This is a genomic window from Achromobacter sp. PD1, assembly GCF_048541815.1.
Lineage (GTDB): Bacteria > Pseudomonadota > Gammaproteobacteria > Burkholderiales > Burkholderiaceae_B > Achromobacter > Achromobacter bronchisepticus_A.
In genome coordinates, this window is sequence record NZ_CP183349.1 from 3073848 (window position 1) to 3128579 (window position 54732).

63 protein-coding genes (2 of these 63 running past the window's edge) are annotated in these 54732 nt (G+C 63.4%); 42 read left to right on the forward strand and 21 right to left on the reverse strand.

Annotation, left to right across the window (positions count from 1 at the left end):
• From ACM1PE_RS14450 to ACM1PE_RS14500, 11 genes are all read right to left on the reverse strand, one after another.
• Positions 1-236, reverse strand: partial view of an ATP-dependent nuclease gene (locus tag ACM1PE_RS14450; protein ID WP_192799398.1) — the 5' end (the start) only. The gene continues 1723 nt to the left of window position 1, outside the view; 236 of the gene's 1959 nt are visible here — the first part of the coding sequence; its start codon is at positions 234-236; the stop codon falls past the left edge of the window.
• A gap of 22 nt (positions 237-258) precedes the next feature.
• Positions 259-1275 (reverse strand): nucleotidyl transferase AbiEii/AbiGii toxin family protein, encoded by a 1017-nt coding sequence (locus tag ACM1PE_RS14455; protein WP_151690318.1) that lies wholly within the window; start codon positions 1273-1275, stop codon positions 259-261.
• Positions 1268-1861 carry a DUF6088 family protein gene (locus ACM1PE_RS14460; RefSeq protein ID WP_151690319.1) on the reverse strand — a complete coding sequence of 198 codons (594 nt, stop codon included), beginning with the start codon at positions 1859-1861 and terminating at the stop codon, positions 1268-1270. The genes ACM1PE_RS14455 and ACM1PE_RS14460 overlap by 8 nt, the downstream gene beginning before the upstream one ends.
• Positions 1862-1992: 131 nt before the next feature.
• Positions 1993-2724, reverse strand: a complete 732-nt coding sequence (locus ACM1PE_RS14465) for an AbiV family abortive infection protein (protein WP_235918391.1) — start codon at positions 2722-2724, stop codon at positions 1993-1995.
• 101 nt (positions 2725-2825) lie between these two features.
• On the reverse strand, positions 2826-3710 hold the full coding sequence (locus tag ACM1PE_RS14470; RefSeq protein ID WP_151690320.1) for a DUF4231 domain-containing protein: 885 nt from the start codon (positions 3708-3710) through the stop codon (positions 2826-2828).
• Between the two features lie 35 nt (positions 3711-3745).
• Complete coding sequence (locus tag ACM1PE_RS14475) at positions 3746-4273, reverse strand: TIR domain-containing protein (protein WP_419343669.1); 528 nt, start codon at positions 4271-4273, stop codon at positions 3746-3748.
• Positions 4215-4805: a 7-cyano-7-deazaguanine synthase gene (locus ACM1PE_RS14480; protein WP_151664166.1), complete on the reverse strand. Its 591-nt coding sequence runs from the start codon at positions 4803-4805 to the stop codon at positions 4215-4217. Before ACM1PE_RS14480 ends, ACM1PE_RS14475 begins: the two co-directional genes overlap by 59 nt.
• Positions 4802-5509, reverse strand: a complete 708-nt coding sequence (locus tag ACM1PE_RS14485) for a DNA lyase (RefSeq protein ID WP_151690321.1) — start codon at positions 5507-5509, stop codon at positions 4802-4804. The genes ACM1PE_RS14480 and ACM1PE_RS14485 overlap by 4 nt, the downstream gene beginning before the upstream one ends.
• Entirely contained in the window at positions 5506-6909 is a 1404-nt protein-coding gene (locus ACM1PE_RS14490; protein ID WP_151690322.1) for a toll/interleukin-1 receptor domain-containing protein, read from the reverse strand. Before ACM1PE_RS14490 ends, ACM1PE_RS14485 begins: the two co-directional genes overlap by 4 nt.
• 64 nt (positions 6910-6973) lie before the next feature.
• The gene (locus tag ACM1PE_RS14495; protein ID WP_192799399.1) at positions 6974-8131 is read right to left on the reverse strand and encodes a carbohydrate kinase family protein; all 1158 of its coding nucleotides are present in this window, start codon (positions 8129-8131) and stop codon (positions 6974-6976) included.
• 25 nt (positions 8132-8156) lie between these two features.
• Positions 8157-9089 (reverse strand): hypothetical protein, encoded by a 933-nt coding sequence (locus tag ACM1PE_RS14500; RefSeq protein ID WP_235918392.1) that lies wholly within the window; start codon positions 9087-9089, stop codon positions 8157-8159.
• Between the two features lie 352 nt (positions 9090-9441).
• Here ACM1PE_RS14500 and ACM1PE_RS14505 point away from each other — a divergent pair, with 352 nt between their 5' ends.
• Positions 9442-10446, forward strand: coding sequence for a tetratricopeptide repeat protein (locus ACM1PE_RS14505; protein WP_151690324.1), 1005 nt, complete (start codon positions 9442-9444; stop codon positions 10444-10446).
• A 145-nt stretch (positions 10447-10591) separates the two neighbouring features.
• On the opposite strand, the gene ACM1PE_RS14510 is transcribed toward ACM1PE_RS14505, so the two are convergent.
• The 3 genes from ACM1PE_RS14510 to ACM1PE_RS14520 are packed head-to-tail and all read right to left on the reverse strand — an operon-like array spanning position 10592 to position 12973.
• On the reverse strand, positions 10592-11824 hold the full coding sequence (locus ACM1PE_RS14510) for a type II toxin-antitoxin system HipA family toxin (protein ID WP_151690325.1): 1233 nt from the start codon (positions 11822-11824) through the stop codon (positions 10592-10594).
• The gene (locus tag ACM1PE_RS14515) at positions 11824-12201 is read right to left on the reverse strand and encodes a helix-turn-helix domain-containing protein (protein WP_151690326.1); all 378 of its coding nucleotides are present in this window, start codon (positions 12199-12201) and stop codon (positions 11824-11826) included. Before ACM1PE_RS14515 ends, ACM1PE_RS14510 begins: the two co-directional genes overlap by 1 nt.
• 40 nt (positions 12202-12241) lie before the next feature.
• A complete protein-coding gene (locus tag ACM1PE_RS14520; protein ID WP_323873645.1) occupies positions 12242-12973 on the reverse strand; it encodes a type IV toxin-antitoxin system AbiEi family antitoxin domain-containing protein in 732 nt (243 codons plus the stop codon).
• 351 nt (positions 12974-13324) lie between these two features.
• Between ACM1PE_RS14520 and ACM1PE_RS14525 the strand changes: the two genes are divergently transcribed.
• The 4 genes from ACM1PE_RS14525 (at position 13325) to ACM1PE_RS14540 (ending at position 17562) form a co-directional block, all read left to right on the forward strand.
• On the forward strand, positions 13325-14518 hold the full coding sequence (locus ACM1PE_RS14525; protein WP_151690327.1) for a DUF932 domain-containing protein: 1194 nt from the start codon (positions 13325-13327) through the stop codon (positions 14516-14518).
• 175 nt (positions 14519-14693) lie between these two features.
• On the forward strand, positions 14694-16832 hold the full coding sequence (locus ACM1PE_RS14530; protein WP_151690328.1) for a ParB/RepB/Spo0J family partition protein: 2139 nt from the start codon (positions 14694-14696) through the stop codon (positions 16830-16832).
• A 98-nt stretch (positions 16833-16930) separates the two neighbouring features.
• Positions 16931-17332, forward strand: coding sequence for a hypothetical protein (locus ACM1PE_RS14535; RefSeq protein WP_151690329.1), 402 nt, complete (start codon positions 16931-16933; stop codon positions 17330-17332).
• Positions 17329-17562, forward strand: a complete 234-nt coding sequence (locus ACM1PE_RS14540; RefSeq protein ID WP_151690330.1) for a DUF6117 family protein — start codon at positions 17329-17331, stop codon at positions 17560-17562. Before ACM1PE_RS14535 ends, ACM1PE_RS14540 begins: the two co-directional genes overlap by 4 nt.
• 2 nt (positions 17563-17564) lie before the next feature.
• Here the strand turns inward: ACM1PE_RS14540 and ACM1PE_RS14545 are convergent, their stop codons facing one another.
• Positions 17565-17927, reverse strand: a complete 363-nt coding sequence (locus ACM1PE_RS14545; RefSeq protein ID WP_235918393.1) for a hypothetical protein — start codon at positions 17925-17927, stop codon at positions 17565-17567.
• Between the two features lie 237 nt (positions 17928-18164).
• Between ACM1PE_RS14545 and ACM1PE_RS14550 the strand changes: the two genes are divergently transcribed.
• The 4 genes from ACM1PE_RS14550 to ACM1PE_RS14565 all read left to right on the forward strand — a co-directional run bounded on the left by ACM1PE_RS14550 (position 18165) and on the right by ACM1PE_RS14565 (position 25399).
• A complete protein-coding gene (locus tag ACM1PE_RS14550) occupies positions 18165-18602 on the forward strand; it encodes an antirestriction protein (protein WP_151690331.1) in 438 nt (145 codons plus the stop codon).
• Positions 18603-18755: 153 nt separating this feature from the next.
• Entirely contained in the window at positions 18756-23102 is a 4347-nt protein-coding gene (locus ACM1PE_RS14555) for a strawberry notch family protein (protein WP_151690332.1), read from the forward strand.
• Positions 23102-24148, forward strand: a complete 1047-nt coding sequence (locus ACM1PE_RS14560) for a DUF7146 domain-containing protein (RefSeq protein WP_151690333.1) — start codon at positions 23102-23104, stop codon at positions 24146-24148. The genes ACM1PE_RS14555 and ACM1PE_RS14560 overlap by 1 nt, the downstream gene beginning before the upstream one ends.
• Positions 24149-24463: 315 nt before the next feature.
• Positions 24464-25399 (forward strand): DUF2493 domain-containing protein, encoded by a 936-nt coding sequence (locus ACM1PE_RS14565; RefSeq protein WP_151690334.1) that lies wholly within the window; start codon positions 24464-24466, stop codon positions 25397-25399.
• Between the two features lie 10 nt (positions 25400-25409).
• Here ACM1PE_RS14565 and ACM1PE_RS14570 read toward each other — a convergent pair whose 3' ends face one another.
• Positions 25410-25961: a flavin reductase family protein gene (locus tag ACM1PE_RS14570; protein WP_410527981.1), complete on the reverse strand. Its 552-nt coding sequence runs from the start codon at positions 25959-25961 to the stop codon at positions 25410-25412.
• Positions 25954-26238 (reverse strand): hypothetical protein, encoded by a 285-nt coding sequence (locus ACM1PE_RS14575; RefSeq protein ID WP_151690336.1) that lies wholly within the window; start codon positions 26236-26238, stop codon positions 25954-25956. Before ACM1PE_RS14575 ends, ACM1PE_RS14570 begins: the two co-directional genes overlap by 8 nt.
• 68 nt (positions 26239-26306) lie before the next feature.
• On the opposite strand from ACM1PE_RS14575, the gene ACM1PE_RS14580 reads away from it, so the two are divergent.
• From ACM1PE_RS14580 to ACM1PE_RS14720, 29 genes are all read left to right on the forward strand, one after another.
• Positions 26307-26474: a hypothetical protein gene (locus ACM1PE_RS14580; RefSeq protein ID WP_192799400.1), complete on the forward strand. Its 168-nt coding sequence runs from the start codon at positions 26307-26309 to the stop codon at positions 26472-26474.
• Between the two features lie 141 nt (positions 26475-26615).
• On the forward strand, positions 26616-27056 hold the full coding sequence (locus tag ACM1PE_RS14585) for a hypothetical protein (protein WP_323873643.1): 441 nt from the start codon (positions 26616-26618) through the stop codon (positions 27054-27056).
• Between the two features lie 618 nt (positions 27057-27674).
• Positions 27675-28004, forward strand: coding sequence for a DUF736 domain-containing protein (locus tag ACM1PE_RS14590; protein ID WP_151690338.1), 330 nt, complete (start codon positions 27675-27677; stop codon positions 28002-28004).
• 187 nt (positions 28005-28191) lie between these two features.
• Positions 28192-28434, forward strand: a complete 243-nt coding sequence (locus ACM1PE_RS14595; protein ID WP_151690339.1) for a helix-turn-helix domain-containing protein — start codon at positions 28192-28194, stop codon at positions 28432-28434.
• Positions 28435-28560: 126 nt separating this feature from the next.
• Entirely contained in the window at positions 28561-28824 is a 264-nt protein-coding gene (locus ACM1PE_RS14600; RefSeq protein ID WP_210251400.1) for a DNA -binding domain-containing protein, read from the forward strand.
• Positions 28825-28946: 122 nt separating this feature from the next.
• Positions 28947-29258, forward strand: coding sequence for a transcriptional regulator domain-containing protein (locus tag ACM1PE_RS14605; RefSeq protein ID WP_366849330.1), 312 nt, complete (start codon positions 28947-28949; stop codon positions 29256-29258).
• On the forward strand, positions 29143-29709 hold the full coding sequence (locus ACM1PE_RS14610; RefSeq protein ID WP_235918394.1) for a DUF2285 domain-containing protein: 567 nt from the start codon (positions 29143-29145) through the stop codon (positions 29707-29709). Before ACM1PE_RS14605 ends, ACM1PE_RS14610 begins: the two co-directional genes overlap by 116 nt.
• Positions 29710-29847: 138 nt before the next feature.
• Positions 29848-30129, forward strand: a complete 282-nt coding sequence (locus tag ACM1PE_RS14615; RefSeq protein WP_151690341.1) for a helix-turn-helix transcriptional regulator — start codon at positions 29848-29850, stop codon at positions 30127-30129.
• Complete coding sequence (locus ACM1PE_RS14620; protein ID WP_410527997.1) at positions 30126-31028, forward strand: replication initiator protein A; 903 nt, start codon at positions 30126-30128, stop codon at positions 31026-31028. Before ACM1PE_RS14615 ends, ACM1PE_RS14620 begins: the two co-directional genes overlap by 4 nt.
• Before the next feature lie 208 nt (positions 31029-31236).
• Positions 31237-31875, forward strand: a complete 639-nt coding sequence (gene parA / locus ACM1PE_RS14625) for a ParA family partition ATPase (protein ID WP_092160966.1) — start codon at positions 31237-31239, stop codon at positions 31873-31875.
• Positions 31872-32126: a hypothetical protein gene (locus ACM1PE_RS14630; protein ID WP_151690343.1), complete on the forward strand. Its 255-nt coding sequence runs from the start codon at positions 31872-31874 to the stop codon at positions 32124-32126. Before parA ends, ACM1PE_RS14630 begins: the two co-directional genes overlap by 4 nt.
• Complete coding sequence (locus ACM1PE_RS14635) at positions 32123-32641, forward strand: DUF2840 domain-containing protein (RefSeq protein ID WP_151690344.1); 519 nt, start codon at positions 32123-32125, stop codon at positions 32639-32641. Before ACM1PE_RS14630 ends, ACM1PE_RS14635 begins: the two co-directional genes overlap by 4 nt.
• On the forward strand, positions 32638-33183 hold the full coding sequence (locus tag ACM1PE_RS14640) for a S26 family signal peptidase (protein ID WP_103243958.1): 546 nt from the start codon (positions 32638-32640) through the stop codon (positions 33181-33183). The genes ACM1PE_RS14635 and ACM1PE_RS14640 overlap by 4 nt, the downstream gene beginning before the upstream one ends.
• A gap of 46 nt (positions 33184-33229) precedes the next feature.
• Positions 33230-33577, forward strand: a complete 348-nt coding sequence (locus tag ACM1PE_RS14645) for a DUF736 domain-containing protein (protein ID WP_103243959.1) — start codon at positions 33230-33232, stop codon at positions 33575-33577.
• A 3-nt stretch (positions 33578-33580) separates the two neighbouring features.
• The gene (locus ACM1PE_RS14650) at positions 33581-34342 is read left to right on the forward strand and encodes a lytic transglycosylase domain-containing protein (RefSeq protein WP_151690345.1); all 762 of its coding nucleotides are present in this window, start codon (positions 33581-33583) and stop codon (positions 34340-34342) included.
• Positions 34343-34586: 244 nt separating this feature from the next.
• Entirely contained in the window at positions 34587-36326 is a 1740-nt protein-coding gene (locus ACM1PE_RS14655; RefSeq protein ID WP_103827475.1) for a relaxase/mobilization nuclease domain-containing protein, read from the forward strand.
• 25 nt (positions 36327-36351) lie between these two features.
• On the forward strand, positions 36352-38340 hold the full coding sequence (locus ACM1PE_RS14660) for a conjugal transfer protein TraG (RefSeq protein WP_103243961.1): 1989 nt from the start codon (positions 36352-36354) through the stop codon (positions 38338-38340).
• An 8-nt stretch (positions 38341-38348) separates the two neighbouring features.
• Positions 38349-38783 (forward strand): hypothetical protein, encoded by a 435-nt coding sequence (locus ACM1PE_RS14665; protein WP_044416634.1) that lies wholly within the window; start codon positions 38349-38351, stop codon positions 38781-38783.
• 217 nt (positions 38784-39000) lie between these two features.
• On the forward strand, positions 39001-39936 hold the full coding sequence (gene trbB / locus ACM1PE_RS14670; RefSeq protein ID WP_197971187.1) for a P-type conjugative transfer ATPase TrbB: 936 nt from the start codon (positions 39001-39003) through the stop codon (positions 39934-39936).
• On the forward strand, positions 39933-40265 hold the full coding sequence (locus ACM1PE_RS14675) for a TrbC/VirB2 family protein (protein WP_103243963.1): 333 nt from the start codon (positions 39933-39935) through the stop codon (positions 40263-40265). Before trbB ends, ACM1PE_RS14675 begins: the two co-directional genes overlap by 4 nt.
• Entirely contained in the window at positions 40265-40546 is a 282-nt protein-coding gene (locus ACM1PE_RS14680; RefSeq protein ID WP_103243964.1) for a VirB3 family type IV secretion system protein, read from the forward strand. Before ACM1PE_RS14675 ends, ACM1PE_RS14680 begins: the two co-directional genes overlap by 1 nt.
• 12 nt (positions 40547-40558) lie before the next feature.
• On the forward strand, positions 40559-43015 hold the full coding sequence (gene trbE / locus ACM1PE_RS14685; RefSeq protein ID WP_103243965.1) for a conjugal transfer protein TrbE: 2457 nt from the start codon (positions 40559-40561) through the stop codon (positions 43013-43015).
• Positions 43012-43782, forward strand: a complete 771-nt coding sequence (gene trbJ / locus ACM1PE_RS14690; RefSeq protein WP_419343679.1) for a P-type conjugative transfer protein TrbJ — start codon at positions 43012-43014, stop codon at positions 43780-43782. Before trbE ends, trbJ begins: the two co-directional genes overlap by 4 nt.
• A 10-nt stretch (positions 43783-43792) precedes the next feature.
• Complete coding sequence (gene trbK-alt / locus ACM1PE_RS14695; RefSeq protein WP_103243966.1) at positions 43793-44182, forward strand: putative entry exclusion protein TrbK-alt; 390 nt, start codon at positions 43793-43795, stop codon at positions 44180-44182.
• A 4-nt stretch (positions 44183-44186) separates the two neighbouring features.
• The gene (gene trbL / locus ACM1PE_RS14700) at positions 44187-45551 is read left to right on the forward strand and encodes a P-type conjugative transfer protein TrbL (RefSeq protein WP_103243967.1); all 1365 of its coding nucleotides are present in this window, start codon (positions 44187-44189) and stop codon (positions 45549-45551) included.
• On the forward strand, positions 45551-46234 hold the full coding sequence (gene trbF, locus ACM1PE_RS14705; protein ID WP_103243968.1) for a conjugal transfer protein TrbF: 684 nt from the start codon (positions 45551-45553) through the stop codon (positions 46232-46234). The genes trbL and trbF overlap by 1 nt, the downstream gene beginning before the upstream one ends.
• The gene (gene trbG / locus ACM1PE_RS14710; protein ID WP_011191356.1) at positions 46231-47280 is read left to right on the forward strand and encodes a P-type conjugative transfer protein TrbG; all 1050 of its coding nucleotides are present in this window, start codon (positions 46231-46233) and stop codon (positions 47278-47280) included. Before trbF ends, trbG begins: the two co-directional genes overlap by 4 nt.
• A complete protein-coding gene (locus ACM1PE_RS14715; protein ID WP_103243969.1) occupies positions 47277-48497 on the forward strand; it encodes a TrbI/VirB10 family protein in 1221 nt (406 codons plus the stop codon). Before trbG ends, ACM1PE_RS14715 begins: the two co-directional genes overlap by 4 nt.
• A 2-nt stretch (positions 48498-48499) precedes the next feature.
• Positions 48500-48736, forward strand: coding sequence for a DUF2274 domain-containing protein (locus ACM1PE_RS14720; RefSeq protein WP_026227538.1), 237 nt, complete (start codon positions 48500-48502; stop codon positions 48734-48736).
• Here ACM1PE_RS14720 and ACM1PE_RS14725 read toward each other — a convergent pair.
• Positions 48733-49629: a LysR family transcriptional regulator gene (locus tag ACM1PE_RS14725; RefSeq protein ID WP_103243970.1), complete on the reverse strand. Its 897-nt coding sequence runs from the start codon at positions 49627-49629 to the stop codon at positions 48733-48735. The two genes, ACM1PE_RS14720 and ACM1PE_RS14725, sit on opposite strands and share 4 nt — an antisense overlap.
• A 367-nt stretch (positions 49630-49996) precedes the next feature.
• Between ACM1PE_RS14725 and ACM1PE_RS14730 the strand changes: the two genes are divergently transcribed.
• Positions 49997-50419 (forward strand): MarR family winged helix-turn-helix transcriptional regulator, encoded by a 423-nt coding sequence (locus tag ACM1PE_RS14730; RefSeq protein ID WP_223296479.1) that lies wholly within the window; start codon positions 49997-49999, stop codon positions 50417-50419.
• Between the two features lie 26 nt (positions 50420-50445).
• Positions 50446-51405, forward strand: coding sequence for a YeeE/YedE thiosulfate transporter family protein (locus ACM1PE_RS14735; RefSeq protein WP_103243971.1), 960 nt, complete (start codon positions 50446-50448; stop codon positions 51403-51405).
• A gap of 38 nt (positions 51406-51443) precedes the next feature.
• On the opposite strand, the gene ACM1PE_RS14740 is transcribed toward ACM1PE_RS14735, so the two are convergent.
• Together ACM1PE_RS14740 and ACM1PE_RS14745 are read right to left on the reverse strand one after the other, a co-directional pair.
• Complete coding sequence (locus ACM1PE_RS14740; RefSeq protein ID WP_232092758.1) at positions 51444-51875, reverse strand: DUF6314 family protein; 432 nt, start codon at positions 51873-51875, stop codon at positions 51444-51446.
• Between the two features lie 24 nt (positions 51876-51899).
• Positions 51900-52388, reverse strand: a complete 489-nt coding sequence (locus ACM1PE_RS14745) for a YkgB family protein (protein ID WP_018429614.1) — start codon at positions 52386-52388, stop codon at positions 51900-51902.
• A 290-nt stretch (positions 52389-52678) separates the two neighbouring features.
• On the opposite strand from ACM1PE_RS14745, the gene ACM1PE_RS14750 reads away from it, so the two are divergent.
• Together ACM1PE_RS14750 and ACM1PE_RS14755 are read left to right on the forward strand one after the other, a co-directional pair.
• Entirely contained in the window at positions 52679-52822 is a 144-nt protein-coding gene (locus ACM1PE_RS14750; protein WP_156316066.1) for a hypothetical protein, read from the forward strand.
• Between the two features lie 316 nt (positions 52823-53138).
• Complete coding sequence (locus tag ACM1PE_RS14755; protein WP_004099028.1) at positions 53139-53633, forward strand: MarR family winged helix-turn-helix transcriptional regulator; 495 nt, start codon at positions 53139-53141, stop codon at positions 53631-53633.
• 396 nt (positions 53634-54029) lie between these two features.
• Here the strand turns inward: ACM1PE_RS14755 and ACM1PE_RS14760 are convergent, their stop codons facing one another.
• On the reverse strand, positions 54030-54732 hold the 3' portion of the coding sequence (locus ACM1PE_RS14760) for a zinc-binding alcohol dehydrogenase family protein (RefSeq protein ID WP_004357654.1). 323 nt of this gene lie beyond the right edge of the window; 703 of the gene's 1026 nt are visible here — the last part of the coding sequence; its start codon lies beyond the right edge, outside the window; its stop codon occupies positions 54030-54032.

Consider the following 54732-nt stretch of genomic DNA (forward strand, 5'->3'; position numbering starts at 1 on the left):
ACGATGAAGTCGCATCCGCGCGTGCCGTCTGCACCAACATGGAAGTCGTGTTCGTCCGGACGGATATAGTCGTCGCCGCGTGTCCAAAGGACGTAGCGGGCAGCATCGATAATCGCGCTCTTGCCGGCGTCGTTTGGCCCGACGAGAATGTTGAGGCCGGACGAGAGCTTTAGCAGCAACGGGGCGGTCGGGTCGAAGCACCGGAAGCCACTCGCATAGATTTCGGAAATGTACATCGCCGCCCCAGCTCGCTTTTTGTTATCCTGCCGCGCTATTGGCTCGCGCGGTGATGTCTGCGCAGCGCTCCATGAGCGTCTCGAAAGGCTCGGCTTCATCGAGAAGGAGCCCATCGTCGATCATCCGCGCGTAATCTTCTGCGAGAGCCTTCGCGCCGTCGCCGGCCGGCACGAGTTGCAAACCGCCGTTCACGGCTGAGGCGTAATCGATCGGAGATCGGTCGGCGGCCTTCTCGGCGAAAAACATCGCCTTGTGACGTGCCACGGCGTTGGCCAGTTCGCGATCAGCGAAGGCCGCCGCCGCGAAGCCGGCTTCATCGAGACGCACCACGTCATGCCAGTGACGCGCGAAACGATCACCGCGCAGCCGCTCCTGAAGGCAAAAGACGTGGATCGCGGTCGCCTTCTCCCAGAACGTCCGCTCGGCATGCATGACCCTCGGTCGAGCCGTTGGAAAGACCACTCCATCCACCAGCCCGGCCGCGTCGCAGGTGACATCGCGCGGGGTCGCAGGTTCACCCGTCGAGCGGGCGCCGAATTCGAGCATGACGCTAGGGGCAACGTAGCCGGACCCTGCCGTCGTCGCCTCATAGTCGATGAAGAGCTTATCGCCATCGACCCGGATCGCCGCAGACAGGTGGCCCCTCGCCAGGGCTTCGGCGATGACCGGCTGAACGGCTCCGGTCACCCATTGCGGCAGGCGCTCGCGCACTGCGCTGGTCCAGCGCTTTTCCTCGCTTCGCGTCCTGGGTAGCGCCTCGCCATTGTCTCCAACGAGGTCGGGGGCGAGCGCACGGATGTCGTAAGTCAGATCGACATCCTCGGAGAAGCGTCGGATGACCTGATAGGCCTTTGAGAGCGACGTGCCGCCCTTGAAGACGAGATGTTCTCCAAGCGGCGAGCCGTAGAGCGTCGCCAGCGCCCACACCACCCATGCGTCCTTCTCCAGAAGGTGTGCTGGTCGGCCTGAACGGTCGGCCGCGACGCTCAAGGCCTCCCGGCGATCCTCGGCCGGAAGGAGCAGGAAGGCGTCAGCCATGCGCGACCTTTCCCACGCTTTGCGCGAGCCAGGTCGGAAGCTGCGGTGCCGCCGCCACCAGCTCGCTGAAGGCGGCGGGCGGCAGCTTCCGTTTCAGGGTCTTGAGGGCCGCCTCGGCCTTCTCCGGCCCCAACCAGGCGAGTGCTCGCACGGCCTGACCCGCTGGCCGATGCGGCATGGCGAGCTGCCAGCGAGGTGCGTGGCGAAGCTCGACGGTCTGCTTGCCAAGGCTCATTTTCCGGGTGCGCCCCGACGTCAGATAGACGGACCGGACCGGCACCTGCGTGGTCAGCCCGAGGCTATTGGCGGCAGCAGCACCGCTCGAGACGATAACCTCGCCGCGCTGGGCGGCGAGCGCCTCGACGGCCTGTTCCACCGACGGCGCCCTGGTCCCAAACCGGCTCGTAACCGGCAGGAGGTAGACTCCGCGTCCGGCCCGGATCAGTTGCCCCCGCTCGGCCAGGCGCGACAGGGCCTGATCCACCGCGGCGCGATTGCCAAGGTGAAGCAAGCTCTTAGCTGCAACGGGCGTGCCCTCCGACAGCCGCGTCGCATGCTCAAGAATCTGTTCAGTCAAGCGCTGCATCGCAAATCTCCTGTCAGAAATATACGCGGTTTTCTGACAGTTTTCAAGATTGGCTAGATGCCTGCCCTCCCGACCTGCCCATCTGTCGAGAGCGGCCCCCGTTCGAAGAGGAGGGTCGTTCGATGCGAAGCCTAACCTTTCAGCTTCTGCTTGCCCTCTTCGAGAAAGCCCGACAGCAATGTCTCCATTGCGCCCATCAAATCGTCCGGCTTCTCTTCGCGGAGTTTTTCGGCCTGTTCGACGAAAGGCGTGAGCAGGCCCTTCATTGCATCCGGCGACGTCTCCAGCCGCTCGAGCATCTTCAGCCCGCTTTGTGCATAGCCGAGAAACTCGGCGTTGCGCTCGGTGATCTCGGCCAGCATCTCTTTGGTGATGCGCTCGCTTGGCGCGGTGAACTCACCATCAACCCAGTCCACGTAAAGGGAGGCATTCTTGGCGCGGTTCGACGTCTCGTGAAACTCGTCCTGGGTCTGCCTGAACGCCTCCATGGCAGCCTCCCAGTCGCCACGGGCCTTCGCATCGGTTTCGGCCTCCGAACCCTTCAGCATGTATGCATTCGATTTATTCTTGGCCGCGTGACGCCCGAAGGCGGCGAGCACCTTCTTCTGATCGACTTCGAACCCAAGAACCAGGCTGACCGCCCAGGCGCCGAGGTTGTTGACCTTCGAACACTCCTCGAGAGAGATCTGGTGAAGGCAAAGGGCACGCGCCACCGCGCCAGCTTTCGCCAGAAGCTCCGCCTCGAAAAAAAGGCGCTCCGCATTATCGAATGTCTTCTCGGCGCCGCGGACGAGAACCGCCAACGGCGCCTGGTCGCCTTTCGCGGCTTTCTCTCCCCTGTCTTCCCTTTTTACATCGTTCATTGTTGTCCAGCATTTTGTAGACTGAAATACTTCAGCGATCGTAGGCGCCGTACACATTCCGCGACCGACTTGCTCGCTGATTGGTTGGTGTATTAATCAGATCAGGGCACATTCTCGATCTGGCGGGCAACCCACTGGGTATGTTCACGAGAGAACGCTCGTTCGGCTTCATTCACGAACGCAGAAAATTTCACCTCAGAGTCGATCGTCGCGACGCGGGTCTCAAGGATGCCAATTTCGTGGGCGGTGAGGCTGTACGCCGAAGCAAGCTCATTGAACTTCTTCAGTTGTATCCATCCTATGGCGGAAGAGGCGATGACAAGTAAAGGTTCTGTCGGCCAAATCATCCACGATGGATCATGGCGAATTCGAAGAAGCGCTAAGCCAATAGCGGCGCCTTGAACAACGACGCAGATTCCGATCCAAAGACGAAATCGTCTCCTGTTCCACTTAACTTTTGCGACATACCATTCACGTTGATCTGTGATCCGGTCTGTGATGTATTTTTGAATACGGTCCTCCAGCGGCAGAGCGCGTACTCGGTTCATATCGTTGGTGATCTGACCGCCTGTTACGGGCCGACGACTGATAGAATCGCGTATGTGGCTATTGGCGTCTAGAATGGCCTTGAGGAAACCCGAAAACTTTTCGGCTACCTCCGACAGTTTTGGTGCGTCCTCGAACGGCTCCGCACGCATCATGTAGCGCCAAGTGGATGTCTTGATAGACTCTGCTAGCGCACGGCAACCATACCACTCTTTTTCGGGCTTTTGAACCGCCATGTAAAGTAGTAGCACCGTCGATGCTGCCAAAACCAGCGCGTAAACAATGTATAGATCCGGAGAGTTGCCGAACCATATGGATATCGTCGCCGCAATCGTGAGGAGGACATATTGCAAACGGATAAGCCATAGATACGTACGCTGAGCATCTGCGGCGGAGCCATCCGCGGACCGATACAATGCGGGAAAGTTTTCAGGCTCCATATCGACGGATCTCCGGAAATGTGGTCGCGATCAGGCTACTTCAGTTCTGCAGCTAGTTTATTCCATTGGACTACCTTCACGCCGTGCTTCGCCACCCAAGATGGATTTTGCCGTGGAGCGCCACCTTTGGGATGAACAGCTACCACCTTTTTTCCAAGAGCGAGGCTGGTCTCTACCTCCCAGGTCACCCACCGGCTTTGCGCGGTATTGTCGGAAATGTAGACGACACAAACCGATGAACGCGATATCCGCTCGCTAATCTTTTGTTTGATGTATTCCGCGCGCTCGCTGTCATAGGGCTCGCGAACGGAGTGATCGTTGAACTCGATATCACTGTTCTCGTTCTTTGCATGCGCGCGCAGAAGATTAACCTCGTTCATATCTTCTGTTGCGAAACTGATAAAGACATTTCGTTTTCCCCCCTGAAGTGCCGCTTTGGCCTTCTCCTCCAGGGACCGAATGTCGCCCAACCTGCTCCAGCTCCCGCTGCTCCCACCACCCATATCAGACCCCTTCGAGCTTGAATTCGTTACATGCGATGCACGCTCCACAAGGTGTTTCATCGCCCAGATGGCACGAATAGGTGCCTTCGATACCTTTCAACGTCGCGAGCTCGATAACCTCCTGCTTGTGGAAGGAGGACAGCGGCGCAAGCACCCTTATCTCCCGGCCCATGCTGCGTGCGATCATTGCCTCCGCCTCCCGCAAGAAGGCCGATGTCTGATCAGGAAAAAGACTTGTTTCCTCATGGAGCAGCCCGATCGATATGGCATCAGCGTCGCGCTGAAAGGCATAGGCTGCTGCTACAAGCAGAAAGAGGAGATTTCGACCAGGGGTGAAGGCATCCTCCAGCACGCGCTGGTTTGGGTCCGTCAACCCGGATTTGATAAGGCGGCCATAGCCGGACAAGTCGGCCACTTTCAAATCTGGCAGCTGCAATTTGGCCATCGCTGACCTGCAGGCGGCGAGCTCTCGATCACGGGATCGTTGCCCATAGTCGACAAAAAGTGGGAACTGCTGGATCCCTTCCTCTTTAGCGAGGTAGGCGACAAGCGTGGAATCGAGTCCACCGGAAACGAGAGGGACAATGCTCATGCTAACGCGCGCTCCGTATCTCGAGAACCCGCAACCCGCATGACTATCCAGATCGCCCAATCCAGAAGACCCACTGCAAAGCCAAGCCTGTTTGCATGTGAAATCAGCTTATCTTCTTGCGTGCGATAGTGTGAAAGCGTCGAGATGGCCCGCTCGGCACCTGTGTAGAGCCCGATTGCGGCCATATAGTTCAATACGTGACGATCCAGGACCGCGAGATCGTAGCTGATTCCTGCGTTGCGCAGGAACATACTCGCCTGCTTTGGCCCGATTCCTGCTACGTTGGACACAAGCCATGAGCGAGCGGATGGCGCATTTGCGAAAGCATGCATGAGTGAGCACAAGTCCCCACTCTCATGGGAGACCGACGCGCGCGCAGAGGCCAATTGCATCGATTTCGATCCGGGAAAGCGGTAATTTCGAAAGCTGCCGTTCACTAGTACCGGCTGACGGAGGACCCCGAGGATTTCATCGACGAGTTCGGCGCGGGGTGCCGATGCGTTGAGGAGAAGCTGCCTTTTATCCAAAGCATCGGCGGTCGCCACGGCAAGCCCATACGGTACCTGACTGCTGAGCAGGCAGCATGAGAGCTCCCACCAAAGATTCCGCTCGTCAAGCGCACTCTGGGAGCGCTTGGCCCGTTCCTCAATATCGGGGCATATTGCGGCAACGGCATGTTCCAGCCTGGCAGCATCATGTTTCATTTGAACAAGTCCGGCATCTGATCCCTAAGTTGCTTTGAATTGGATTGACCCAAAAGGCCGACTGCGAATGCTTCTAATCGATTTGTTGAAGCGGCAGCCTGCAAATCGTGGGTGAGTTCTTGATAGTAGTCGAGATTATGAAATGCGACTTTACCAGCGTAGTCGATATTGTCGTCGGAAAGCGCAGAAACAGTTATTGGCGAAGCCGCCATCTGCGCTTGGTACGCAAAAAAATCGAAATGTTGGTAGTGATTTAATCTGTGTTGCTGCCGGTCGACGGCAACCCGGCACCATTCTAATCCATCGAAGCTGTCGGCCCCTGCTGCTGTCAGGACCGCAATACTCCATGGATTTCCGGTGCCCAGGAGATGAATCGGTTGATAAAAGGATAGCCGATCAAGCTCGTTTCGGACGCGTCTCATGGTCCGCGCGCGCTGAATCAACCCCCGGCCCAACTCCCGCTCTGCCAGTGCGATCATCGGCGGCTGGAGCTGGTCGGCTACATCCCGTACCACTGCGGGAAGAATTGTAAGGTCGTACCCTTTCGAGGGAGTGGCTGGGGCATGAACGATTGGAAGCACGGGGGCTTTGGTGAACTTCCTGTCTCTTTCGACGGCAGCGATGACTTGCCCGACCGCGCGCTTTCGGTCCCTCGACGGGGTCATCTCATCAAAGCAATATACCCAATCGTGTGGGATCCCCTGCAACGCCAATTCGAAATCCTCGGGCTTCCATCCGTCGTCGTCGCGTCGCGTCGCTTCATAATTCCCAGAGTCGACGAGGACGAACCCGCCCTGGGCGCGAATACGCTTCAGTTCCTGCTGGATACCTCGCGGGCGACGGGGTGGAAACAGGTCGTAAGCGGAGACGAGGATCGTCGATGTCCCAAAGAGACGCAGTGCCTTCAGAGCTTCAAGAGGAACGAGTTGTGTCTCGTGTGACGACACGGAAAGGAATAAACTCGGGAGGGGGACCCTATCCCCTGCGATCGCTGATGGACGGGTCGGTGCTGTCCTCGGCGGGACAACAGTCGAAATCTTCCGCATCAGGTGCTGGATGCCAGGATGATCACCTTCTCCGGTCCAGCCCAGAAGATCAACCGCACTGTACCCATTAAAGCCGTACGGTGCATTTGTCGGAATGATCCTAGCGGGAATAATCGGAATATTATATTGTTCTGCTAAGCGAAGCTCGTCCTTTACATTGCTCTTGTCCTTCGCCGTCGGGGACCAGAGCGGAACAATACATTTTGTATTCTGGATTTCACGCTCGATCACGGTCGAGAAGTCGCCAACGATTTTATCGTCCCACCAAACATCCCATCGCGTTGAAAGAGTTTGAACTAACCTCTCAGCCTGCCGGACATCTTCTCGTGAATATACTATGTAGACGTCCGACATACGCAATTACTCCCCCCAGAGTAGTAAATCAGAAGTCTCACAGTTCACGCGTCGCTGCAACCATTTAGCTTCGGCAAAATGCACGAGGCCAGGCAGATCGGTACAAAGACGAGGCGAAGTCGGAAATAATAGTGACCCCCAAACTTGATAGCTCAGCGACATCAGGTCGGCGCTCTTCGTCTAATACAATAATACCTCTATAAGGCTTCGTTTCACAGAGCCGCCGAATTTCCGTTGTGCTCAATCCATCGGCTACTACAAGTGAAGGTAAATTTTTGGAGAGTGGTTCTGGGATCTCATCGAGCTGAGGTGAGAGCGCATCGATACCAAGCTCTTTCAGACGGAAGCGCGCCTCCTCAAGCGTATACCGCCTTCCGATTGTCGATGTTGAGCCATGCAGGATAATCCGGCTTGGTGCCTGCCCTGTTACGGGCTCGCGGCTTTTGAGGGATTCAGTTGGCACCGGAAGGGTCATTGTCTCACAGTAAGCGGAGACCGATCGGGACGCGAGGTCCGCTGCTTCAGGTGCGGAAGTGCCCGCTTCGCCCCAATGATGCGCAAACACAGCGCTGAAGACATCTCCAGTTCCGATTTTGAACACCTGAGATGAGTAATACGCGGGAACGGTGATAGGCTCGACATTGCGCTCGTAGACAGTGACACCACGCACTCCTCTTTTTACGACTATCACGGTCACCTGGTTGTCATTCGACATGGCGTTCCCAGCGGCAGTCGCCAAGTCGGGACAACCCGTATAACGGCAGAGCTCCAGCTCATTCATGACCAGGGCAAGTCGCTTCGCTGTTGAGCCGTTTGCTCCAAATGGCTCAGGATGAACAGCTGTTTGAGGATCGTAAATTGCTTTGGCGGCATGCACTAAAGCAGATCCTTCGAGGAAGCCAAATCTCAGGACCACCTCTCCCGAAACGTGTATCGGAGGCTCCTGGGGGATTGTCCCCGGTCGGGGCTCGATGTGCGGCTGAGAAAGTGGGTGGAAGTATGCAAATGCGATCGCAATGTCGGAATGGGTACGGGACAGCTGCACGCCGAGGGCCGATAGCTCGTCCGCACCCGCGTTGTTCCCGTCTCGTGCATAGGTGTGGAGAGTGCTTCCTGGCGACATAGCGCTGACGGCTGCCGCCGCGCGGCCACCCGAGCCAAACTGGGCGTTCCATGTCGGCGTTTCACACAATTCTCGATACAGTCCACCTGCGATGTGCATATATTTAGTGATCCACGTGGGCCAGCTAGTGTCCGATGATTGTCTGAATCCGGGCAAGTAGCGCCGCCGACAACTCGGCCCGGCCTTGGTCATTGTTGAGGTAGCGCACATATCGGAGATGGCGCAGATCGAACGGGATATCGTGATCGCTTTGCGCAATGAGGATGACCTCTCGACCTAAGGTGTGAGCAATACCAGCTTCGTAAAATACATTCGGATTGCGCCCTGAGCAGTCACAGATCACGATGCGCGAACGATCAATCAGAGAGACGACGTCCTGAATAATTGACGCATTCTCCCAGATGTCGTCCGCTCGTCGGCAACGAAGCCCGACGCCCTGAGCAGCGTTGCGGATAGCATCAAACACAGGATTGAAGGCCGCATCAAAGGGCATCATGGCGGACGCAAGATGAGGGTCCAAATTCTCATGCTCGGCCAATGGGAAGACCGTAGGCCGCTGTCGCCGAGGGCGTACTCGGCGAAGCAGAAAGCGATATAAGTCGACCTCTTTCACAGCCCAGTGGTTGCGAGAGAATTCGAACTCTCTGGGCATGTCGAGTTCAGCTCGGCTATCATAGATTTGCGAGTTTCTAAGAGGAGGAACGTCGGCGTCAAAACCTATCTCAAGCGAAACGTCGCCCCCAACAATGCGTGCCCGGTTTATTTGCCCTATGTACGCGACCTCATCGCCGGTCCCCTCTTCACAGAAGAGGCAAGGCAGAGCCGTAAGCTTGTCCAAGAGCGGCGCATTGTTCGCTCGGAATTGTTCGATGATATGTGCTTCCGTATATTCGAACATCCGGCCAACAGGGACAGTGACTCTCCCTGATGGCCAATCGGCATTAAACATCAGTAGGTTAAAAATCGACGTCCCCTCCGCGTTGAATTGCAGGCCCCAGCTACGATACTGATTCGCGCCGTAGTTTCGTGTTCCTGCCGCCCTTGTTGTACGGTTCAAATATTGGAATTCATCTGGCCAGTGCGTTCCAGCATGTACTATTGACCCAGATTGAAGGGTCCTGAGTTGTCTTTTCATCATATCATAATGATACCCTGGACAGGTGCGACGGCTGAAAGTATCCCACTACAGTGTCAGAGGCTCGCGCAAAATTCTAACGGAGATTGCGGCATGGGGCAGGACGCTGGATGGTGCGATTGTGGGGGTGAGACTGAGACTGGTGCCTCGGAAAATCCAGAGCAACCTGCCCATCCGTCTGCTTCGCCCGCAACCGCCAGCGGCGAGCGTGATAATGACCACGCAGGGTTGATCAAAGCAGACGTATGTCCGCAGGCAGGGCAGGAGATAGGGCATGCTCACGCTTGAAATCTTCGATGACGGCGGTGTTTTCCGTTATGGCGACGGTTATGAGCAGATCGTCGAGGAACTGGATGACGCGCTTGAGCAGCGCGACGGCGGCACGCTTGCGCCTGCAAAGTACGTCAGGACGCTGAAGGCGCTGGTCGATCGTCATCCCCACTTCATCGATGGCCATGCCCATCTTGGCTATGCGCTCATGGAAGAAGGCAAGCCCAAGCTTGCACTGCAAGCCTGCCTTCAAGGTCTGGAGGTGGGAGAGCGTGCGATCCCCGCCGGTTACGCCGGTTCGATCGAATGGGGCTTCCTGGAAAACCGCCCCTTTCTGCGCGCGGCACATGGCGTTGTCCTGTCGCAGCTCCGGCTTGGCCAGTGTAACGACGCTATACGACTGATGGAGAAGATGCTCGCCTGGAATCCGAACGACAATCAGGGAATCCGCTATCTGATTGGTTCGGAATATCTGCGTGCTGGCGAAACCGCCAAGGCCGAGCGCATCTTTACGGATGAAGCCGCGCACTACCCGCCTTATCACTATGAGCATGCCCTGTTGCACCTGAAGGCCGGCAATCACGTCTCTGCCGCGACCAAGCTGCGCCATGGCTTTGTTGCGAACGGCTATATCGCCGAGATGTTGTCAGGGAACTCCGAGCCGGCGGCGCTTGCGATCTGGCACGGCTCGAACCTTGCAGAACCCGAGATTGCCCGCGACTATCTGAATCAGTGCGGCGACCTATGGCAGCGAACACCGGATGCTATCGCCTTTGTACGCTGGCTGCATACGCATCCGAAAGTCCTCGCCGAAAGGGCCGCAGTCCTCGAATGCCAGGAGGCGCTGTTGTGGGAGCATGACTTTGAAAAGCGCCAAGCGCTGGGCTTGAAAGAGGAGGCAGCACGCGCGCGGATAGATGACGTTCTTTCGGCAGAGATCGTTCGGAAGAAACCCGACCGTCACGGGCGCCTGATCGAACCATGGCGATATCATCGCACGCGTTTTTGAAGCCTTGAGTACGGTGCCCCCGGGTTCATGGTTCTTTGGTTCGTCCCATGACCATTGAAGCAGCGCAGCAGAGTTCATGAGGCGGATCGACCCTCGAAGCCGCTCATATTTGATAAATTATCGGGATTTATCCGTCAGATATGACTTAAATAGCGTGCGCCGTTTCCGTCTCAGCGCCGACGAAAGCAGGCTCGTAGTCACGCGCCAGCGCGCCAGAAACGCCAACCTGTCTGAAGGCTTCCCGCCATCCGTCCGAAACACGCTGCGCCGTTGTACGGATCATCTCCCGTGCCTCCGCCTCCGGAATCTCGAAAAACTCGCAGGCTTCCAGGGCAAGATTGATCGACCGATCATGTGCCCCTCCTTCAAGGATCGCCGTCTCGAGATGCGGATTGCGATCCGGTGCTGGGTTCACGTCGAACACCGGCGACAAGCGCCACTGACCCGCCCCCACATAGAGGAAGCCGTGGTTCTTCAGGTGATCGTCTTTGTTGGACACGAGGATCGTGAAGATCAGACGCCGATAGAGTTCGCGAAAGTCGGCCATGGGGTCGGGTGAGTAAGCCCGCATAAAATCGACGATCTCGGTATAGGACCCCAGTTCCGCTCCTGTCTTGCCGAGCGCAGTGCGCGCGGAGATGTAGGGAATCCGTGCGGCCCCACGCCGGTCGAACCGCTGGATCAGCGCGACCGGGAACGGCGTGTCCGCCAGTTCCAACCGCGTCTCGGGCGTGCGGATACCGCAGGCTGCCGCCAGGCGGAGGGTTGCGACCTCGACGCGCTCGATCGGTTGTTGATCGTGGACCGAGGTGAACTTCGCCAGCCACAGCGCATCGCCGTCCCTGACATTGGCTTTGGGGCGAGCTCCGCCAGAGCCGCCCGCGCCGGCCAGCGCCTGCATTTCCTCGGGCGAGATTTCCTTGCCTTGCTCATAGGCCCGCGCGATCGCCGTGATGGTTTCGAGATCGACCAGACGCGGAACGGCGTCCGCTGCCTTGCCGCGAATGACCTCGCCCTTGTCATCCAGAAAGCGCAACGCGCCTTGCCGGCACGCATCGTCGGAAAGCGTCAGATACTCAAATTCGTTGAGACCATTGCCATAGGCGCGTTCGAGCAGCCTGCGTCCCCAGCTGTCCGGAGCCGCATCGGCGAAAACCCCCGCCAAAGCGTCGCGCATGTTGCTGGGCTGCCCCGAGGTGTGAAATGGGCCGGCCTCAAGAGGGAAATCGGGCTGTATGGCGAAGGCGCGCGGGTTCTCGATCCATTCGGCGCCATAGGCGAAGGTCGAGAATTGCCGTGGCCCGGTATGGGTGAAACGCAACTGGCCCACCGATGTCCGGCCTTCGCCAAGCGCGACATGGGCGACGAAATCGGCCATCAGAAGGACGCCCCGTCAGGGTCCACAACGTCCTGTCGATCCTGCTCTTCTTCCGTCTGAGCCTTCTGCTTTTTCAGCCTTGCCGCGAAGGAGCGGCCCCGCCGCGGTCCATGCTCCGCTGTCAGCGCCAGCCCCAGATCGTCCTTGCGGATATCGATCAGGTCAGCGAGCCGCTCCAGAAGGCCCAGCACAACGAGAACGTCGGCAAGCGTTCCGATGGCAACGCCCGGATCACCCCGTTCAAGGCGGGCGATGGAACTTGGCGAGGTTCCCGCACGCACGGCGAGATCCGCCACGGCAATACCACGCCGTAGCCGCGCGTTGCGGATATCCTGGCCCAGCCGTTCCAGTGCTGGCTTCGCCTTGGGAGAACCCATCTCAATCATCCATATATGATGCAAAACATCTATAAACCGATCATATATGACTAATTAGCTCCAAGGTCAAGAATTCTAGTCCGCGCCCGCCCGGTCCACCATCACCTCGTTTTGGCAATCTGCGACAGGCGGGGCGCGAACTGAGGAGCCGATATTCTCGATCTCCTTGGCCATTGGCGGTCAGTGCCTCGAGATAGGGCCGCATGACCGTGGCGACCGTTCCTCGCTCGGCCTGGCTGGCAATCTCGCTTGGCGTCGTCTTGCGCTGGCGGAGCGCTTCCTGCAGGCCTTCGATCGCCACCGACAGGCCAATCTTGTTCCGATATCGGAAGCAATCGGCGATCGTCTTTGCGACGCCGAAAACCTTCACGGGCACCCTCTCGACAGGGTGGGTTTCAACCCCCTCCGTCAGGAGACGATCTGTGAAACGTACCAGCCGAATGGGCGTGCCTTCGGATCTCGGGGGCCAGTCCTTCTGGCCCACGGCGAGCCAAACCTGCCTCGGCAGTTGATCGGTCAGCCCGTGGAACGCCAGGGCGGAAACGAGGCAAACGACGCCCTTGGGAACCCGTTTGGCGGCCTCTGCCAGACTGTGGTGAACGTCGAGAGGTGCATCAGAAAGTTGATAAAGTCCTCGCGCGAGCCGAAGCACCTCGCCGTCGCGTTCCATGCGGCTCATGGTGGCGGCTGTTACGCCTGCCTCGCGCAGCTCTGCCAGGCGCGAAATGCCGCGCGCGGTCAGCACGGTATGGGCAATCTGGCGTTGGGACATGGATGACGGCACGATACGGAAACTCGGAACATAGGACTTACTGTCCGAGGATTTGTATCATTTTCGCATGGTGAGGAAAGGTGCGAGGTAAGAGGCTGCCGTTTTACGAAACGCGTTCGCCTCAAACGGACCCCTGAGCCAACAGCGACGACGGCTCACCGAGTCACCTTGTACATCCGCACCGGGAGGGGAAAGCCTTCCCCTGCGTCCGAGCCTTTGGTCTCGACCGACCCCTTCTGCGGGGCGGCTGCCCCGCAACGCCCCGCTGAGAGTGAGAGAGTGGACTTGTTTCCCGTGACGGGTTGAAGGTCGGAGAAGAGGTCTCTGACGCCCGTCATGGAGATTGGTCCCATGAATATGCAGGTCCTCGATGCGCGCCGTGACACCAGCGGCGGTTACAAGGTCGATGTCGGCCGGGGCGAGCGGGTCGGCCGCGTCTCGTCCGAATGGTTCTCGCGCCCGGCCGACGAGCGCTACCTGTCGCTGTCCGAGTTGGCGCGATCGGTCCGCGACCGCACCGAACGCAGCCGGACGCGGGTGGTGGAGAGCGCGCTCATCCATGTCGAGGCGAACCGCAACGACCCGGAGCGGCTGGCCCTGATCCTGCCGGGCACGGATGCGCCAGTCGCGCCGACGCACTGGTCCTTCGGCCAACTCGCCAGCCTGGTCGGAGCGCCCGCCGCCTATTTGCGGCAGCTCCCCGCCGCACTTGCTGGCATCAACCTGCAATACGGCCTGACCTCCAATCGGGCCGAGCAGATCAAGACGCTCGAAACCGACAATGGCCGGGTCGAACTGCGCGCCGTCACTGGTCCGGACTATGGCCGCATCTTCGACCACGAGCTGGTCGAGGCCGTGCAGCGCATCGCCGGCAACGGCACGGGCGACACCCGCTGGAAGGTGCCTGGCGTGCTCGACTGGTCGACCGGGATCTACAATCCGCGCGTGGACATTACCAAGGATACGACCACGCTCTATGCCTCCGACCGGGACGTCTTCCTGTTCCTGGTCGACGACCTGAATCCGATCGAGGCCGGCCGACTGCCAGACGGATCGCCCGACCTTTATTTCCGCGGCTTCTATTGCTGGAATTCCGAAGTCGGCGCCAAGACGCTCGGCATGGCGAGCTTCTATCTGCGCGCGGTTTGCCAGAATCGCAATTTGTGGGGCGTGGAGGATTTCGAGGAAATCACCATCCGCCACTCCAAATATGCGGCCAATCGCTTCGCGCACGAGGCGGCCCCAGCGCTGCTGAACTTCGCGAACTCCTCACCCCTGCCATTCGTCAACGGCATCAAGGCGGCGCGCGAGCGGATCGTCGCCAGAACCGACGAAGACCGCACCGACTTCCTGCGTCGGCGCGGCTTCTCCAAGGCCGAAACCGGCAAGATCATCGACAGGGTGCTGGCCGAGGAAGGCCGTCCGCCCGAGTCCATCTTCGACTTCGTGCAGGGCATCACTGCCGTTGCGCGCGACAAACCGCATCAGGACGCCCGCCTCGACATGGAGGGCAAGGCCAAGAAGCTGCTCGATCGCGCCGCCTGATTTCCGCAATGCGGGGGATGCGGTGTTCCGTATCTCCGGCTTTGCGCTTCCATGCCTTTCTGGTTTGCCGGTCCGTGGCGCTGCCCCCTTTAGAGGAAGAGGGCGGCGCTTCGCTTCGTGACGGGTTGGAGGTTGAGAGAGAGTCTCTCGGCCGCCCGTCGCGGAGTAAATCCCTATGGCTACTGCCGTTCAGAAGATCGTCCTGTCGTCCTCGCGCGACATCCCCTTCAACAAGCTGGTGCTCAGCCAGTCCAACGTCCGGCGGGTGAAGGCCGGCGTCTCGATCGAGGACCTCGCGGCCTCGATCGCTCGTCGCGGCCTGATCCAGAGCCTCAGCGTCTTCCCCGTCGTTGACGCCGAAGGCAACGAGACCGGCATGTTCGAGGTGCCCGCCGGCGGCCGCCGCTTCCGCGCGCTCGAACTGCTGGTGAAGCAGAAGCGTCTCGCCAAAGTCGCGCCCGTCCCCTGCGTGGTCCGCGATCGCGACGGCGCCATCCTCCCCGAGGAGGTGTCGCTCGCCGAGAACATCGAGCGCGCTGCGCTCCATCCGCTCGATCAGTTTCGCGCCTTCCACGACATGCTGATCAAGGGCATGACCGAGGAGGAGATCGCCGCGGCGTTCTTCGTGCCCGTCAACGTGGTCAAGCAGCGGCTGCGCCTCGCGACCGTCTCACCGGTCCTCCACGACGTCTATGCCGACGACGGCATGACGCTGGAGCAGCTCATGGCCTTCACGGTCTCCCAAGACCACGAGCGTCAGACCCAGGTCTGGGACGCGATCAAGGACGCCTGGTCGAAGGAGCCCTATCAGATCCGGCGCATGCTGACCGAGACCACGGTGCGCGCGTCCGACAAGCGTGCCATCTTCCTCGGCATCGAAGCCTATGAGGCGGCTGGCGGCATCGTCATGCGCGACCTGTTCCAGTCCGACGATGGCGGCTGGCTGCAGGACGTCGCGCTTCTCGATCGCCTCGTCGCCGAGAAGCTGAAGGCCGAGGCCGAGGCGATCGCCGCCGAAGGTTGGAAGTGGATCGAGGTGGCGGTCAGCTTCCCCTACGATGCCGTGCGCGGCCTTCACGAGGTCTCCGGTACGCCGATCAATCTATCGGCGGAGGAACAGGCGACCATCGAGGCGCTCACCGCCGAGCAGGCCAGGCTCGAAGCGGAATATCAGGACGCCGATGAACTGCCCGATGAGATCGACGAGCGTATGGGCGAGATCGAGACGGCTCTGGCAGCCTTCGACGACCGGCCCGAGCACTTCGACCCGGCCGACATCGCCATCGCCGGAGTCTTCGTCAGCATCGACGCCAACGGATCGCTTTCGGTCGATCGCGGCTTCGTCCGGCCCGAGGATGTGCCTCAGGGCCGGACCGATGGTGAGGAAGGATCGGAGACGAAGATCGAATCCGATGGCACCGCGAGCCCGTCGGTGCAGCGCGCCGTCATCACCATCGGCGGCCGGCCTGTCGAACCTGAAGAGGACGATGAGGACGACAGCATCAAGCCGTTGCCCGAACGGCTCGTCGTCGAGCTGACCGCCTACCGCACCCTCGCGCTGCGCAACGCGGTGGCGGAGAACCCGCACATCGCCATGACGGCGCTTCTCCATAAACTCGTCTCGGACAGCTTTATGACCCGCATGTACGCGGGCGCCATGGAAGCGGGGGTGAAGCACATCTTCTTCCCCGTTCAGGACGAGGCGCTGAAGGACAGCCCTTCCGCGCGGGCCGTCCAGGACCGTCATGACGCCTGGGCCAGCGACATCCCGAAGGACGACGACGCCCTTTGGAATTGGCTCGCTGGTCTCGACGATGCCAGCCGCATGGCGCTACTGGCGCATTGCGTCAGCTATGGCGTCAACGCGCTCTATGAGCGGCCGAACCCGCACAGCGCTGGCGGCGTGTCGCAGCATACGCTCGACATGAGGCTCGCGCAGGCCGACCGGCTGACGCGGGCGACCGGGCTCGACTTGGTCGAAGCTGGGTGGCGGCCGACCTTCGGCAACTACCTCAGCCGTGTCACCAAGCCGCGCATCCTCGAAGCCGTCCGCGAAGGCGCCGGCGAACGGGCGGCCCAACTCATCGACCATCTGAAGAAGGGCGACATGGCCAAGGAAGCCGAGCGTCTCCTCGCCGATAGCGGCTGGCTGCCTGAGCCGCTTCGGATTGCCGGCGTCGACGGCGATCCCGCAGCGGATGCGGACGGCGGCGGCGTGGAAGCCGAGCTGCCCGACTTCCTCAGCGCCGACGACGAGTCCGAACCGCCGGCCGATGGCGAGGACGACGAACGTCACCTCATCGCCGCCGAATGAGCGGGCTCGCGGGACGGCTTCGGCCGCTCCGCACCTTCCAATCCCATCCACTCAGAGCCCGGCCCAGCGCCGGGCTCTTTTCGTTTCAGGAGCCAGACATGCCCGATTTTCTCACCCGCTTCTCCTGCCTGCTCGACGTCGGCTCGGTGGCCAATGTCGCGCGGGCCTTCGACATCTACACCGCGCTGATGGCCGAGAACGGTCGCGAGGACCCGCCCGCCGAGCCGTTCCTGCTCTCGCTGACGCCCGAGCATGGCGCGACGCGCCTTTGGCTTCGCGACCCCGGGACCGCCGATCCGCAGTTGCTGATCACCTTCGTCACCCGCTGCGCCGAAACCTTCGCGCTCACGGGCACATGGGGGTTTCAGTGGGCTGGAGTCGCCTCGGAACCTGTCGTCGACGGTTTCTCCGGTGGCGCCCATCTGCTCGATCTCTCCACCGGCCGCACCATCCAATGGATCAGCACCGGCCGCTGGCTCGCCGAGGGGGGTGCGCGATGATTCCCGATCACGCGCGCGTCAATTTCCAGACCTTGCTGCGCGCCGCGGAAAGCGGCGATCTGGCGCTGATCGAATGCACGGACGCCGCAACCGGCGAGCCGCGCTATGTCGTCTGCGCCGTGGGTCGGGATGGCGCCGACTATATGTTTACGCCGTTCGGTCATCTGGCGGACGGTAATCCCTATGACGCTTACCTTCCGCCCAATACTGGCGGCGAGATGGTCGCCTGATCCTACCAGACGGCCACTTCCCACTGACCGTTGACGCGGGCAAAGCCGACCGGCCGGTTCTGGGGCGTGGCGTTCGCCCTGGTCGTGTCCATCGTGAGCTGCGTCATGCACGTCACGCCAGGCCCGACACCACCCGGCGAACAATCACCCAGCTTCAGCGTCGCATTGGCCAGCGACGTACCCGTGAAGAGGCGATGGCGGCGGACTGCTGCGATGGCCTCCTCTTCTGTTGGCTGCGCGACGCCCGCAACTGCGACCGCCGATGCGCCGCCGCCGGGCGCGATCACCGGGCGGAGCGCGAACCCCGCCCCAAAGCCCACAACGAGGCAGCCTGCGGCCACCATGCCGATCACACTTCCCTTCATCACCGTCTCCCTTCGGGGCCTCGCTCGGTCGGACGGACATGCGTCCCCGATCGCCCGGGTCGCCGTCCGCCATGTGTTGGAGGAAGGAATGTAGCGCCGCGCATCCCACCTCGGAAGGCCGCGCGATCAGACGGTCATGCCGCGCGCCAGAGCGAGAGGACGGCCGGGACGGGTTCGAGCCGGTCCGGTCGAGAGAGCGCCGCCGGTTCGTTCCGATCCGCTTTCCGGAGAACCCCCATGCCCGACACCAACACCAGCACTGACGATTCCTCGGCGCGCGCCGTGGCCCTCGTACCGGAGACACGCCGGATAGGCTTCCTGCCAATGCTTTTTGGCCGCCAGCATGTCCTCGTGGCGGAGATGACCGTCTATCACCTGATGGAGCGCCTGAGCCCGCTCGACTATCGTGGCGGTCTCTGGGACTTCTATGAGCGCGACGGGAGGCCGCTATACCTCGCGCCGACCTCGAAGCCGCGCTTTCAGATCGTCTGCAACACCAACGGCTATGAGGGCAAGGTATCGGCCGACGCCGCCGGCATCATCGCGACGCTTTTCGCCTTCTCCCATCTCTCCTTCAAGTATCCGGTCGACGCGATGTCGGAAGGATATGGCCGCCTTTACGACCACGCCGCGGACCATCCGGAATCCGCGGAGATCTTCCAGGCGATCGACTGAAATCGGCTGCTTCCCTCAGCGCCCGGCCTCACGGTCGGGCGCTTTTTTATGTCGGCGGATCAGAGGAAGAGGACGGCCGGGACGGGTCGAGTCCGGGCGGTCGAGAGAGAGCGCCGCCGGGCTTGTCCCTTCCGCTCTCCCGAGGTTGCTCCCATGAACATTTTGTCTCCCGTGGCCCTTCCGGCCGCGCCCGTCACCCGTGCGCCCCCGATCCTCGCCGTGGCGCTACAGCTTCTCGATCATCTCGAACGCGGCCAGCGCATCGATGCAGCGATCCTCCGTGCAGCCATGGAAGCGGCTTTCAGCGCATCCGACACCAGCGGCGCCTGGGACTGGAAGGCGGCCTATGAGGCATGCGAGGTCGCGACAGTCCTCTTCCTGCGCAAATACGGAAAGGCGCTTTTCCGTAAGGCCACATCTCCGGCTGCACGTTTCTCCGTTCTTACAAAGATCGCCGGGCTCCTGCCGACGCATACGCGGCGCTCGGAAGAATCGCAGGCGCTCCAGCAGTTCTCGACGCCGGCACCGCTCGGCCTCGCCGCTATCGCGGCCGCCTCCATTGCTGCTGGCGACATCGTGCTGGAGCCGTCGGCTGGCACCGGCCTGCTCGCCATCCTGGCCGAGATATCAGGCGGAACGCTCCTCCTCAACGAGCTGGCCGAAACCCGCGCCGATCTGCTCGCTGCGCTGTTTCCGGCCGTGGCCGTCACGCGCTTCGACGCCGCCCAGATCGATGATCATCTCGCGCCGGGCGCCATCCCCTCCGTCGTGCTGATGAACCCGCCGTTCTCGGCCATGGCAAACGTCACCGGCCGCGTGGCCGATGCAGCCTATCGCCACGTTGCCTCAGCACTGGCCCGGCTCGCCGATGGCGGGCGGCTGGTGGCGATCACCGGCGCCAACTTCAGTCCCGACCACCCGGCCTGGGCAGCGGCCTTCGTCCGGCTTCAGGAGCGCGGGCGCGTCGTCTTCAGCGCCGCTATCGACGGCTCGGTCTATGCCAAGCACGGCACGACCATCGACACGCGGCTGACGGTCATCGACAAGCGGCCGGCCGACGATCGGGCGGCGTTCCCCGCTTCGCCCGGCACCGCGCCCGACGTCGGCACGCTGCTCGGCTGGATCGAGACGCAGGTTCCGCAGCGCCTGCCTGCGACCCTCCCGCCAACAGCGACCTTGGCACCCGCCACGATGCCCCGCACCGTTCGCGGATACCTTGCGCGCACCACCGCTGCACGTCGCGCGACGCCTTCGTCCATCGAGCCCGAAGGCGTCGAACTCGCCTATGAGACCTTGGACTGGACGCCCGCCGAAGACGGCCGGATCACCGACGCGATCTATGAAGAATACGGATTGCAGGCGATCCGTATTCCCGGTGCGCTGGCCCATCCCACCAAACTGGTCCAATCTGTGGCGATGGCCTCGGTCGCGCCGCCCAGGCCGAGCTACCGGCCCCGGCTGCCCACCAACATCGTCCCAGATGGTCTTCTCTCCGACGCCCAACTCGAAACCGTCATCTACGCCGGCGAGGCGCATGCCGACTTCCTTGCCGGGTCGTGGACGCTCGATGAAACCTTCGACGTCGTCTCGGCCGCCCCCGACGATGCGCCGAACGCCGTGCGCTTCCGCCGCGGCTTCATGCTTGGCGACGGCACCGGCGCGGGCAAGGGTCGTCAGTCGGCCGGCATCATCCTCGACAACTGGATGCAGGGCCGTCGCAAGGCGGTGTGGATCTCGAAATCCGACAAGCTGCTGGAGGACGCGCAACGCGACTGGTCGGCCCTCGGCATGGAGCGCCTGCTGGTCACGCCGCTGTCGCGCTTCCCGCAGGGCAAGGACATCACGCTCTCGGAAGCCGTCCTATTCACCACCTATGCCACGCTACGGTCCGACGACCGGGGCGAGAAGCTTTCCCGCGTCAAGCAGATCGTCGAATGGTTGGGCTCCGATTTCGATGGAGTGATCATTTTCGACGAGAGCCACGCCATGCAGAATGCCGCAGGCGGCAAGGGCGAACGCGGCGACGTCGCCGCCTCGCAGCAGGGCCGTGCGGGCCTCCGGCTCCAGCACGCCCTGCCGAATGCGCGCGTCGTCTATGTCTCGGCGACCGGCGCGACCACCGTCCACAATCTCGCCTACGCCCAGCGCCTCGGCCTCTGGGGCGGCGAGGACTTCCCGTTTTCGACCCGCGCCGAATTCGTCGAGGCGATCGAGGACGGCGGCGTCGCGGCGATGGAGGTGCTGGCCCGCGACCTGCGCTCGCTCGGCCTCTACACGGCCCGCTCACTCTCCTACGACGGCGTCGAATACGAACTGGTCGAGCACCACCTCACTCCCGAGCAGACCGGCATCTACGACGCCTATGCCGGCGCCTTCGCCATCATCCATAACAATCTCGACGCCGCCATGCAGGCCGCCAACATCACCGGCGACAGCGGCACGTTGAACCGCCAGGCCAAGTCCGCGGCTCGCTCAGCCTTCGAATCCGCCAAGCAGCGCTTTTTCGGCCATCTGCTGACCTCGATGAAGACACCGACCCTGATCCGCTCGATCGAGCAGGACCTGGTCGACGGCCATGCCGCCGTGATCCAGATCGTGTCGACCGGCGAAGCCCTGATGGAGCGCCGTCTCGCGGAGATCCCGACAGAGGAATGGAACGACGTCCGGGTGGACATCACCCCGCGCGAGTACGTTCTGGATTACCTCGCCCATTCCTTCCCGGTGCAGCTCTATGAACCCTTCACTGACAGCGAGGGCAACTTGTCGTCGCGGCCGGTGTTTCGCGACGGCCAGCCCGTCGAGAGCCGCGACGCCGTTGCCCGTCGTGACCGCCTGATCGAGAGGCTCGCTTCGCTGCCGCCGGTCCCCGGCGCGCTCGATCAGATCGTCCAGCGCTTCGGCACCGATATCGTGGCGGAGGTGACGGGACGTTCTCGCCGCATCGTCCGCAAGTCGGGTGCCGACTCCATGACCAACCCCGGCGGCATCAACCGCCTCGCCGTGGAGAACCGCGCCGCCTCGGCCAATCTGGCCGAGACGCAAGCCTTCATGGACGACCAGAAGCGCATCCTGATCTTCTCCGATGCCGGGGGCACCGGACGCAGCTATCACGCCGACCTGTCGTCGCGGAACCAGCGGCTGCGCGTCCACTATCTGCTTGAGCCGGGCTGGAAGGCCGATGCCGCCATTCAGGGCCTGGGCCGCACCAACCGGACCAACCAGGCGCAGCCACCGCTGTTCCGGCCGATCTCGACCGACGTGAAGGCGGAGAAGCGCTTTCTTTCGACCATCGCCCGCCGCCTCGACACGCTGGGCGCGATCACGCGCGGCCAGCGCCAAACGGGCGGCCAAGGCCTTTTCCGTCCCGAGGACAATCTGGAGAGCCACTACGCCCGCGACGCCCTGCGGCAACTCTACCTGCTGTTGGTGCGCGGCAAGGTAGAGGGGTGCTCGCTTCAGATGTTCGAGGACGCCACGGGCCTCTCGCTGATGGATTCCACCGGCATCAAGGACGAACTGCCGCCGATCACCACCTTCCTGAACAGGTTGCTGGCGCTGACCATCGAGCTTCAGGGCGTCCTGTTCACGGCGTTCGAGCAACTGCTGAACGCCAAGATCGAAGGCGCTATCGCTTCCGGCAGCTACGACGTCGGGCTGGAGACGCTGCAGGCCGAGAGCTTCATCGTCACTGATCGCCGGACCATCCACGTTCATTCCGGCACCGGCGCCGAGGCCCGGCTCCTGACCATCACCCAGCGCCACCGCAACCGGCCGGTGACGCTGGCCGAGGCACTCGATCATCTTGGCGACGCGGGCGCGAGGCTACTGATCAACGAGCGCTCGGGCCGCGCCGCCGTGCAGATACCAACCACCAGCATCATGCTGGACGATGGCGAGATCGAACGGCGCGTGCGGCTGATCCGGCCGATGGAGGCGCACAACATTCCCATCAAGATGATGGACGAGACCCATTGGGTGCAGGCGGAGCGGATCGCCTTCACCGCGGCATGGGATGCCGAGGCTGCCGAGGTGCCGGAGTATGCCGATAGCACCATCCATGTTGTCAGCGGGCTATTGCTGCCGATCTGGAAGCGGCTGCCGAACGAATCGACGCGGGTTTATCGACTCCAGACCGATGACGGCGAGCGCATCGTCGGCCGCCGCGTCTCCCCCGCATGGGTGGCGGGCGCGCTCGCGACCGGCACGTCAACCCTGACGCCCGACGACGCGTTCATAGCGCTGATGGACGGCAAAACCATCCTCGATCTCACCGAGGGCCTTCAGCTTCGTCGCGTCCGGGTCATGGGCGCCAACCGCATCGAGCTGTCAGGCTTCACCGACGCCATGCGAGATCGCCTGCGCACCTATGGCCTGTTCCACGAAATCATCTCGTGGAAGCTACGGATGTTCGTCCCGACCGATACGACCGGGGCTGCGATCCTGGCCAAGGTCTTGGAGCGCTATCCCGTCGAGCGCATCGGCGAGCGGGAGGCGGCGTGATGGCTAGGCAGGACGCCTCCGAACTGGCATTCCGTCTCGGTCGGCAGGCCGAGGCGGTGTGCCGCCACTACCTCTCTGCCGGTCATCGGGAGGGCCGCTATTGGCTGGTCGGCGATGTGCGCAACACGCCCGGCCGCTCGATGTTCGTGCGGCTAAAGGGCGGCGAAATCGGCAGGGGCGCGGCTGGCAAATGGACCGACGCCGCCACCGGCGAGCATGGCGATCTACTTGACGTCATCCGTGAGAGCTGCGGCCTTGTGGACTTCAAGGACATCGCCGATGAGGCGCGTACCTTCCTGTCGATGCCCCATCCTGAACAGGACCGTCCGCATGGTGGCGAGCGCAAATCACCGGCGCCATCCGGATCACCGGAAGCGGCACGCCGGCTCTTTGCCATGGCGCAGCCGATCTCGGGCACGCTCGCAAAGACGTATCTCCGTACACGCGGCATTACGGATTTGCACGGAACCGGAAGCCTGCGCTTCCATCCCCGCTGCTACTACCGGCCTGACGAGCACTCCCCGACCGAGACCTGGCCGGCGATGATCGCATCGGTCACCGATCTCGCCGGGCATCAGACCGGCGCGCATCGCACCTGGCTCGCACCTGACGGCTCGGACAAGGCCCCGATCGACACGCCGAGACGGGCGATGGGCGACCTCCTCGGGCATGCCGTTCGCTTCGGTGTGGCGGGTGAAGTGATGGCGGCGGGCGAAGGCATCGAAACGATGCTGTCGCTCAGGATGGCGCTGCCCACCATGCCGATGACGGCGGCCCTCTCGGCGGCACATCTCTCGGCAATCCTGTTCCCCGACACGCTGCGACGGCTTTACATCGCCCGCGACAATGATCCGGCCGGCGACAGTGCGATGACGACGTTGATCGAACGGGCGAACGCGGCCGGGATCGAGGCGGTCGTGGTGTCTCCGCGCCTGGGCGATTTCAACGAGGATCTCCGCCTGGCGGGGCTGGACAGCCTCCGGGCAGCGACCCGGGTGCAGATCGCGCCACAGGACGTCGCACGCTTCATGTCGCTGGCGGCATAGGCCGCAAGGAGAATGCAGGCGGCGGCAGCGCCGTCGCAGGCATCGCTCGGATAATCTTGAGGTCGGAGAGAACCGCGCCCCGGCCTTCGAGAGGGCGATCGGCCAGCAAACGGCCCGGACCCGCAACGCCTGCGGCGGACTATTTTCCGGCGCGGCCAGAGGCCGCTTTCCATCGCGAAACAAAATAGCCCGCCTTCGTCATCCTCCGCTGTGCTCCGGCCCTCCGCTTCGCTGCGGGTGCAAGTCCGAACCGCCCGCCGGCTTTCGTCGCCATGAAGGCCGCGAGGGTCGCGGTCGAACCGACGGAGCATCCCGATGAGCGAGCACGACGACTTTGAGCCGCATCACGCCTCTTCACCCACCGACCATGTCCTGAGCGAACTCCAGCTTTACGGCTACCGTCCCTTCACGGATGAGCCCGATCCACGACCGCTTCCGGAGGGGGACCATATCGCTGGCGCCATCGCCGATATCTTCGACGCCCTGATCGTCACTCTGGAGGACACCCGCCTCGAGCCCGACCTCGACGATCTCCTCTGGTCGACGGTCAACGTCTTCCACCGCGCCAACGAACGGATCGAGCGCGAGTTGGACGACAACGAGCAGGCGCAGCGTCGCGGTCAGCGCGAACAGGATGGCAGCGAAGTAAAGGCCGTCGAGCTGGAACGCCTGACGGCGGAGGGCCAAACCATGATTGAACGCCGCAACACCTTCGAGTTAATGCGCGACCAGGCCGCCGAACACTATGAGCGCCACACCGGGTCGAACTGGCGTCCCCGCAGCGGGTCGATGGTCAACCACCGCAATCTCACCTCGGCGATGATCGACAGCCGGGACTTCCTTGCCGCCAAGAAGCGCACCGACAATCAGGTGCTGCTACCCGCCGGCCCGAAAATCGCCTTCACCGGCGGGCTCGACTTCAACGATCACCACCTGATCTGGACCAAGCTCGATCAGGTTCACGCCAAACATCCCGACATGGTGCTGCTGCACGGCAAGTCGCCGAAGGGCGCCGAAAAGATCGCGGCCAAATGGGCCGACACCCGCAAAGTGCCGCAGGTCGGCTTCGCGCCCGACTGGACGAAACACGCCAAGGCCGCACCGTTCAAGCGCAACGATCAGATGCTCGACGTCCTGCCGATCGGGGTCATCGTCTTCCCCGGCACCGGCATCCAGGACAACCTGGCCGACAAGGCGAAGAAGCTCGGCATCCCACTGTTCGATTTCCGCCCGAAGGGAGGTGGCGCGTAAGCGCCGCCTCTCACAGCATTTCGGGTCGAAACAGCGATCTGCGGCTGATGACCTTGCCGGACACCACGAACACGCCGTCGCCGGTATAGTGCAACGTCTCGGGATGTTTTGGCGACGTGGCGACATGCGCCTTCACCACCTCGAAGATGAAGAAGTTGTACTTGTCGACCAGTGCATCGTCATGAAGGCGGCATTCGAAGCTGGCATGGCATTCGCCGATGAGCGGCGCATTGATCTCGCTCGCGTCTTCCGCCGTGAGGTCGAACTTGGCGAACTTGTCGATTTCGGCTCCCGACGTATTGCCGATCCCGACCACGGTATCGGTCAGCGCCGTCGTCGGCAGATTGATCACACACTCCCGGCTCTCGCGGATCATGCGGTGACTGTGATTGCCGCCGGAGATCATCAGGCCGACCAGAGACGGCGAGAATTCCAGGATCGTGTGCCAGCCGAGCGTCATGATGTTCGTCGCGCCCTGCCACTTCGACGACACCAGCACGATCGGGCCGGGTTCCAGATAGCGCCGCACCTGGCTGACGGGGAAGTCGATGTTCTTAGGCAACTTCGGCACGGGCGTCCTCTTCGGCTGTTGGGCTTTGCACGACCATACCCGCCCATGTCGGCAGCATCACGACCGGCAGCATGGCGACGATGCTTCGGCGCGAAAGCATTGAACGGGCGATCCCATCGTGGCCCCGGTCATGGCGGAAAACCATCTCTCGCTTCCATTGCGCTGATCCTTGGTCCAGCCGCTGGCCTGACGCCATCAACCCGTAAAGGGTCGGACTACGCAAAGCGTGCCGCCGCTCCGGCTTTGCCTGCGCGGTGATTGCGGCCATCGGTCGGACACATCGGGCGCCTGTCGCGCGGGAGATGGTCTCCCGCCTCCAAGACAGGAGCCGGTCACATGTCCCTCAATCAAGCTCACGCATACGCCTTCAGCCTCGCCACCACCCTCATGGTCTCCATCGTCATCTTCCAGGCCGGCGACGGCACCATGGGCGTCATGCCCGCCGGCGAATATGACGGCGATTTCGCCGCCATCATTCACGAGGTCGATCCCTTCGCCCGCTGACCACGGGCAAGGCGTCACGGCGGCAAGCGGAAGTCCTACGGGATTTCCGCTCCCGTCCTGCCTTCTCTTCGGCTACACTATCAATGCGCCGTGGTGGTGGAGGCGCAACCGTCAGACCTTTATCTCACGGAGAACACCACCATGATCTTCATCGGCATCATCTCCAGCATCGCGGCGATCGGCGTTCTCTGCTGGCTGCTGTTCACACTGGCCGTCGTCGCGCTGCCGTTCTTCGCCGGCGTCAGCGCCGGGACATGGGCCTATCAGACCGGCGCCGGCTGGCTCGGCGCGATCATCGTCGGCCTTGTCGCTGCCGCACTCACACTCGGCCTCGGGCAGTTCCTGCTCGCCTTTATCCGTCCGCTCTGGATACGCCTCGCGATCGCTGTCGCGTTCGTCGCGCCTGCGGCGCTCGCCGGCTACCACGCGACGCATGGCATCGTGAAACACACCGTGCCCTCCGACACCTGGCAGATCATCTTCTCCGTCATCGGCGCGATTGCCGTTGGCGTAACGTCGCTGATCCGGGTGACAGGAATGGCCGCACCCGGGCCAACCGTGCAGAACGTCGCGCGCGCTTGAACATCCTTACCGGGGGCGGACGGACGACCGGTTAATGTATGACCTTTCGCGCTCCCCGTCGTCAGTGTCGTTGTCAATGGCGTTGATCGGATCGACGGCTGACCCAGCCGGCGCGCCATTCCCCGGTGATGGTGCTGGGGGCAATGCCGTGACGGCGTGCCCGATGACGGTAGAAGTGTCGGGAGAAGGCGATCTCGCGGGCAACGGGCAGGAGTCGGCGGGACGTACCGTCTGGCGGAGCTGGTCTGAACCGCGGTGTCAGGCTTCGTCCCGGTCCATCGGTGCGGGATGGTCGCCACGTTCTCCTGTGATGCGTCTCTGTCAGGTCGACCGCTCCAAAACGGCCTCTTCAATGGGCTGATCTGGCCGAAGGTCGGCTGCGCCTCGATCGCCTATGCCGCAACAGCGGCGTCGAAACTTTCTTCCCCTGCCGGCTGCGCCGTCATTCCTCGCGCGCCAAGAAAGCCCCTCCTTTGCTGTCAGGCCCCATCCCCACCCCAGCGCGCAAGCGCGCTGGGGACCCCGAGGTCGGGGTGCGCCGTCAATCGCCTCCGGCCTGTCGATCGCCATCGAGGCCGCAATGGTGCGGGCTCGGAACAGAGTTCAAGGAGAACTACCATGGCGACCATCGGCACCTTCAAGAAGACCGGCAACAACGAGTTCAACGGCGAAATCGTCACTCTCAGCGTCCAGACGAAGAACGTCCGCATCGTCCCCGAGGCCCGCGCCACCGGCGAGAACGCCCCCAGCCACCGCGTCTTCGTCGGCCGCGCCGAGATCGGCGCCGCCTGGTCCAAAACCTCCAACGAGGGCCGCGCCTACCTGGGCCTGAAGCTCGACGATCCCAGCTTCAACGCCCCGATCTACGCCAACCTCTTCGACGACGAGGAAGGCGAAGGCTTCAGCCTCATCTGGTCCCGCCCTAACGGCCGCCGCAACGGCGAGTAAGGGTAGCGCGACGCCCCGCCCGGACAAACCGGGCGGGGCCAAACGCCTGCGCGAACCGAATCAGTTCGCGGCAATGCGATTAAAACGAGGCGCCAAAAAGCCAGAACCGCTGGCCCCAGTCCGCAAGAACGACTATTATAGCCGTAGTTCTAGCGTGCGAGTAGGTCCAAGTGGGAGGTGATCATGCATGATCACCGCCCGACAATCGCGGGCCGCACGCGCGTTGCTGGGTTGGACACAGGAGACGCTCGCTGACAAGGCCCGGGTATCACTGACCGCGTTGAAGCGCCTCGAATCCGACAGCGGACTTGGGGTGTATGAATCGACTCGCGATCAGGTCCGGCGCGCCTTTGAGGCCAGCGGCGTCGTCCTGCTCAACTCCGGCCAAAGCGTGGGAGTGATGCTGGTTGGTGACAAGGACAACCCTTGACGACTTTTTCGGGCGAACCCGCCCGACCATCCTGATTTTGCGTCAAACCGCGGCGGTGTGGCACGGGATATCATTACGGTTAACAAACCGCTCCAAATTGGATACGAATGACTCGTGGGGCTCATCGTGACCAACGCAGAATATCTGGACGAACCGCCGCTCGGGGCGGCGCTCACCGCCTACGATCAGGCGCATCTCAAACTGTACCTCAGGCTGCTCGACGCCGAGGCGGAAGGTGCGGCTTGGGAAGAAGTGGTCGAACTTCTGTTCGGACTTGACCCCGCAGCCGAGCCCCGTCGAGCAGCCCAGATTCATGCCACTCATCTCGCCCGCGCCAAATGGATGACCGAAAACGGATACCGCCATCTCCTCCGTGCGGGTTACCATTGAGCGGCGACGTGATGCAGGACCTGCATCACGTTCGTCTGCCTTCGAACTTCCCAAGCTAAACTCAACTTGGAATCGTCTCTCATGCACAACTCGCGTTCAACGCGGGCATGGGAGAACAGAGGATGCCCCAGGAGAGCGATTGGCGGTCTAGCGACGCCTACGATTATATTGATCAACTCCATACTTCAGATCTCGCTTGGGAGTTCCTCCGGCGAAACCGCCAATATCGCGAGTCTTACTATGAGCTTGCTCGCGGCGGGCAGGTAAGCGGCGAGCAAGCCCGCCGCTTCGCAGAGCAATGGGGGTTATCCTTTCGCTTTGGACCCGGCGCTTACTGCCCTCCGCCAACCGGTCTTTTGGACCCCGATCACCGACCCCGGCGCCGTTCTGCTCGAACCGCAGCCTGCGCTTTTGGGCGCCCCGGCTGCCGCTGACGACGTTCTGCGGTCCCACGCAATCTTTGAAGCTGACGGCCGTCACGCACGGCTCGCCGTTCGCGATGAAAACATCAACGTGACCTTTCTGCCGCCAACTGACGGCAGGGGACTCGTTGCCGTGGTCATCCTGGACGAAGATACCCCCGACCGGCTCTACGCTATCAGCCGCCTGTGGGCTGCGATCCGCGGCCGCCCTCTCCCTGCCGACAACCGCATGACCGAGCAGCGGCGTCAGCGCGCCCCGCAAATGCTGCGGGTCGTCGACGCACGTCTTGCCGGGGCGACGTATCGGTCGATCGCAGAATCCATGTTCCCTACGCATAAGATCGATGCCGCCTCCTGGGCCGGGGACGCTCTGCGGGAAACCACCATCCGGCTGGCACGCGACGGCCTAAAACTCGTCGAAGGCGGTTACCGTTCGCTTCTCCGTCGACCCCGCCGATCATAGCCCGTCGTCGACCGCCCGAGGCGTGTCGAAATTAGATACCTATCTTCGACATCGTCCGACCCACCGCCTTCACGCCACCGTGCTCTCGAACCGCCGCCTGACGGCAGCGGCCCCCGATGAGACCACGGAGGCTCGACAATGGCCGAAACTACCGCCGGCATCCCGCCACGCTACCTGCGCACGCAAGAAGCCGCCCGCTTCCTTGGACTGTCGGAGCGCACGCTTGAGAAGCATCGCACCTACGGGACCGGCCCGGCTTATCGGAAGCTCGGCGGCCGAGTCGTCTACGCCATCGAGGATCTCCAGACCTGGGCCGACCGCGGCCTCGTCAACTCGACCTCCGACCCGCGCGGCTCAGTGCTTCCCGCCAAGAGGCAGGAGTCATTGGACCGCCGCCTCGCCGGCCGCCAGCCGCGCTGAGACGACCGGCCATGTCGTCCCGCCCGCACCACCGCGACGAGCGCGCGCAGCTCGATCTGTTCCGGGCGCTGCCCGGCGATCTTGCGCCGCGCGATGCGCAGGACCTCATGGCCTATCCGTTCTTCTCGCTCGCCAAATCGAAGCGCCTGACACCGATCGACTTCAAGGCCGGTTCGGTGAAGATCCGCGTCGAAGCCGTGCCCGAACACGGCATGGCGACGATCTGGGACGCAGACGTCCTGATCTGGGCGGCCTCGCAGATTGTCGAAGCCCGTGACGTCGGCCTGCGCCCGTCTCGCCTCATGGCGACCACGCCCTATGAAATTCTGAACTTCATCGGACGCGGCGTCTCGCTGCGCGATTACGACCGCCTGAAGGCCGCGCTCGACCGACTTCAATCCACCACCATCGCGACCTCGATCCGCCAGCCCACCGAGCGGCGGATGCACCGCTTTTCCTGGATCAACGAATGGAAGGAGCGCGCCGATCACCGCGGCCGGCCGCTCGGGCTCGAACTGATCGTACCCGACTGGTTCTACGGCGCCGTCCTCGACGATGCTTTGGTCCTCACCATTGACCGTGACTATTTCGGGCTGACTGGCGGCCTGGAGCGCTGGCTGTACCGCCTCGTGCGCAAGCATGGCGGCAAGCAGGAATTCGGCTGGAGCTTCGATTTCCCGCATCTCCACGCAAAGTCTGGCAGCCTCTCGCCGCTCAAACACTTCGCCTACGACCTGCGAGACATCGTTCGCCGTCAGCCGCTACCCGGCTACCGCCTGACCATCGAGCAATGCGTCGGCGGGCCCGAAATCCTGTCCTTCGTACCAACCGATCCCGACGCGCTCGGCATCCCGCGCGGCCGTCGCCGCTCGACAACTCGACCTGGGGATAAGCTGTGAATCATCTCGTGCTATCAGGGACCGGCGCTATCGTGCCATCGGGGACCGGACTCTCGTGCTATCGGGGACCGGAATCGTCGATTCCTCGCGCTGAATCAGCAGCTTGCGAGCCCCGTAACTTATCTAACCTAGATTCCTACGGAATCTTTCTAACGCAAACGCGTTTTTCGACCGCTGTGGACGAGTCCCCGATCGCCGGGAGACCGTCATGATCGTCGCGTTCCTCAACCAGAAGGGCGGCGTCGGAAAGACGACGCTCGCCCTCCATCTCGCCGGTGAATGGGCTCGGCATGGGCAGCGCGTCACGCTGATCGACGCCGATCCGCAAGGCTCCGCGCTCGACTGGTCACAGCAGCGCGGCCGGGAGGGATTGGAGCGGCTGTTCGGTGTTGTTGGCCTGGCCCGCGACACGCTCCACCGCGAAGCGCCGGAGCTGGCGCGCGACGTCGATCATGTCGTCATCGACGGACCGCCGCGTGTCGCCGGTCTGATGCGTTCGGCACTGCTCGCCGCCGATCTTGTACTGATCCCGGTGCAGCCGTCACCGCTCGACGGCTGGGCGTCGGCCGAGATGCTGACGCTGCTCAGCGAAGCGCGGATCTATCGACCGGACCTCAAGGCGCGGTTCGTGCTGAACCGCTGCGCGGCCCGCACGATCCTCGCCCGCGAAACCGCCGAGACGCTCGCGGAACACGATCCCCCGCCGCTCCTCACCACGATCGGTCAGCGCATCGCTTTCGCCGATGTCGTGCAGACCGGACGGCTCGCAGCCGAACAGGACGATACATCGCCCGCCGCGCGCGAGATCGCCGCGCTCGCTGCCGAAGTCACGAGGATCGGGGCATGAGCGAGCAGTCCTCGAAACGCCGCTTCGCGTCCCGCCCTGCCGATCCGGAAAGCTGGATCAAGGCGCCGGACCGTCCGTCGCCGCGCGCGGAGGCCGCCGCCGATTTCACCGCCAGGCTGACGATCGACGTCACCGCCGACATGCGCGGCCGGATCAAGATCGCCGCTTTCCAGCGCGGGCAGACCGTCGCCGACATGCTGCGCGCCCTGTTCGAGCGCGAGTTCCCAACCAGCGAAGGAGGACCACGATGATCGGCGTCGCCGACACGTCGGTGCGCAGCAGCTTGCTGCCTGCGATTACTACCGATGCCCCGACCCATGTCGAGCTGACGTGGATCGAGAATAAGATCGAATTCTGGATCAGGTTCGGTCGCGAGGCCGCCGAACAGATTCTCGACCGCCGCCGCCGCGTCGTCTCGTTCGCGCCGGACAGCGTCTTCGCCTTTGTTCGCTGGACCTCCAACGACTACGGCACTGCGCTTTCGCGGCTCGACATTGTACGCGCCGTTCGTACCGGCGAGCGCTGCCAGACCCTGCCATTCGTGCGCCCCGGTGGCGACATCCTGTTGCGCGCCGATGGATGGCCTAAGGTCGAACGCGTACTTCAGCTCATCGACGCGATCGAGGCGCGGGACATCGATGCGACGGATGTTTCGCCCGATCACTGGCGACACGTCCACAACCGTCTGACGGTCGGTGAAGCGCCCCGCGCCTATGACATGCAGCAGCATCGCGCCTTCCTCCTGCGCCGGGAGATTGGCGCATGACCCGCCTCGGCTATGCCTTCGCGACGACTGCCGCCGTATCGCTGCTCGGCATCACGTCGATCGCGTCATTCGCACCAAAGCTGGTCTGGAATGCCTCGGCCAGCACGCCGATCGGTCTGTATGCGATCGGCGAACCCGGCCGGGTCGACGTGACGGATCTGGTCGCCGTGCGCGCGCCAGAGCCGCTCGCCACCTTCCTTTCGGATGGCGGATATCTGCCGCGCGGCGTTCCGCTGATGAAGCACGTTGCTGCGCTTCCCGGGCAACGTGTGTGCAGAACCGGGCTCGCCATCACGGTCGATGCCGTGCCGATGGGCGATGCGCTGGACCGCGATCGTCGCGGTCGCTCGCTGCCGATCTGGCAGGGCTGCCGCATGGTCGCGGACGGCGAACTGTTCCTGATGAACTGGCAGGTCCGCGACAGCCTCGACGGCCGCTATTTCGGGCCTCTCCCCGCCAACTCGGTCATCGGCCGGGCCACACCCCTCTACACCGACGAGGACGGCGATGGCCGCTTCGTCTGGCGCGCGCCGACGCGGTGACGGCACGCCCATGACCTTGTCCACCGCAATCTGAAGGAGACGACCCATGTCCGTGATCGGTCAATTCACGCGCGAAAATGATGGCTTCGTCGGCCACCTGACGACGCTGTCACTGCACCAGGACATCATCATCGTTCCGGCCGAACCGTCCGATGCCGAGAACGCGCCCGACTTCCGCGTCCATGTGCTCGACAGCATGAACAACGAAACCGGCGCGGAGATCGGCGCCGGCTGGAAGCGCACCGGCGAGAAGGCCGGCGACTACGTTTCGCTTCAGATCGATGATCCGACCTTCGGGCATCCGATCCGCGCCAACCTCTTCCAGTCGGCCGACGACAAGTCCGCCTGGGGCCTGCACTGGAACCGCCCGCCCAAGCGGGCCGAGCGGGACTGAGCGATGTCGGCTCCGCACCTCAAAGCTGTCGTCGGGCGGTCCAACGCCGCCCGGCGCACAGCCCTCCTTCTCCTTTCCGGCCTCCTGCTTTCCGCGCCGCTTTGCGCCACCGCGACTGCGCAGACGGTGTCGGTCGAGGGGCCCTCTCGCGCCGATTCCTACGCCACATTCATCACCGAGGCAGCGCAACGGTTCGGCGTTCCAGAGCACTGGATTCGTGCCGTCATGCGCATCGAAAGCGCTGGCGACGTGCGGGCGATCTCGTCGGCCGGCGCGATGGGACTGATGCAGGTCATGCCCGCCACATGGGCCGATCTGCGCGTCCGTCACCGGCTCGGCGCGAATCCTTACGATCCACGCGACAACATTCTGGCGGGCACTGCGTATCTGCGCGAGATGCACGACCGCTACGGTTCGCCGGGGTTTCTCGCGGCCTATAATGCTGGTCCCGGCCGCTATGAAGAGTATCTCGCCGGCCGTCCTTTGCCGGCCGAAACTCGCGCCTATGTCGCCGCGCTCGCACCCGTCATCGGCGGCGCAGACGCGCTTGCTCCCGTTACGGTCGCGGCAGCCGATCCCAACGCCTGGACGCGGTCTCCGCTCTTCATCGCGCAGTCCGAACACGCGACGACCGCCGTTCCGACGTCCAACAATGGCGCTTCCGAGGACACTCCGGCCGCCATTCCGGTGCGCGATGTCACAGCCATCGCTCCGCAATCCGCAGGCCTGTTTGTCGCCCGAAACGCCGATCGGGGGCCGCGATGACGGTGTTCGCGGCATTTCGTGGAATGGCGTGCTCTGGCGCAGGGATGGCGGTCCGAGGACGGAGAGCAGGCAACACAACCGCACGATGGCGAGATAAAAGCGCGCGATGTGCGGCTTGGTGCGGTCGTGTGTTTTCAGAGACTTATGGCGAATTGGCGCGAGGTGCGCCTGATCGACGCAGCCTGCGCATTCGCCATTTCGCGAGGGATTTCCGCGCGTTTGCGCGATGTGCGGAGCCTCGGCCATGAGCGGCGAGGACGACTTCCGCATCCGGCCAGGCCGTATCCGCTCCACCCGCGCACAGCAAACGCGGCCCTTCATCGCCCAGGCCCTCGCCGCCGCCCAGCGTGCCGGCGGCAGGGTCTCGCGCTCCGGCAAGATCAGCTCGGGCAACCGCTCGCGTTTCGGGCGCGGCCAGCGAGCGACCGTCCAGGCCAATCGACTGCTCACCAACCGATCGCGCAACACCGTGATCAAGACGCGCGTCGTCCGGCACACCGCTCGCTCGGCGCCGCTCAACGCCCACCTCAGCTATCTGCAGCGCGAAGGCGTCACCCGGGATGGGGAGAAGGCGAAGTTGTTCGGGCCGGAGACGGAGGCGGCCGACGCCAAGGCTTTCGCCGAGCGCACTCAGGACGACCGACATCACTTCCGCTTCATCGTCTCACCTGAGGACGCGACCGAGATGTCCGACCTCAAGACTTTCGCCCGCGAGCTGATGGGGCAGATGGAGACAGACCTCGGCACCAAGCTCGACTGGGTCGGCGTCGATCACTGGAACACGGATAATCCACATGTCCATATCATCCTGCGCGGGCGCACCGATGACGGTCAGGACCTCGTCATCTCGCGCGACTATATCAAGGAAGGCATGCGCGCCCGCGCGCAGGACCTCGTCACCCAGGAGCTGGGGCCGCGCACCGATCACGAGATCCGCCGCAATCTCGAACGGCAGATCGACGCGGAGCGCTGGACCAATCTTGACCGCCAGCTTGCCCGCGACAGCTATCGCACCGGCGTCGTCGATCTCGCCCCGCTCCCTGACCGCCAGCCCGACGAATTCCATGCGATGAAGGTCGGCCGCCTCCGCAAGCTGGAGACCCTCGGCCTCGCCGATCAGGTCGGCCCCGGACAATGGGTCGTGTCCGAGAATGCCGAGGCGACGCTGCGGGAGCTGGGCGAGCGTGGCGACATCATCAAGCGCATTCACCGTGGCCTGACCGAGCGCGGCATCCAGCGCGGCGCGGCCAGCTACGTGCTTGCCGGTGAGAGCCTCGACGATCCGGTCATCGGCCGGCTGGTCGACCGTGGTCTCGACGACGAGTTGAAGGGCACCGCCTATGCCGTGGTCGACGGCACCGACGGACGCACCCATCACATCAAGCTGCCCGACCTCGACGCCGCTGGCGACAGCGCGCCGGGCTCGATCGTGGAGCTGCGCAAATTTGACGACGCGCAGGGGCGCAGGCGCGTCGCGCTCGCCGTCCGCTCCGATCTCGAAATCGAGCGGCAGGTCCATGCGACCGGCGCCACCTGGCTCGACCGGCAGGCGATCGCCCGCGATCCCGTCGCGCTCGGCGGCGGCGGATTCGGCGCGGAGGTTCGTCACGCGATGGACAGGCGGGCCGAGCACCTCGTTGGTCAGGGCCTTGCCGAGCGGCAGACGCGCGGTGTCAGTTTCTCCCCCGGGCTGATCGACACGCTGCGCCAGCGCGAGGTCGACGCCCTTGGCGAGAAGCTTGCGGCCGAGACCGGTCGGCAATTCTCGAAGGCCGCGGCGGGCGAATATGTGGCCGGCACCTATCGCCAGCGCTTTGCGCTCGCGTCGGGCCGCTTCGCCATGATCGACGACGGCCTCGGCTTCCAGCTCGTGCCCTGGTCGCCGTCGATCGAGCGTCAGATCGGTCAGCACGTCTCCGGCGTGTCGCGCGGCGCCGGTGGCGTCGACTGGAGCTTCGGCCGCAATCGCGGCCTCGGCATGTAGCCCAATCAAGAAAGGAGTGCCCGCCATGTCGGCGACCAAAATCCTCTGGGGCCAAATCCTCACTGTCTTCCTGATCGTGCTGATGACGACCTGGGCGGCGACGCAGTGGACGGCCTATCGGCTCGGCTTCCAGCCGCAGCTCGGACTTCCGTGGTTCGAACTGGCCGGCTGGCCGATCTACTATCCGCCCGCCTTCTTCTGGTGGTGGTACTTCTACGACGCCTATGCACCTCCGATTTTCATCGAGGGAGCCTATATCGCGGCGTCCGGTGGCTTCATTTCCATCGCCGTCGCGATCGGCATGTCGGTCTGGCGGGCGCGTGAAGCTAGGAATGCCGAGACGTTCGGCTCCGCCCGCTGGGCGGTCGCCGCGGAAGTCCGCGCCGCCGGCTTGCTGGGCGCGGACGGCGTCGTGCTCGGGAAGTTCGACCGCGACTATCTCCGCCATGACGGCCCCGAGCATGTGCTGTGCTTCGCGCCCACGCGATCCGGCAAGGGCGTCGGCCTGGTCGTGCCGTCGCTGCTGACCTGGCCGGGCTCCGCGATCGTCCATGACATCAAGGGGGAAAATTGGACGCTCACCGCCGGCTATCGCGCGCGTCATGGTCGCGTGCTGCTGTTCGATCCAACCAACACGAAATCTGCCGCCTACAATCCGCTTCTCGAGGTGCGCCGCGGCGAATGGGAGGTCCGCGACGTCCAGAACATCGCCGACATCCTCGTCGATCCGGAGGGCTCGCTGGAGAAACGGAACCACTGGGAGAAAACCAGCCACGCATTGCTGGTAGGCGCAATCCTGCATGTCCTCTACGCCGAGGCTGATAAGACGCTTGCCGGCGTCGCGGCGTTCCTCTCCGATCCGAAGCGGCCGATCGAGTCGACGCTCGCCGCCATGATGAAGACAGCCCATCTCGGCGAGGCCGGACCGCATCCGGTGATCGCCAGCGCCGCGCGCGAGCTGCTGAACAAATCCGACAACGAGCGATCAGGCGTGCTGTCGACAGCGATGTCGTTCCTCGGCCTCTATCGTGATCCCGTCGTCGCCGAGGTCACACGCCGCTGCGACTGGCGCATCGTGGATATCGTCGGCGGCAAGCATCCGACGACGCTCTACCTCGTGGTGCCGCCGTCGGACATCAACCGGACCAAGCCGCTGATCCGCCTGATCCTCAATCAGGTCGGCCGCCGGCTGACCGAGGACCTGCAGGCGAACGGAAACCGCCACCGGCTGCTCCTCATGCTCGACGAGTTTCCCGCCCTCGGTCGTCTCGACTTCTTCGAGAGCGCTCTCGCCTTCATGGCGGGCTACGGCCTCAAGGCCTTTCTCATCGCCCAGTCGTTGAACCAGATCGAGAAGGCCTACGGCCCGAACAACTCGATCCTCGATAACTGCCATGTCCGGGTTAGCTTCGCCACCAACGATGAGCGGACCGCCAAGCGGGTCTCGGACGCACTCGGCACCGCAACCGAGATGCGGGCGATGAAGAACTACGCCGGCCATCGCCTGTCGCCCTGGCTCGGCCACATGATGGTGTCGCGCTCGGAAACGGCGCGGCAACTGATGACGCCCGGCGAGATCATGCAGCTCCCGCCCGCCGACGAGATCGTCATGGTCGCCGGTACGCCACCGATCCGCGCGAAGAAAGCGCGGTACTATGAGGATCGCCGGTTTCAGGAGCGCATCGTAACGCCGCCGAACCTGGTGAAACGGACAACGGCACGGCCCGATGACTGGAGCGCGCTGCCGCTTCCAGCGGCGCCGACCGTGTCGATCGCGACCGACGGCGAGCGCGGATCGGAGGATGAGGATACGACCGACTCCGAGCGCCGGCATCAGCCGGAACTGAGCCGCGCAAAGCCCGTCGAGCCAATGCAGCCCATCGAAAACGAATTCGAGATCGATCCCCGCGACGATGCCGATGAGGACGCCGCTCGCCTCTCGCGCATGAATCAGACCATGCGCCAGGTCGCACGCCAAGCATCGCTCGATCCCGGCGACGGTATCGAGCTTTAGGAGGCACCATGGCAAAGCCTCCCAAAAAGCAGCGGCTATCGGTGTATCTCGAACCCGACGTCATGAAGGCGCTCGCCGCGCACGCCGCCCGGCGCGATCAATCCCTCTCGCTGATCGCGGAAGCTGGCATCGCCTCCTTCCTGTCGCCCGACGCTGCCGAACGGCAGGAGGCGGCTACGACGAAACGGCTCGACCAGCTCGACCGGCGAATGGCGCGTATGGAGCGTGACCTTGGAATCGCCGTCGAAACGCTGGCCGTCTTCATCCGATTCTGGCTGACGACGAACCCGCCGCTCCCCGAGCCCGCCCAGGCAGCGGCGCGCGCCAAAGCCGGCGAACGCTACGAAGCGTTCGTCACCGCGCTCGGCCGGCGACTCGCTCACGGGCCGAAGCTTAGGCAGGAAATTTCCGAGGACATCACGCCCGCGCACGACGCGGATTAATCACGGCCACGTCCACTTCAAGTATTCCGGCGTTCCGCCGTTTCCCTGTATTTGTACGCTACAGTACGACGACCACATTATGGTTGTTGTCAGGCCATGATTTCTGCCTCTTCTACTCATCCCCGATCCAGGGCCGCATGTCGCGGTCCCGCAAGAGAACGGGGACGACGTGGCGGCCACTCACCAGAAATCGGAGGCGATCCTTCGCGGCGCGCGCATGCTGCGCACGGCCCTCGGGCCGGCGATCGCCCGGTTTCTGGAAGACCCCGCGATCGTCGAGGTGATGCTCAACCCCGATGGGCGGCTCTGGGTCGACCGGCTTTCCGAAGGACTTTCCGACACGGGTGAACTGTTGTCGCCGTCAGACGGCGAGCGGATCATCCGCCTCGTCGCCCATCATGTCGGGGCCGAGGTTCATCCCGGCGCCCCACGTGTCTCAGCCGAGTTGCCCGAAACGGGGGAGCGGTTCGAGGGGCTGTTGCCGCCCGTCGTGTCCGCCCCGGCCTTCGCGATCCGCAAGCCGGCCGTCGCCGTGTTCACGCTCGACGACTATGTCGCCGCCGGGATCATGGCGGCGCATCAGGCCGAGACGCTGCGCCAGGCCGTCGCCGATCGGCGCAACATCCTCGTCGCCGGCGGCACCTCGACCGGCAAGACGACCCTCACCAACGCTTTGCTGGCTGAGGTCTCGAAGACCTCCGACCGCGTCGTCCTGATCGAAGACACGCGCGAACTGCAATGCGCCGCGCCGAACCTCGTCGCCATGCGGACCAAAGACGGCGTCGCCTCGCTCTCCGATCTTGTCCGCTCCTCTCTTCGCCTGCGCCCTGATCGGATTCCGATCGGCGAGGTCCGGGGAGCCGAGGCCCTCGATCTGCTGAAGGCCTGGGGCACAGGACACCCCGGCGGTGTCGGAACCATCCACGCGGGTACGGGCATCGGCGCGCTGCGTCGGATGGAGCAGCTCATCCAGGAAGCCGTCGTCACCGTCCCGCGCGCCCTGATCGCCGAGACGATCGATCTCGTCGCCGTGCTTTCCGGCCGGGGCACGTCGCGCCGCCTCGCCGAACTCGCCCGCATCGAGGGCCTTGGCCCCGACGGCGACTACCGCGTCACGCCCGCAAGCCAGCCCCTCACAGGAGGTCCGTCATGATCCAGCATGCCCTGCGTTTCCGCCGCCATATCGCGACTGCGGTATCCGTCACCTTCGTCTCGCTGGCGCTCGCGCCTGCCGCTCACGCTTCCGGCTCCCAAATGCCCTGGGAGGCCCCGCTACAGTCCATCCTCGAATCCATCGAGGGCCCGGTCGCCAAAATTATCGCGGTGATGATCATCATCATCACCGGCCTGACGCTGGCCTTCGGCGACACGTCGGGCGGCGCGCGCAAGCTCATCCAAATCGTCTTCGGCCTGTCGATCGCCTTCGCTGCGTCCAGCTTCTTCCTGTCCTTCTTCTCGTTCGGCGGCGGGGCGCTCGTCTGATGGCCAACGGCGCAGATCATCATGGCGAGCTGGCGGGCTTCTCGGTCCCGGTCCATCGGTCGCTGACCGAGCACATCCTGCTCGGCGGCGCTCCGCGCTCGATCGCCATTCTCAACGGCACGCTGGCAGCCGCGCTCGGCCTTGGCCTCCGCCTCTGGCTGGTCGGCCTGGGCCTTTGGGCTCTCGGTCATTTCGCGGCCGTCTGGGCGGCCAAGCGCGATCCGCAGTTCGTCGATGTCGTGCGCAAACATCTGCGCATCCCCGGCCACCTGTCGGTTTGAGGAGCGACGCCGATGATGAACCTCGCCGAATATCGCAACCGCAATACCCGTCTCGCCGACTTCCTGCCCTGGGTCGCTCTGGTCGGCGAAGGCATCGTCCTGAACAAGGACGGCAGCTTGCAGCGAACTGCACGGTTTCGCGGACCCGACCTCGACAGTGCCGTTCCGGCCGAGCTGGTCGCGGTCGCCGGGCGCCTCAACAACGCCTTCCGTCGCCTGGGCTCCGGCTGGGCCATCTTCGTCGAGGCGCAGCGCCATGGTGCCGCGACCTATCCGGCCAGCGTGTTCGCCGACAGCGCGTCGGCCTTGGTCGACGCCGAACGGAAAGCCGACTTCGAGGAAGCCGGCGCGCACTTCGAATCGAGCTACTTCCTCACCTTCCTCTACCTTCCCCCGGCCGAAGACGCGGCGCGCGCAGAGACCTGGCTCTATGAGGGTCGCGATCACGCTGGCGTCGATGCGCACGAGATCCTGCGCGGCTTCGCAGACCGCACCGATCGCATCCTTCAGCTCATCGACGCCTTCATGCCGGAATGCGCCTGGCTCGATGACGGCGAGACGCTGACCTATCTGCATTCGACCGTCTCGACCAAGCGGCACCGCGTCCGCGTGCCCGAGACGCCGATATATCTCGATGCGCTGCTGGCCGATCAGCCCCTGACCGGTGGGCTCGAACCCCGGCTCGGCGACGCACATGTCCGCATCCTCACCATTGTCGGCTTCCCGACCGCGACCACGCCCGGCATCCTCGATGAGCTGAACCGGCTGGCCTTTCCCTATCGCTGGTCAACACGCGCCGTCCTGCTCGACAAGACCGACGCCACCAAGCTGCTGACGAAGATCAGGCGTCAGTGGTTCGCCAAGCGCAAGTCGATCGCCGCCATCCTCAAGGAGGTGATGACCAACGAGGCCTCTGCGCTGGTCGATACCGATGCGGCCAACAAGGCCGCCGACGCCGATATGGCGTTGCAGGAGCTGGGCGCCGACTACGCCGGCCAGGCCTATGTCACCGCGACGATCACCGTCTGGGACGATGATCCGCGCATTGCAGCCGAGAAGCTGCGGATGGTCGAGAAGGTCATCCAGGGCCGCGACTTCACCGCCATGCCCGAGACGATCAACGCCGTGGACGCCTGGCTCGGCTCGCTGCCCGGCCATGTCTACGCCAATGTCAGGCAACCTCCGATCTCCACATTGAATCTCGCCCACATGATCCCGCTGTCGGCGGTGTGGGCGGGACCGGAACGGGACGAGCACTTCGATGCACCCCCACTGCTTTACGGCAGAACCGAAGGCTCGACCCCGTTCCGGCTTTCCATCCATGTCGGCGATGTCGGCCATACGCTGATCGTCGGTCCGACCGGCGCCGGAAAATCCGTTTTGCTCGCGCTGATGGCGCTTCAGTTCCGGCGCTATCCACAATCCCAGGTCTTCGCCTTCGACTTCGGGGGATCGATCCGAGCAGCCGCGCTCGCCATGCGGGGCGACTGGCACGATCTCGGCGGCGGCCTGACCGAAGGCGCCGACGACAGCGTGTCGCTTCAGCCGCTGGCCCGGATCGACGATGTCGCCGAACGTGCCTGGGCCGCCGACTGGCTGGTCGCGATCCTGGGGCGAGAGAGCATGCCGGTCACGCCCGAGGTGAAGGAGCATCTCTGGTCGGCGCTCTCCTCGCTGGCGTCCGCGCCGATCAACGAGCGGACGCTCACCGGCCTGTCCGTCCTGCTGCAGTCCAACGACCTGAAGCAGGCGCTTCGGCCCTATTGCGTCGGCGGTCCCTATGGCCGGTTGCTCGACGCCGAGGCCGAGCATCTGGGCGAAGCGAATGTCCAGGTCTTCGAAACAGAAGGGTTGATCGGCACGGGCGCCGCCGCCGCCGTGCTCGCCTATCTCTTCCACCGCATCGAGGACCGCCTCGACGGTCGCCCCACGCTGCTGATCGTCGATGAAGGCTGGCTGGCGCTAGACGACGAGGGTTTCGCCGGTCAGCTCCGCGAGTGGCTGAAGACGCTGCGCAAGAAGAACGCCAGCGTCATCTTCGCGACGCAGTCGCTCTCCGACATCGACGGCTCAGCGATCGCGCCAGCCATCATCGAGAGCTGTCAGACTCGCATCCTGCTGCCGAACGAACGCGCGATCGAGCCGCAGATCACCGCCATCTATCGCCGCTTTGGGCTCAACGATCGCCAGATCGAGATCCTCGCGCGGGCGATGCCTAAGCGCGACTATTACTGCCAGTCGCGGCGCGGCAACCGGCTGTTCGAGCTGGGGCTGTCGGACGTGGCGCTCGCGCTCTGCGCCGCGTCGTCCAAGCAGCACCAGGCGCTGATCGCGGACGTTCACGCCCGCAGCGGCACGGATGGCTTCCTCGCTGAGTGGCTCGCCGAGAACCGGCTTGCCTGGGCCGCGGACCTCATCGCCGACCTCACCAATGTCATCCCCCAAACCGATCCGGAGACACGCCCATGACCCGTTCTACTCAATCCCGCTCGCTTGCACTGCGTATCACCGCAGCGCTGCTTGCCGCGCCGATCGCGCTTTCGCCGATCCTCAGCACTCCCGCCGCTGCGCAATGGATCGTCTACGATCCGACCAACTATGCGCAGAACGTCCTGACGGCGGCGCGCACCCTCCAGCAGGTCAATCAGCAGATCACCCAGCTTCAGAACGAAGCGACGATGCTGATCAACCAGGCCCGCAACCTCGCCAGCCTGCCATACTCCTCGCTCCAGCAGCTTCAGCAGTCGGTTCAGCGCACCCAGCAGCTCCTGCAACAGGCGCAGGGAATCGCCTACGACGTCCAGCGCATCGACCAGGCGTTCACGTCGACCTACGGCAACGCCTCCATGTCCGCCTCCGACCAGGCGCTCGTGGCGCAGGCGCGGGAGCGCTGGCAGAACACGGTCGGCGGCCTGCAGGACGCCATGCGCGTCCAGGCCGGCGTGGGCGGCAACATCGACACCAACCGCGCCGAGATGTCGTCACTGGTCGGCCAGAGCCAGGGCGCGACGGGAGCGCTGCAGGCGACGCAGGCCGGCAACCAGCTTCTCGCGCTGCAAGCGCAGCAGCTTGCCGATCTCACCGCCGTCGTTGCCGCCAACGGCCGGGCGCAAAGCCTGTCCGAGGCCGAGCGATCTGCCGCGGCCGAACAGGGTCGCGAACAGCGCCGACGGTTCCTGACGCCGGGCACCGGCTATCAGCCCGGCAACGCCCGCATGTTCCCGAACGGCAACTGAGGGCGCGGCCATGGACGGCAAGATGCTCGCACGGCTCGGCGCTGTGGTGTTCGTGGCCGTCGCGATCACTGCGACCGCGATCGAGATGAACCGGAAAGAGGAAGTGCGGGAGGCGTGGCCGTCCGACCGGACCACCCAAGCGCAGGGCGATCCGTTGCGCGACGAAATGATCCGCTGCCAGGTGCTCGGCGAAGCGGGGCCGCGCGATCCGGCGTGCCTGCGGGCCTGGGCCGAAAACCGCAACCGCTTCCTCGCGCCCGGCGCGCGACCTACCGAGCGCTTGCCGGACATCCCGCCAGCGCCGCGAAACACTCTCATACCCCAATCGGACCGCACCGATCAGCCGGCCTTCGAGCCCGCCGCACCGATCGCGCCGCCGCAGCTCGACGAGGCGAGATAAGATCATGGGCGGCACCGGCGTCATTGACCATTTTCTTGAGGTCTTCACCCGCTACATCGACAGCGGATTCGGGCTACTCAGCGGCGAAGTCGCCTTCATCGCCACCACCCTGATCGTCATCGACGTGACGCTGGCGGCGCTGTTCTGGAGCTGGGGCGCCGACGACGACATCATGGCCCGCCTGGTGAAGAAGACGCTGTTCGTCGGCGTGTTCGCCTACATCATCGGTAATTGGAACAACCTCGCCCGGATCATTTTCGAGAGCTTCGCCGGCCTCGGCCTGAAGGCTAGCGGCACCGGGTTCACCACGGCCGACCTCTTGCGCCCTGGCAAGGTCGCTCAGACCGGGCTCGACGCCGGACGGCCGCTGCTCGATTCCATCTCCAGCCTCATGGGCTACTGGTCGTTCTTCGAGAACTTCATCCAGATCGCCTGCATGTTCCTGGCCTGGGCGCTGGTGCTGCTCGCTTTTTTCATCCTCGCCATCCAGCTCTTCGTCACGCTCATCGAGTTCAAGCTGACGACGCTCGCCGGCTTCGTGCTGATCCCGTTCGGCCTGTTCGGCAAGTCGGCCTTCATGGCCGAACGCGTGCTCGGCAACGTCATCTCCTCCGGCATCAAGGTGCTGGTGCTGGCCGTCATCATCGGCATCGGCTCGACGCTCTTCTCAGAATTCACATCCGGTTTCGGCGGCCAGAACCCGACAATCGACGAAGCGATGGCGATCGTGCTCGCCGCGCTGTCGCTGCTCGGCCTCGGTATCTTCGGTCCCGGTATTGCAAGCGGCATCGTCTCCGGTGGTCCCCAGCTCAGCGCCGGAGCAGCAGTCGGCACTGGCCTGGCCGCAGGCGGCATGGTCGCGCTCGGCGCTGGCGCCGTCGGCGCCGCTGCGTCGGGTGGTGCTGCGCTGGCCGGTGGTGCCGCCGCCGCCGCTCGTGGCGGTGCTGCGATCGCCGGCGGCGCGTCCACCGCTTACAGCCTTGGCTCAGCCGGGCAGGCCGGCGCGGTCGGTGTCGCTTCCGGTCTCGGCGGGGTCGTGCGTGCCGGCGGCAGCGCCGCCGTCTCACCTCTGCGTCGCGCCGCATCGCGTGCCGCCGAAAGCATGCGCTCAAGCTTCAACGCTGGCGGCAAGGCCGCCTTTGAGGCGACAGGCGGCACTTCCACCATGGGCTCGATCGGCGGTGACGCGGCCGGTGATGGCGCCGCTGCCGCCGGTTCCGCGAACGCCGGCGGTCCGCCGGCCTGGGCGCAGCGGATGCGCCGATCCCAGCACGTGACCCATGCCGTCCAGGCCACGGCCCATGCCGTCCGCTCCGGCGACGCCCACGGCGGCGGCTCTTCCATCAATCTTTCCGAAGGCGATCGCTGATGTTCAAACGACCCTCTACCCATTATGGCAAGGCCCCCGAGCCGGCGACGCCCTATCAACGCGCCACCCAGGTCTGGGATGAGCGCATCGGCGCCTCGCGCGTGCAGGCCAAGAACTGGCGGCTCATGGCGTTCGGCTCGCTGATCCTATCGGCCGGGTTCGCCATCGCGCTCGTCGTGCAGTCAGCACGCGGGACGATCGTACCCTGGGTGGTCCAAGTCGATCGCATCGGTCAGGCGCAGGCCGTCGCGCCCGCCGAGGCCGACTATCGTCCGACCGATCCGCAGATTGCCTTCCACCTAGCGCGCTTCATCGAGCAGGTCCGGAGCATTCCGGCCGATGCGATCATCGTCCGGCAGAACTGGCTGCGCGCCTACGACTTCACGACTGACCGCGGCGCCATGGCGCTCAATGACTACGCCCGCTCCAACGACCCCTTTACACGGGTCGGCCGGCAGCAGGTCGCTGTCGACGTCTCCAGCGTCATCCGCGCGTCCCCGGACAGCTTCCGCGTCGCCTGGGTCGAGCGCCGATACGAAAATGGCCAGCTCGCCGAGACCACGCGCTGGACCGCGATCCTGACGATCGTCGTGCAGATCCCCCGAAACGCCGACCGGCTCAGGGCGAACCCGCTCGGCATCTACGTCAACGCCATCAACTGGTCACGGGAGCTTGGGCAATGAAGCCGTATTTCCGTAAAGCCGGAAACCCGGCTTCACACACACACGTACTCCCGGCTCTCCGTAGAGCCGCATTCCCGGTCGTTCTGCTAGCGGCGACCGCGCTCGCGGGCTGCGCGACCACCAATCCGCCGCCGGAGATTTCCTACGACAATGCGGCTCCGGCGGTGCAGACCGTCGATCCACCCGCGCCGGTCACCGTGGTCGAGCTGCCCCGGCCGCTGCCGCTGCCTGGCCAATTGCAGCGTGTGGAGGAGACGCGGCGTGCCCCGGAGCCTTCTAATCCGACCGCTCGCGTCAACCAGGCAAACGAGGCGGCACGAGTCCAGCCGGTGCGCGACGGCTTCATTAACTCGATGCAGGTCTACCCGTGGACTCAAGGGGCGCTTTATCAAGTCTATACCGCCGTCGGGCAGATCACCGACATCGCGCTCCAACCCGGGGAGCAGCTTGTCGGCGCAGGCCCGGTGGCCGCCGGCGACACAGTGCGCTGGATCATCGGCGACACCGAGAGCGGATCGGGGGCAACGCGCCAGATCCACATCCTAGTAAAGCCCACCCGCGCCGACCTGATGACAAACCTCGTCATCAACACCAACATGCGCACCTATCACATGGAGCTGCGCTCGACAGAGCGCACCTATATGGCGTCGGTCTCATGGCAGTATCCGCAAGACCAGCTCATTGCGCTGCGCCGTCAGAACGCCGAGGCGCAGGCGGCCCAGCCGGTGGCGAGCGGCGTCGATCTCGCGAACGTCAACTTCCGCTATGCGATCGAGGGCGACCGTGCGCCGTGGCGGCCGCTGCGCGCCTTCGACGACGGACGCCAGGTCTTTATCGAGTTTCCGCGCGGCATCGGTCAGGGCGAGATGCCGCCACTCTTCGTCGTCGGCCCCGAGGGCAACACCTCTGAGCTCGTGAACTATCGCGTTCGCGGCCACCACATGATCGTTGATCGTCTGTTCGCGGCTGCCGAACTTCGCTTCGGCTCCGGCCGCGAGCAGAAGCGCGTCAGGATCGTCCGCACAGACGGGAGGCCGACCTCGTGAGCGAGAACCCGCCCCGGATTGAGGAAGTGCCGGACGACGATGCGCAGCCCCTGACCGGCGAGCCGGTCGGGCCTGCGCCGATGCGGCTGCGGGCCGAACCGCCCCGCGTCACCCGGTTGTCGCGGAAGGTTCTCGCCGGCCTCGGTCTTGTCGCCAGCGTCGGGCTCGGAGGTGCGCTGATCTACGCGCTTCAGACCCGCGACGCCGGTCGGCCGAACGACGAACTCTATTCGACCGAGAACCGCTCGACCGCTGACGGACTGGCCGGCCTGCCGCGAGATTACAGTGGCGTGCCACAGCTCGGTCCCCCTCTTCCCGGTGACCTCGGCCGGCCGATCCTTAGTACCCAGGATCGCGGACAGCCGGTGCCCACACCCGGGACGGCCACGCCCAATCCCGGCATCAGCCCGGAAGAGCAGCGCCGCCTTCAGGAAATCGAGACCGCGCGCACCAGCCGTCTCTTCTCCGGATCGGAAAGCCGGGGCACACCCGCTGCTGCGGGAGCTGCCCCAGCGCTCGCGCCGGTGCCGGATTTGGCGAGCATTGGCCTCGCTCCGCCGCCCGCCACGCCCTCGGCGCAGGACCGGCAGAACGCGTTTCTGAACGCCGCGGCCGATCGCAGGACGGTTGCGCCCGATCGCGTCGCTGCGCCAGTATCGCCGAACGTCCTTCAGGCGGGAGCAGTGATATCCGCGGCGCTGATCACCGGCATCCGATCCGATCTACCCGGCCAGATCACCGCGCAGGTCACCGAAAACATCTACGACAGCCCAACCGGCCGTATCTTGCTTGTGCCGCAAGGCACTCGTGTGGTCGGGCAGTACGACAACAACGTGCAGTTCGGCCAGAGCCGAGTCCTGCTCGTCTGGACTCGGCTCGTCTTCCCGAACGGGCGCTCGATCGTTCTCGAGCGCCAGCCTGGTGCTGACGCTGAAGGGTTCGCCGGGCTGCAGGATGGCGTCGATTACCATTGGTGGGATCTGGCCAAGGCTGCGGGATTGTCGACACTGCTGAGCGTCGGCGCCGAACTCGCGGTCGACAACGACGATCAGCTCGTTCAGGCGATCCGGAACGGTGGGCAGGACACCATCAACGACGCAGGGCAGCAGATTGTGAGGCGTCAGCTCAACGTCGCGCCCACGATCACTATTCGGCCCGGATTTCCCGTGCGCGTTATCGTGACGCGAGACTTGGTACTGGAGCCATATGGAGGTTGATGATGTCGAAGCTTAAGCTAGGCCCCATCGCGGACGACAAGCCGCTTAAGGTACAGGTCGAGCTACCTGCAGCTCTCCACCAGGACCTTGTTGACTACGCCCACCTATTGGGCCGAGAGCAAGGTCAGTCCGCTGTTGACCCAGCTCGGTTAATCGTCCCGATGTTACAACGGTTCATCGCGACAGACCGTGGCTTCGCCAAAGCCAGGCGAACGTTGACGCCGGGGAGCGCCGATTAATCCGTGGTCCCCGCTCTAGAGGGGGTGTCGAAACACTTCAGCAGCAGCGGCAGAGTCGGGTTGTCGTTGTCACTGGAAGAAATTATAGCGGCCGTCGGCGCCCGCGCCGATGGGAGCGGGATCAACGCGATATCCGGCCGGTAGATCACGCTGGTGATGGTCAAGCCGAAGCCCTGTTCGACCATCGTCAGCAGGGTTTCTCGGCTGACTTGTTGGATCGAGAGTTGAACCGCTCCGTCTCCGGCGCCCACCATGCGCCGGAGTATGCCAGCGAGCTCACGCCCAGCGCCATCCGAGCGAACGAGGAAGACTTCGTCACAAATGTCCTCCCACGACAGCTGTGGCCGTGCTGCCAACTCGTGAAGCGGGGACAATGCCACGAACAGATCTGGTTCGCAGAGACGTCGAACTTGGAACTGAGGGCTCTTGCTCGCACTCAGGCTGATTGCTGCGTCCAGTAATCCGCGCTTCACCCCCAAAGTGTTTTCTTCTGAAGTGCCTTCCTCAAGCTTTACCTCGATCGTCGGATGTCTATTTCTGAATGCCGAGAGAATGTTGATGATCGGGCACGCCGGGAACGCTTCAAGCATTCCAAACCTCACGAGCCCGGTCTTGAGTTTCCGCGCGGAGCGGATCTCCGTTGCGGCGTTACGAAGGTAGCGCGCTCCCACCACCGCTTGTTGAAGGAAGCGCTCACCTTCTGGAGTCAGCCCTGCCCCCGCTCGCGTACGCTTGAAGAGAGAAAAGCCAAGTTGGCGCTCAAACAGCTGCACACGTCGGCTGACGGTGGATTGCGATATCGATAGGCGCTCCGCCGCTCGGCGGAAGCTGCCGGCCTCGGCGACCTGAACGGCGTACTTCAGGTATCGGAGATCAAGAGTCAGGTCGGGCATGAGACCCGTCCGATCATACCGGCGGTCTCATCGGCGAACCGCCTGCGCCCGGTGAGCGGCACCCATGCACGTCCACTTTCATCGAGCCCACCCCCGCTAGCGCCTGGGGAACGAGCACGTCCGTTGATCTCAGATGTGGAATCCGAGCTGAGCCCCTCAATGAGCATGACCATGTCCGAATCTGTCATAGATGCATGCGGCGGTCATACATTTTCACACGCTTGAAGTCTATGCGCGAAGCATATATTCTTGCGGTATGGAGCCTGAGGTCGCCAAGTACCATTTAGGTGCACTCGCGTTGGCGGTTGCAGACAGCATCGCCAGTGTCTCGGCCTCGTTTTCACCAAGCGGCCCGGGGACCGCCGTGATGGTGTTACTCAGCATGGAGCCCGGACTGCCGATCAGCGTTTTGGCTACCTCGATCGGGCTTTCTCATGCCGGGACGGTGCGATTGATCGATAGGCTCGAGCGCGAACAGTTGGTGGAACGACGAAGACAAATCACCGACAGGCGGGCGCGCTTCATTCACCTCACCAATTCGGGGAAGAAGATAACGGACGCCTTGCTCAAGGCACGGGAGCAGGTGATCTCCGAATGTATTTCGCCCCTGTCGCCCAATGACCTCGACATTCTAGGCATGCTGTCGGAGCGGCTCCTTGTGGCAAACGGCTTCGACAAAGATGGCTCGGTCAGCCTTTGCCATCTGTGCGGCTACAGCAGGATCGCGCCTTCCCGTGGTAAAGCTAAGCCGGGGCGCTCGCCACGCTGGAACGTCGCATCAGAAGGCTGACGATATGATCAGGCAGGCTTGAAATAATGGGATCGTTTGCGCTCGAACTTCTTCTATGCGTACTTGCCTTCGGGTTCGGATATGCGGCGAACCAAGGCGGAACCTGTTTAGTGGTGGCCGCTCATGAGTTACACAGAAGACAGCCGCCGAAAATGTTCGTCGGATTTCTCGCAGCGTCGGCAGCGGCAGGCCTGGTTGCGGTCCCGATAGTCTGGACGGGAACACTGGGCGCAACACTCGCACCCTCGACCAGCATCAATTTCCTCCTGCTCATCGGCGCCATCGCCTTCGGCCTCGGCGCACTCATTAATGACACATGCCTGCTCGGATCGCTGGCGCGGCTTGGGGATGGGGAGATGCGACTTCTAGCTCTACCCTTGGGATTAACGATTGGTATCTTGGTTGCCGACCATGGCAGGTTCGGCTACGATTCAACATGGCCAAGCTTAATCTCCAAACCGAGCGCAACAGGCCTCGTTACTCTCCTAGCCTTCCTAGTTGTGCTCGTGCTGGCACTCGTTTTCGTTTCCACGAAGAGCGTTCTGCGAACAAAGCCGGGTTGGTCGTTCGGCGCTTCGATGATTGGACTCGGTATCACTGGCGGACTTCTATATGCACTCTCGCCGGCCTGGACCTTCGCAGACGTGATTCAACGCGCCCTTCCTCTCAGAATGTCGCCGGCCGGCGAGGTCGCGCTCACTGCGGTGATCTCTTCGATCGCAGGCGCCCTAACCGCCTCCTTTCGCCAAGGCAATCTGCGTCTCCAACTGCCGACAGCCAATGGCATTCTGCGATCTATCGTCGGCGGCACATTGATGGGTATCGGCATCGCGCTCATACCCGGCGGGAATGATGGGTTGATCCTCGCAGCGGTTCCGACTCTTTCACCTGGTGGGATAGTCGCCTACCTTCTGATGACGACGACAATCGTCTTCGGATTTGCAGCGCGTGGTAAGTTATTCCGGCGCTGCCTTTCACGGCCATGATAAGGGCAACAGAGGACTTGCCCTCCTGACATGAGCATTTATCCCGACCGGGAATATCGGCTGACTAGCTCGTATGCCTTTGCAGGCCCTTGGACCATGATGACCACTTCAAAGGCCGCCGGCCCCAGAATCCTGTAGGTTGCATGGTAGGTGTCGTCTCCGCAGGCATAGACGCCACTCGCTTCCAACCCGGTATCCGTCCGCGAGAAACTCAAGCTGAGGAACTGCGTCCCGATATGAGGTCCGTCTGCGAACTCGACGACAACACTGTCCTCGCTCAAGCGATAGCGATACTGCCGGCACGCGGAGAATACTCTGCCATCTGCCAGTGTGAGAATGCCGCTCTCTCGATAAGCGAGCGCGCCTTCGCCGAAACGGGCGAAGACCGCGTCGCCATGCAGCTGAGCGCCTCCGGGCTCGATATCGCGACGGAGCATCCATGCCCCGCGGAGGTTCTGCAGGATTTGCACGCCGCCGTCACGAGAGGACCACAGTCACGAGGGCACAAGCGCCCCTCTGTGGCGGACCGAAGCACGCAGCAGCACGAGGGACGCCGCTAGCAGAACTGCGTCCTTCAGTAGAAACTGCCCTGGTGCAGCCGAAATCGCAGGAAAGCCGCCGGCAGTCTGCTCCGCGACACCTGGAGTGGTGATGAAAAAGGTCAGCGTGATCAGATAGGTCGCTGCTGACATTAGTGCGCCTAGCGCAGAGAAGAGTGGACGAAATGCACCAAGGATCAGAACGAGACCGGTCGATAACTCGATAACGCCGATGAAATAGCTTTGCCCCTGCGTCCCGAACATGCCGAGCCAATTCATGATCGGGCTGTGTTCGATAAACGGGGCGATACCATAGGCCTCGTACGCTGTGAACTTCATCGCGCCGAACCACAGAAATACGATCACGAGAGCCCATCTAAGCAGGCCAAGATCCCTCCGACCGTGCTCGGGGACAAGAAATTCATAACGGTCGAAAATGCTCATCTAAAATTCCTCAACAGTGGTCCCGTGGGAACGTCACGAACGTCGTCTACGTGCTTCGGGCAGGCGTTGCAGTATATGCGCGACGCATATACTAATAAGCGAGATATGTCGAGCGGCTGGTTCGCGCTTCGCTGCCTCACGAAGCCATCCTCATCGGCGATGCCTTTACCCAGCAAACGCGCGACCTTTGCGGGATTTTGACTTGATGGGGCTGGCGCTCCGGGTGGGCCTATAGCCCGTTGGCAAACGTCCAGCCTGTACGGATGGACGCGGCCCTGGACGAGATAACCATGCCCACCGAAATCGTAGCAGCGATCGCCGCAATCCCCGACGTCGTGGAGCACGGACTGTTCCTCAATGGGATTGATACAATCGTGATCGCGCGCGGTGACACGATGGAAGTGCGACGCCGGGGGCAAGCTAGGTCTCGCTGATCTGCACCTGCGCGGCCTGGATGACAGCGCTGACGCGGAGTGATTCTCGGGCGCGACCTACGGCGATTCCGAGCGAAAAGGCTTGCCCTATAGCCGCCAGGTATCAACGGTTCCGCTGCCTTAACGAGCCGGACCCGTTTTTTTCGGCGCGCTCGATCAGTCGAAATCCTCCGAAACCCTTTTAAAACAGGACATTTTCCACAAGCCGCGCGGAGGAAGAGGACCACGGTATGGCTTGCTGTCTATGCTCCGCGCACATATAGATGTGGCAATGGATGGACCTCGAGATCGAAACATTTTCGGGGCGTTCGCACTCATGATCAGCGACGACATCGTTCGCGCTAGTTCATCGCGGGCGCCGGAAGCTGGACCCGCCGCCTCAGCGCTGGCGTTGCTCGCGCACAAGCCCGGGCTCTCGATCCGTATGCTTGCGATCGGGGTGGGCCTTTCACATGCTGGAACTGTTCGCCTGGTGGATAGATTGGTAAGCGAGGGATTGATCGAGCGTAGGGAGCATTCGACAGACGGGCGCGCGCGATCCCTCTATCTTACTCCAACTGGCAAGGTCGCGAGCGACGAGGTCCTGGCCTCGCGCGATCAAGTGATTGCCGAAGGGCTATCGATCCTTAATCCAGACGAACTGAAAACCTTATCGGACATCGCTGAACGCGTTCTCCGAAATCGCTTGGAAAACCTCGAGCAGTCATACCGCATCTGCCGCTTGTGCTGCTACGAGGGCTGCACGAACTGCCCCGTCGATGCCGAATTGCATGAGCGAGGTGTGGACCGCGAGAAGAACGACGACGCGTAGGAGACTCGCAATTGCGGCAGCTCAACGCTGCTCAGATGGCGGGGCTTCATAATGTCAGCGAGCCTACCATCAGCCGCATTCTTTTGGCTACGCGTCAAGCCGGCCGATCGGGCATGGCGGTCTCATTCTAATATGTCGGTGATCGCCCCACTTTTAGCCGCTCAATTGATCGGAACGCGGTTTCGGAAGCGGCCGTTCAAACCACTCGCTGCATTCCCATTTCTCTATGTCCGATAGGTAGTTTCGGGGAAAAGCAGTCGGGAACAGGTTTCGGGAACGCATGCTCCGGCAGGAGCGCAGCGCGCGTCCCACACGCGTTTTCCCGGTAGAGCTTCCCAATCGGCAAAGTGCGGGCCACCTCAGACTGCGAACGCGAAAAACCGCCTGGCTGGTCACTCAAGGCAGGGTAACGACGATTTTCGCTGCGGATACACCCGCCTTCAGGGCTTCCAAGGCAGCCTGGAGCATTTCAAGGCCCTGGCCCACGATCTTCGCCGGAGGGGCGGGGACGAACGTGCGCGCCGCGAGAGCCTGCGGCAGGAATTCGCGGTAGATCATTGGACCAACCTCGTCATCCTTGAGGCTCGTCCCGGAGATGTGCGTCGCCTCGACTCCAAATGAACGCTCGTCGGGCGGGGCCAGCGTCGCTGCCACCCGGCGCGAGCCCTCGCATCTCGCAACTACGGCAAAACAGTCTTTCATGTGACCGGTCGCGTGAAGCGTTCCAGCGAGACTGCGCCCGCGCATTGCCTCAATCACGTCTTCCACGATGGCTGGACTCGAGTGGTCAAGAACCTCGCTTGCACCCAGCTCCTTCAACAGGCCGACGTTGCGCGCCGAAGCGGTGGCGACGCACCTGTAGCCCGACGCCACCGCGAGCTGGATGGCGTTGCAGCCAACGCTCGACGATCCACCCCAGACCAGAACGACCTCTGGACGCGCGGTCGGCGAGTGTAACGGTGGCGCGAGAGCCAACTGTGTCCGTCCGTAGAGCCCGCTTGCGGCGGTGCCAAGGCCAAGCGGGAGGACTGCCGCATCAGCGAAGGCAATGTTGTTGGGGATCGGCGCCGCCATGTGGTCCAGCACGATCGTGTGGTGC

Coding starts and splice junctions, on each gene's coding strand:
- ACM1PE_RS14540 (WP_151690330.1), top strand. CDS start 17,329: ATGATTCCCGATCACGCGCGCGTCAATTTCCAGACCTTGCTGCGCGCC.
- ACM1PE_RS14755 (WP_004099028.1), top strand. CDS start 53,139: ATGATCAGCGACGACATCGTTCGCGCTAGTTCATCGCGGGCGCCGGAA.
- trbJ (WP_419343679.1), top strand. CDS start 43,012: ATGACCCGTTCTACTCAATCCCGCTCGCTTGCACTGCGTATCACCGCA.
- ACM1PE_RS14520 (WP_323873645.1), bottom strand. CDS start 12,973: ATGTCCCAACGCCAGATTGCCCATACCGTGCTGACCGCGCGCGGCATT.
- ACM1PE_RS14725 (WP_103243970.1), bottom strand. CDS start 49,629: ATGCCCGACCTGACTCTTGATCTCCGATACCTGAAGTACGCCGTTCAG.
- ACM1PE_RS14460 (WP_151690319.1), bottom strand. CDS start 1,861: ATGCAGCGCTTGACTGAACAGATTCTTGAGCATGCGACGCGGCTGTCG.
- ACM1PE_RS14640 (WP_103243958.1), top strand. CDS start 32,638: ATGACCCGCCTCGGCTATGCCTTCGCGACGACTGCCGCCGTATCGCTG.
- ACM1PE_RS14750 (WP_156316066.1), top strand. CDS start 52,679: ATGCCCACCGAAATCGTAGCAGCGATCGCCGCAATCCCCGACGTCGTG.
- ACM1PE_RS14585 (WP_323873643.1), top strand. CDS start 26,616: ATGATCTTCATCGGCATCATCTCCAGCATCGCGGCGATCGGCGTTCTC.
- ACM1PE_RS14660 (WP_103243961.1), top strand. CDS start 36,352: ATGTCGGCGACCAAAATCCTCTGGGGCCAAATCCTCACTGTCTTCCTG.
- ACM1PE_RS14645 (WP_103243959.1), top strand. CDS start 33,230: ATGTCCGTGATCGGTCAATTCACGCGCGAAAATGATGGCTTCGTCGGC.
- ACM1PE_RS14470 (WP_151690320.1), bottom strand. CDS start 3,710: ATGGAGCCTGAAAACTTTCCCGCATTGTATCGGTCCGCGGATGGCTCC.
- ACM1PE_RS14490 (WP_151690322.1), bottom strand. CDS start 6,909: ATGTCGGACGTCTACATAGTATATTCACGAGAAGATGTCCGGCAGGCT.
- ACM1PE_RS14535 (WP_151690329.1), top strand. CDS start 16,931: ATGCCCGATTTTCTCACCCGCTTCTCCTGCCTGCTCGACGTCGGCTCG.
- trbK-alt (WP_103243966.1), top strand. CDS start 43,793: ATGGACGGCAAGATGCTCGCACGGCTCGGCGCTGTGGTGTTCGTGGCC.
- ACM1PE_RS14665 (WP_044416634.1), top strand. CDS start 38,349: ATGGCAAAGCCTCCCAAAAAGCAGCGGCTATCGGTGTATCTCGAACCC.
- ACM1PE_RS14475 (WP_419343669.1), bottom strand. CDS start 4,273: ATGAAACACCTTGTGGAGCGTGCATCGCATGTAACGAATTCAAGCTCG.
- ACM1PE_RS14575 (WP_151690336.1), bottom strand. CDS start 26,238: ATGGCCGCAATCACCGCGCAGGCAAAGCCGGAGCGGCGGCACGCTTTG.
- ACM1PE_RS14630 (WP_151690343.1), top strand. CDS start 31,872: ATGAGCGAGCAGTCCTCGAAACGCCGCTTCGCGTCCCGCCCTGCCGAT.
- ACM1PE_RS14615 (WP_151690341.1), top strand. CDS start 29,848: ATGGCCGAAACTACCGCCGGCATCCCGCCACGCTACCTGCGCACGCAA.
- ACM1PE_RS14745 (WP_018429614.1), bottom strand. CDS start 52,388: ATGAGCATTTTCGACCGTTATGAATTTCTTGTCCCCGAGCACGGTCGG.
- ACM1PE_RS14495 (WP_192799399.1), bottom strand. CDS start 8,131: ATGCACATCGCAGGTGGACTGTATCGAGAATTGTGTGAAACGCCGACA.
- ACM1PE_RS14635 (WP_151690344.1), top strand. CDS start 32,123: ATGATCGGCGTCGCCGACACGTCGGTGCGCAGCAGCTTGCTGCCTGCG.
- ACM1PE_RS14530 (WP_151690328.1), top strand. CDS start 14,694: ATGGCTACTGCCGTTCAGAAGATCGTCCTGTCGTCCTCGCGCGACATC.
- ACM1PE_RS14590 (WP_151690338.1), top strand. CDS start 27,675: ATGGCGACCATCGGCACCTTCAAGAAGACCGGCAACAACGAGTTCAAC.
- ACM1PE_RS14655 (WP_103827475.1), top strand. CDS start 34,587: ATGAGCGGCGAGGACGACTTCCGCATCCGGCCAGGCCGTATCCGCTCC.
- ACM1PE_RS14505 (WP_151690324.1), top strand. CDS start 9,442: ATGCTCACGCTTGAAATCTTCGATGACGGCGGTGTTTTCCGTTATGGC.
- trbB (WP_197971187.1), top strand. CDS start 39,001: ATGCTGCGCACGGCCCTCGGGCCGGCGATCGCCCGGTTTCTGGAAGAC.
- trbF (WP_103243968.1), top strand. CDS start 45,551: ATGTTCAAACGACCCTCTACCCATTATGGCAAGGCCCCCGAGCCGGCG.
- ACM1PE_RS14555 (WP_151690332.1), top strand. CDS start 18,756: ATGAACATTTTGTCTCCCGTGGCCCTTCCGGCCGCGCCCGTCACCCGT.
- ACM1PE_RS14525 (WP_151690327.1), top strand. CDS start 13,325: ATGAATATGCAGGTCCTCGATGCGCGCCGTGACACCAGCGGCGGTTAC.
- ACM1PE_RS14730 (WP_223296479.1), top strand. CDS start 49,997: ATGGTGTTACTCAGCATGGAGCCCGGACTGCCGATCAGCGTTTTGGCT.
- ACM1PE_RS14675 (WP_103243963.1), top strand. CDS start 39,933: ATGATCCAGCATGCCCTGCGTTTCCGCCGCCATATCGCGACTGCGGTA.
- trbE (WP_103243965.1), top strand. CDS start 40,559: ATGATGAACCTCGCCGAATATCGCAACCGCAATACCCGTCTCGCCGAC.
- ACM1PE_RS14455 (WP_151690318.1), bottom strand. CDS start 1,275: ATGGCTGACGCCTTCCTGCTCCTTCCGGCCGAGGATCGCCGGGAGGCC.
- ACM1PE_RS14550 (WP_151690331.1), top strand. CDS start 18,165: ATGCCCGACACCAACACCAGCACTGACGATTCCTCGGCGCGCGCCGTG.
- parA (WP_092160966.1), top strand. CDS start 31,237: ATGATCGTCGCGTTCCTCAACCAGAAGGGCGGCGTCGGAAAGACGACG.
- ACM1PE_RS14480 (WP_151664166.1), bottom strand. CDS start 4,805: ATGAGCATTGTCCCTCTCGTTTCCGGTGGACTCGATTCCACGCTTGTC.
- ACM1PE_RS14605 (WP_366849330.1), top strand. CDS start 28,947: ATGCCCCAGGAGAGCGATTGGCGGTCTAGCGACGCCTACGATTATATT.
- ACM1PE_RS14515 (WP_151690326.1), bottom strand. CDS start 12,201: ATGGGTTCTCCCAAGGCGAAGCCAGCACTGGAACGGCTGGGCCAGGAT.
- ACM1PE_RS14735 (WP_103243971.1), top strand. CDS start 50,446: ATGGGATCGTTTGCGCTCGAACTTCTTCTATGCGTACTTGCCTTCGGG.
- ACM1PE_RS14545 (WP_235918393.1), bottom strand. CDS start 17,927: ATGAAGGGAAGTGTGATCGGCATGGTGGCCGCAGGCTGCCTCGTTGTG.
- ACM1PE_RS14565 (WP_151690334.1), top strand. CDS start 24,464: ATGAGCGAGCACGACGACTTTGAGCCGCATCACGCCTCTTCACCCACC.
- trbL (WP_103243967.1), top strand. CDS start 44,187: ATGGGCGGCACCGGCGTCATTGACCATTTTCTTGAGGTCTTCACCCGC.
- ACM1PE_RS14720 (WP_026227538.1), top strand. CDS start 48,500: ATGTCGAAGCTTAAGCTAGGCCCCATCGCGGACGACAAGCCGCTTAAG.
- trbG (WP_011191356.1), top strand. CDS start 46,231: ATGAAGCCGTATTTCCGTAAAGCCGGAAACCCGGCTTCACACACACAC.
- ACM1PE_RS14680 (WP_103243964.1), top strand. CDS start 40,265: ATGGCCAACGGCGCAGATCATCATGGCGAGCTGGCGGGCTTCTCGGTC.
- ACM1PE_RS14485 (WP_151690321.1), bottom strand. CDS start 5,509: ATGAAACATGATGCTGCCAGGCTGGAACATGCCGTTGCCGCAATATGC.
- ACM1PE_RS14510 (WP_151690325.1), bottom strand. CDS start 11,824: ATGGCCGATTTCGTCGCCCATGTCGCGCTTGGCGAAGGCCGGACATCG.
- ACM1PE_RS14595 (WP_151690339.1), top strand. CDS start 28,192: ATGATCACCGCCCGACAATCGCGGGCCGCACGCGCGTTGCTGGGTTGG.
- ACM1PE_RS14465 (WP_235918391.1), bottom strand. CDS start 2,724: ATGAACGATGTAAAAAGGGAAGACAGGGGAGAGAAAGCCGCGAAAGGC.
- ACM1PE_RS14580 (WP_192799400.1), top strand. CDS start 26,307: ATGTCCCTCAATCAAGCTCACGCATACGCCTTCAGCCTCGCCACCACC.
- ACM1PE_RS14560 (WP_151690333.1), top strand. CDS start 23,102: ATGGCTAGGCAGGACGCCTCCGAACTGGCATTCCGTCTCGGTCGGCAG.
- ACM1PE_RS14650 (WP_151690345.1), top strand. CDS start 33,581: ATGTCGGCTCCGCACCTCAAAGCTGTCGTCGGGCGGTCCAACGCCGCC.